The 57,671-nt window shown below is 71.5% G+C and carries 44 protein-coding genes and 1 riboswitch (2 of these 45 cut by a window edge); of the genes, 35 read left to right on the forward strand and 9 right to left on the reverse strand.

The window, feature by feature from the left end:
• The 4 genes in view from ACF08W_RS28240 to ACF08W_RS28255 are tightly spaced (at most 60 nt apart) and all read left to right on the forward strand, a layout consistent with a single transcriptional unit that may run on beyond the window.
• Nucleotides 1–998, forward strand: partial view of an IucA/IucC family protein gene (locus tag ACF08W_RS28240; RefSeq protein ID WP_392280941.1) — the 3' portion only. 892 nt of this gene lie to the left of the window's left edge; the window shows 998 of its 1,890 coding nt (coding positions 893–1,890); its start codon lies off the left edge, out of view; the stop codon is at nucleotides 996–998.
• Nucleotides 999–1,039: 41 nt separating this feature from the next.
• Nucleotides 1,040–1,795 carry a GNAT family N-acetyltransferase gene (locus ACF08W_RS28245; protein WP_385205345.1) on the forward strand — a complete coding sequence of 252 codons (756 nt, stop codon included), beginning with the start codon at nucleotides 1,040–1,042 and terminating at the stop codon, nucleotides 1,793–1,795.
• Between the two features lie 60 nt (nucleotides 1,796–1,855).
• Complete coding sequence (locus ACF08W_RS28250; protein ID WP_392280942.1) at nucleotides 1,856–3,721, forward strand: IucA/IucC family protein; 1,866 nt, start codon at nucleotides 1,856–1,858, stop codon at nucleotides 3,719–3,721.
• A 38-nt stretch (nucleotides 3,722–3,759) separates the two neighbouring features.
• Nucleotides 3,760–5,730 carry an ATP-dependent DNA helicase gene (locus tag ACF08W_RS28255; protein ID WP_385205351.1) on the forward strand — a complete coding sequence of 657 codons (1,971 nt, stop codon included), beginning with the start codon at nucleotides 3,760–3,762 and terminating at the stop codon, nucleotides 5,728–5,730.
• Nucleotides 5,731–5,845: 115 nt separating this feature from the next.
• Here ACF08W_RS28255 and lexA read toward each other — a convergent pair whose 3' ends face one another.
• On the reverse strand, nucleotides 5,846–6,640 hold the full coding sequence (lexA, locus tag ACF08W_RS28260) for a transcriptional repressor LexA (RefSeq protein WP_352279525.1): 795 nt from the start codon (nucleotides 6,638–6,640) through the stop codon (nucleotides 5,846–5,848).
• A 493-nt stretch (nucleotides 6,641–7,133) separates the two neighbouring features.
• Between lexA and nrdR the strand changes: the two genes are divergently transcribed.
• From nrdR to ACF08W_RS28280, 4 genes are all read left to right on the forward strand, one after another.
• Nucleotides 7,134–7,640 (forward strand): transcriptional regulator NrdR, encoded by a 507-nt coding sequence (gene nrdR, locus ACF08W_RS28265; RefSeq protein WP_352279523.1) that lies wholly within the window; start codon nucleotides 7,134–7,136, stop codon nucleotides 7,638–7,640.
• 160 nt (nucleotides 7,641–7,800) lie between these two features.
• Nucleotides 7,801–10,695: a vitamin B12-dependent ribonucleotide reductase gene (locus ACF08W_RS28270; protein ID WP_385205355.1), complete on the forward strand. Its 2,895-nt coding sequence runs from the start codon at nucleotides 7,801–7,803 to the stop codon at nucleotides 10,693–10,695.
• Nucleotides 10,696–10,829: 134 nt separating this feature from the next.
• Nucleotides 10,830–11,273 (forward strand): helix-turn-helix transcriptional regulator, encoded by a 444-nt coding sequence (locus ACF08W_RS28275; protein WP_352279519.1) that lies wholly within the window; start codon nucleotides 10,830–10,832, stop codon nucleotides 11,271–11,273.
• Between the two features lie 84 nt (nucleotides 11,274–11,357).
• Nucleotides 11,358–13,748: an ATP-binding cassette domain-containing protein gene (locus ACF08W_RS28280; RefSeq protein ID WP_385205359.1), complete on the forward strand. Its 2,391-nt coding sequence runs from the start codon at nucleotides 11,358–11,360 to the stop codon at nucleotides 13,746–13,748.
• Between the two features lie 109 nt (nucleotides 13,749–13,857).
• On the opposite strand, the gene ACF08W_RS28285 is transcribed toward ACF08W_RS28280, so the two are convergent.
• Nucleotides 13,858–14,394: a TerD family protein gene (locus ACF08W_RS28285; protein ID WP_392280943.1), complete on the reverse strand. Its 537-nt coding sequence runs from the start codon at nucleotides 14,392–14,394 to the stop codon at nucleotides 13,858–13,860.
• Between the two features lie 149 nt (nucleotides 14,395–14,543).
• On the reverse strand, nucleotides 14,544–15,500 hold the full coding sequence (locus ACF08W_RS28290; RefSeq protein ID WP_392280944.1) for a DUF1152 domain-containing protein: 957 nt from the start codon (nucleotides 15,498–15,500) through the stop codon (nucleotides 14,544–14,546).
• Nucleotides 15,501–15,591: 91 nt separating this feature from the next.
• Between ACF08W_RS28290 and ACF08W_RS28295 the strand changes: the two genes are divergently transcribed.
• Nucleotides 15,592–16,197, forward strand: a complete 606-nt coding sequence (locus tag ACF08W_RS28295) for a YdbC family protein (protein WP_352279515.1) — start codon at nucleotides 15,592–15,594, stop codon at nucleotides 16,195–16,197.
• An 87-nt stretch (nucleotides 16,198–16,284) separates the two neighbouring features.
• On the opposite strand, the gene ACF08W_RS28300 is transcribed toward ACF08W_RS28295, so the two are convergent.
• Complete coding sequence (locus ACF08W_RS28300; protein WP_392280970.1) at nucleotides 16,285–16,944, reverse strand: TetR/AcrR family transcriptional regulator; 660 nt, start codon at nucleotides 16,942–16,944, stop codon at nucleotides 16,285–16,287.
• A gap of 133 nt (nucleotides 16,945–17,077) precedes the next feature.
• On the opposite strand from ACF08W_RS28300, the gene ACF08W_RS28305 reads away from it, so the two are divergent.
• The 6 genes from ACF08W_RS28305 to ACF08W_RS28330 all read left to right on the forward strand — a co-directional run bounded on the left by ACF08W_RS28305 (nucleotide 17,078) and on the right by ACF08W_RS28330 (nucleotide 23,722).
• Complete coding sequence (locus ACF08W_RS28305) at nucleotides 17,078–18,832, forward strand: ABC-F family ATP-binding cassette domain-containing protein (RefSeq protein WP_392280945.1); 1,755 nt, start codon at nucleotides 17,078–17,080, stop codon at nucleotides 18,830–18,832.
• The gene (locus ACF08W_RS28310; protein ID WP_392280946.1) at nucleotides 18,736–19,395 is read left to right on the forward strand and encodes a histidine phosphatase family protein; all 660 of its coding nucleotides are present in this window, start codon (nucleotides 18,736–18,738) and stop codon (nucleotides 19,393–19,395) included. Before ACF08W_RS28305 ends, ACF08W_RS28310 begins: the two co-directional genes overlap by 97 nt.
• A gap of 12 nt (nucleotides 19,396–19,407) precedes the next feature.
• The gene (locus ACF08W_RS28315) at nucleotides 19,408–20,310 is read left to right on the forward strand and encodes an ADP-ribosylglycohydrolase family protein (protein ID WP_352279510.1); all 903 of its coding nucleotides are present in this window, start codon (nucleotides 19,408–19,410) and stop codon (nucleotides 20,308–20,310) included.
• Between the two features lie 253 nt (nucleotides 20,311–20,563).
• The gene (locus ACF08W_RS28320) at nucleotides 20,564–22,300 is read left to right on the forward strand and encodes a DUF4153 domain-containing protein (RefSeq protein ID WP_392280947.1); all 1,737 of its coding nucleotides are present in this window, start codon (nucleotides 20,564–20,566) and stop codon (nucleotides 22,298–22,300) included.
• Nucleotides 22,301–22,350: 50 nt separating this feature from the next.
• Nucleotides 22,351–23,061: a ribonuclease HII gene (locus ACF08W_RS28325; RefSeq protein WP_352279506.1), complete on the forward strand. Its 711-nt coding sequence runs from the start codon at nucleotides 22,351–22,353 to the stop codon at nucleotides 23,059–23,061.
• Between the two features lie 58 nt (nucleotides 23,062–23,119).
• Nucleotides 23,120–23,722, forward strand: coding sequence for a hypothetical protein (locus ACF08W_RS28330; protein WP_352279504.1), 603 nt, complete (start codon nucleotides 23,120–23,122; stop codon nucleotides 23,720–23,722).
• Between the two features lie 76 nt (nucleotides 23,723–23,798).
• On the opposite strand, the gene ACF08W_RS28335 is transcribed toward ACF08W_RS28330, so the two are convergent.
• Nucleotides 23,799–24,431 (reverse strand): hypothetical protein, encoded by a 633-nt coding sequence (locus ACF08W_RS28335; protein WP_392280948.1) that lies wholly within the window; start codon nucleotides 24,429–24,431, stop codon nucleotides 23,799–23,801.
• Nucleotides 24,432–24,785: 354 nt separating this feature from the next.
• Between ACF08W_RS28335 and ACF08W_RS28340 the strand changes: the two genes are divergently transcribed.
• The 7 genes from ACF08W_RS28340 to ACF08W_RS28370 all read left to right on the forward strand — a co-directional run bounded on the left by ACF08W_RS28340 (nucleotide 24,786) and on the right by ACF08W_RS28370 (nucleotide 35,120).
• Nucleotides 24,786–26,945 carry a RecQ family ATP-dependent DNA helicase gene (locus ACF08W_RS28340; protein ID WP_392280949.1) on the forward strand — a complete coding sequence of 720 codons (2,160 nt, stop codon included), beginning with the start codon at nucleotides 24,786–24,788 and terminating at the stop codon, nucleotides 26,943–26,945.
• Nucleotides 26,946–27,137: 192 nt separating this feature from the next.
• The gene (locus tag ACF08W_RS28345) at nucleotides 27,138–28,436 is read left to right on the forward strand and encodes a DUF4192 domain-containing protein (protein ID WP_392280950.1); all 1,299 of its coding nucleotides are present in this window, start codon (nucleotides 27,138–27,140) and stop codon (nucleotides 28,434–28,436) included.
• A 101-nt stretch (nucleotides 28,437–28,537) separates the two neighbouring features.
• Nucleotides 28,538–29,302, forward strand: a complete 765-nt coding sequence (locus tag ACF08W_RS28350; RefSeq protein WP_392280951.1) for an NUDIX domain-containing protein — start codon at nucleotides 28,538–28,540, stop codon at nucleotides 29,300–29,302.
• Nucleotides 29,303–29,412: 110 nt separating this feature from the next.
• Nucleotides 29,413–31,272, forward strand: coding sequence for an ATP-binding cassette domain-containing protein (locus ACF08W_RS28355; RefSeq protein ID WP_392280952.1), 1,860 nt, complete (start codon nucleotides 29,413–29,415; stop codon nucleotides 31,270–31,272).
• A 146-nt stretch (nucleotides 31,273–31,418) separates the two neighbouring features.
• Nucleotides 31,419–32,285 carry a FadR/GntR family transcriptional regulator gene (locus tag ACF08W_RS28360; RefSeq protein ID WP_352279593.1) on the forward strand — a complete coding sequence of 289 codons (867 nt, stop codon included), beginning with the start codon at nucleotides 31,419–31,421 and terminating at the stop codon, nucleotides 32,283–32,285.
• 322 nt (nucleotides 32,286–32,607) lie between these two features.
• Complete coding sequence (locus tag ACF08W_RS28365; RefSeq protein WP_352279493.1) at nucleotides 32,608–34,155, forward strand: RNA polymerase sigma factor; 1,548 nt, start codon at nucleotides 32,608–32,610, stop codon at nucleotides 34,153–34,155.
• Between the two features lie 134 nt (nucleotides 34,156–34,289).
• Nucleotides 34,290–35,120 (forward strand): S1 family peptidase, encoded by an 831-nt coding sequence (locus ACF08W_RS28370; RefSeq protein WP_392280953.1) that lies wholly within the window; start codon nucleotides 34,290–34,292, stop codon nucleotides 35,118–35,120.
• Nucleotides 35,121–35,222: 102 nt separating this feature from the next.
• Here the strand turns inward: ACF08W_RS28370 and ACF08W_RS28375 are convergent, their stop codons facing one another.
• On the reverse strand, nucleotides 35,223–35,456 hold the full coding sequence (locus tag ACF08W_RS28375) for a hypothetical protein (protein WP_352279489.1): 234 nt from the start codon (nucleotides 35,454–35,456) through the stop codon (nucleotides 35,223–35,225).
• Nucleotides 35,457–35,892: 436 nt separating this feature from the next.
• On the opposite strand from ACF08W_RS28375, the gene ACF08W_RS28380 reads away from it, so the two are divergent.
• The 5 genes from ACF08W_RS28380 to ACF08W_RS28400 all read left to right on the forward strand — a co-directional run bounded on the left by ACF08W_RS28380 (nucleotide 35,893) and on the right by ACF08W_RS28400 (nucleotide 42,269).
• Nucleotides 35,893–38,013 (forward strand): type IIA DNA topoisomerase subunit B, encoded by a 2,121-nt coding sequence (locus tag ACF08W_RS28380; RefSeq protein ID WP_385205404.1) that lies wholly within the window; start codon nucleotides 35,893–35,895, stop codon nucleotides 38,011–38,013.
• A gap of 155 nt (nucleotides 38,014–38,168) precedes the next feature.
• Nucleotides 38,169–39,419 (forward strand): sensor histidine kinase, encoded by a 1,251-nt coding sequence (locus tag ACF08W_RS28385; protein WP_392280954.1) that lies wholly within the window; start codon nucleotides 38,169–38,171, stop codon nucleotides 39,417–39,419.
• Entirely contained in the window at nucleotides 39,416–40,105 is a 690-nt protein-coding gene (locus ACF08W_RS28390; RefSeq protein ID WP_352279484.1) for a response regulator transcription factor, read from the forward strand. The genes ACF08W_RS28385 and ACF08W_RS28390 overlap by 4 nt, the downstream gene beginning before the upstream one ends.
• Nucleotides 40,106–40,236: 131 nt before the next feature.
• Nucleotides 40,237–40,680: a DUF485 domain-containing protein gene (locus ACF08W_RS28395; RefSeq protein WP_385206372.1), complete on the forward strand. Its 444-nt coding sequence runs from the start codon at nucleotides 40,237–40,239 to the stop codon at nucleotides 40,678–40,680.
• Nucleotides 40,677–42,269: a cation acetate symporter gene (locus ACF08W_RS28400; protein ID WP_392280955.1), complete on the forward strand. Its 1,593-nt coding sequence runs from the start codon at nucleotides 40,677–40,679 to the stop codon at nucleotides 42,267–42,269. The genes ACF08W_RS28395 and ACF08W_RS28400 overlap by 4 nt, the downstream gene beginning before the upstream one ends.
• Nucleotides 42,270–42,328: 59 nt before the next feature.
• Here ACF08W_RS28400 and ACF08W_RS28405 read toward each other — a convergent pair whose 3' ends face one another.
• Complete coding sequence (locus tag ACF08W_RS28405) at nucleotides 42,329–43,645, reverse strand: citrate/2-methylcitrate synthase (RefSeq protein ID WP_392280956.1); 1,317 nt, start codon at nucleotides 43,643–43,645, stop codon at nucleotides 42,329–42,331.
• Between the two features lie 110 nt (nucleotides 43,646–43,755).
• Here ACF08W_RS28405 and ACF08W_RS28410 point away from each other — a divergent pair, with 110 nt between their 5' ends.
• On the forward strand, nucleotides 43,756–44,928 hold the full coding sequence (locus ACF08W_RS28410; protein ID WP_392280957.1) for a citrate synthase/methylcitrate synthase: 1,173 nt from the start codon (nucleotides 43,756–43,758) through the stop codon (nucleotides 44,926–44,928).
• 12 nt (nucleotides 44,929–44,940) lie between these two features.
• Nucleotides 44,941–46,050 (forward strand): CobW family GTP-binding protein, encoded by a 1,110-nt coding sequence (locus tag ACF08W_RS28415; RefSeq protein WP_392280958.1) that lies wholly within the window; start codon nucleotides 44,941–44,943, stop codon nucleotides 46,048–46,050.
• Between the two features lie 26 nt (nucleotides 46,051–46,076).
• Here ACF08W_RS28415 and ACF08W_RS28420 read toward each other — a convergent pair whose 3' ends face one another.
• The gene (locus ACF08W_RS28420; protein ID WP_385205422.1) at nucleotides 46,077–48,527 is read right to left on the reverse strand and encodes a DNA topoisomerase (ATP-hydrolyzing) subunit A; all 2,451 of its coding nucleotides are present in this window, start codon (nucleotides 48,525–48,527) and stop codon (nucleotides 46,077–46,079) included.
• A gap of 268 nt (nucleotides 48,528–48,795) precedes the next feature.
• Here ACF08W_RS28420 and ACF08W_RS28425 point away from each other — a divergent pair, with 268 nt between their 5' ends.
• From ACF08W_RS28425 to ACF08W_RS28440, 4 genes are all read left to right on the forward strand, one after another.
• A complete protein-coding gene (locus tag ACF08W_RS28425; protein ID WP_392280959.1) occupies nucleotides 48,796–50,154 on the forward strand; it encodes a M16 family metallopeptidase in 1,359 nt (452 codons plus the stop codon).
• A gap of 23 nt (nucleotides 50,155–50,177) precedes the next feature.
• A complete protein-coding gene (locus ACF08W_RS28430; protein ID WP_352273276.1) occupies nucleotides 50,178–51,560 on the forward strand; it encodes a pitrilysin family protein in 1,383 nt (460 codons plus the stop codon).
• A 264-nt stretch (nucleotides 51,561–51,824) separates the two neighbouring features.
• Nucleotides 51,825–51,990, forward strand: a riboswitch (cyclic di-AMP (ydaO/yuaA leader).
• A 13-nt stretch (nucleotides 51,991–52,003) separates the two neighbouring features.
• Nucleotides 52,004–52,822, forward strand: a complete 819-nt coding sequence (locus ACF08W_RS28435; RefSeq protein WP_392280960.1) for a M23 family metallopeptidase — start codon at nucleotides 52,004–52,006, stop codon at nucleotides 52,820–52,822.
• A 247-nt stretch (nucleotides 52,823–53,069) separates the two neighbouring features.
• Nucleotides 53,070–53,768, forward strand: coding sequence for a GntR family transcriptional regulator (locus ACF08W_RS28440; protein ID WP_392280961.1), 699 nt, complete (start codon nucleotides 53,070–53,072; stop codon nucleotides 53,766–53,768).
• Between the two features lie 212 nt (nucleotides 53,769–53,980).
• Here ACF08W_RS28440 and ACF08W_RS28445 read toward each other — a convergent pair whose 3' ends face one another.
• Nucleotides 53,981–54,262 carry an HPr family phosphocarrier protein gene (locus ACF08W_RS28445; protein WP_352273247.1) on the reverse strand — a complete coding sequence of 94 codons (282 nt, stop codon included), beginning with the start codon at nucleotides 54,260–54,262 and terminating at the stop codon, nucleotides 53,981–53,983.
• Between the two features lie 174 nt (nucleotides 54,263–54,436).
• On the opposite strand from ACF08W_RS28445, the gene ACF08W_RS28450 reads away from it, so the two are divergent.
• Together ACF08W_RS28450 and ACF08W_RS28455 are read left to right on the forward strand one after the other, a co-directional pair.
• Nucleotides 54,437–57,274, forward strand: coding sequence for a GNAT family N-acetyltransferase (locus tag ACF08W_RS28450; protein ID WP_392280962.1), 2,838 nt, complete (start codon nucleotides 54,437–54,439; stop codon nucleotides 57,272–57,274).
• Between the two features lie 72 nt (nucleotides 57,275–57,346).
• Nucleotides 57,347–57,671, forward strand: partial view of a DUF5998 family protein gene (locus ACF08W_RS28455; RefSeq protein ID WP_352273245.1) — the 5' portion only. It continues 272 nt past the right edge of the window; only the first 325 of its 597 coding nucleotides appear in the window; it begins with the start codon at nucleotides 57,347–57,349; the stop codon falls past the right edge of the window.

Genomic DNA, 57,671 nt, shown 5'->3' on the forward strand with positions numbered 1-57,671 from the left:
GGCTCCTCCACGACCTGGGACCGCACGGCGAGCACTGGCACCCCACCTCCTCGGTCCGTACCGTGCACCGGCCCGGCGCCGACGTCATGCTCAAGCTCTCCCTGGGCGTCCGCATCACCAACTCCCGCCGGGAGAACCTCCGCAAGGAACTCCACCGCGGCGTCGAGGTCCACCGGCTGCTCCGCAGCGGACTCGCCACCGAATGGCACACCGCCCACCCGGAGTTCGACATCGTCCGGGACCCCGCCTGGCTCGCCGTCGACGGTCCGGACGCCACCCCCGTCCGGGGCCTCGACGTGATCCTGCGGCACAACCCGTTCGGGCCGCTGGACGACGCCGTCTGCATCGCGGCCCTGACCGCGCCCCGCCCCTGGCCGGGGCGGCCGGGCATGCGCTCGCGGCTCGCCGGGATCGTGCACGCGCTGGCCGCCGCCACCGGCCGGGGAACCGGCGCGGTCGCCACCGAGTGGTTCCTGCGCTACCTGGACCGCGTCGTACGCCCGGTGCTCTGGCTCGACGGCCGGGCCGGGGTGGCCCTCGAAGCGCACCAGCAGAACACCCTGGTGCTCCTGGACCAGCAGGGGTGGCCGGCCGGCGGCCGGTACCGGGACAACCAGGGCTACTACTTCCGCGAGTCCCACCGCGCCGCGCTGGAGGAGCGGCTCCCCGGCATCGGCGCGCTGAGCGACACCTTCGTCTCCGACGCCGTCACCGACGAGCGGTTCGCCTACTACCTCGGCATCAACCACGTGTTCGGCCTGATCGGGGCGTTCGGCGCCCAGCGCCTCGCCGACGAGCGGGTACTGATCGCGGCCTTCCGCCGGTTCCTCGGCTCGGCCGCCGGTCTGGGCTCCCCGCTCACCGCACACCTGCTGGAGAAACCGCACCTGCGCTGCAAGGCCAATCTGCTGACCCGGATGCACGGCCTGGACGAGCTGGTCGGGCCGGTCGACACCCAGTCCGTCTACGTCACCATGGCCAACCCCCTGCACGCCTGAGGGCCCGGCCACCGACCGACCGCCGAGAGGAGAACGCCCCCGTGGCTCCCGCCGACGCGTACGCCGACGCCGGTACCGGCCCCGTCCCACCGGCCGACACCGGCGCCGACGACACCCTGGACCTGGAACTTCCCGAGGAACTCCGCGCCCTGTGCGGCGAGGACGCCCGAGCCGTCGGGGACGACCCGGACCGGGGGGCCGGCGAGGAGCCGACGGCGGCCCACTCGTACCTGCTCGACCGCCCGGCCGACTGGCGCCCCGTCGCCACGTCGGCCGGGGTGTTCCAGCTCGTCCCCGTACGGCTGGAGCGCGACCTGGCCGTGCTCAGCCGGTGGATGAACGACCCGGCGGTCGCGGCCTTCTGGGAGCTGGCCGGGCCCGAGGCCGTCACGGCCGCCCATCTGCGCCCCCAGCTCAACGGCGACGGGCGCAGCGTGCCCTGCCTCGGCGTGCTCGGAGGTGTCCCCATGAGCTACTGGGAGATCTACCGCGCCGATCTCGACCCGCTGGCCCGCCACTACCCGGCCCGCCCGCACGACACCGGGATCCACCTGCTCATCGGCGGTGTGAACGACCGCGGTCACGGCATCGGCACCACGCTGCTGAGGGCCGTCGCCGATCTCGTCCTCGACCACCGCCCCCGGTGCGCGCGGGTGGTCGCCGAGCCCGACCTCCGCAACACCCCGTCCGTCTCCGCGTTCCTGAGCGCCGGCTTCCGCTTCTCCGCGGAGCTGGAACTCCCCGACAAGCAAGCCGCCCTGATGGTCCGCGACCGAATCCACCGTGCCCAACTGTGAACGAACCATTGCCCCATTCACCCCGTTCGAACCCCCTGGGTTCCACCCCGAGGAGTCCCCGTGCCTACATATCCCGAGAGCCATGAACCAACAGCGGAGTCCGCCTCACCGCTCCGCACGCCCGAACTGAACCGCACGGCCTGGGACCGGGCCGCCGCCCGGCTGCTCGCCAAGACGCTCGAACAGTTCGCCTACGAGGGAGTCGTCGAGCCGGTCCGTCGAGCCGGCCGGGGCGACACGTACACCCTCGCCCTCGACGACGGCGGCAGCCTCGCCTTCCGTGCCCGGCGGGGGGCGTACGGAAGCTGGCACATCGTCCCGGACTCCGTCCTGGAGACCCCGGCGCCGCCACCCGGCGGGGGACCGGTCGCCGGCGCCACACCCTTCCGCGATCCCCTCCGCTTCCTCGTCCGCGCCCGTCGGCTGCTCGGCGTCGACGGAGCCACCCTCGGGCACCTCATCCGCGAGATCACCACCACCCTCGCCGCCGACGCCCGCCTCGACCACACCGCGCTCACCGCCGCCGAGCTGGCCGACCTCGACTACGCGGAGCTGGAGGGGCACCAGACCGGCCACCCCTGGCTCGTCGCGAACAAGGGCCGCCTCGGCCTCTCCGCCGCCGACGCCGCGCGCTACGCCCCCGAGGCCCGCACCCCGCTCGCCCTGCCGTGGATCGCCGTCTCCACCACCATCGCCGCCTACCGGGGAGCCGCCGGACTGACCGGCCCGGAGCAGCTCTACGCCCATGAGCTCGCCCCCTCGGTCCGAGCCTCCTTCGACGCGGTGCTCCGCTCCCGGGGGCTCGACCCCGGCGGCTACCTCTTCCTCCCCGTGCACCCCTGGCAGTGGGACGAATGGATCGTTCCGCTCTTCGCCCCCGCCCTCGCCGCCGGGGAGATCGTGCCGCTCCACGCCGACCCGGACCTCCGGCTGCCCCAGCAGTCCATCCGCACCTTCAGCAATGTGAGCCGTCCGGACCGGCACTCCGTCAAGCTGCCGCTGTCGATCCTCAACACCCTGGTCTGGCGCGGACTGCCGACCGAGCGGACCCTCGCCGCCCCCGCCGTCACCACCTGGGTGCACGGCCTGCGCGACCAGGACGCCTTCCTCCGCGACACCTGCCGGGTCGTCCTCCTCGGCGAGGTCGCCTCCGTGACGGTCGAGCATCCGCTCTACGACCGCCTCCCCGAGGTTCCGTACCAGTTCAAGGAGATCCTCGGCGCGATCTGGCGCGAGCCGCTGCTGCCCCGGCTCGTCCCCGGTGAGCGGGCCCGGACCCTCGCCTCGCTGCTCCACACCGACCCGCACGGTCGCGCCTTCACCGCCGAGCTCGTCGCCCGCTCCGGGCTGACCCCCACCGTCTGGCTGACCCACCTCTTCGCCGCCCTGCTCCCGCCGCTGCTCCACTTCCTCTACCGGTACGGCACGGTCTTCTCCCCGCACGGTGAGAACGCCATCGTGGTCTTCGACGAACGGGACGTGCCGGTACGCCTGGCGATCAAGGACTTCGTCGACGACGTCAACGTCAGCTCCCAGCCGCTGCCGGAGCACGAGACGATGCCCGAGGAGGTGCGCCGCATCCTGCTCACCGAGGACCCCTCCTTCCTCACCCAGTTCATCCACTCCGGGCTCTTCGTCGGCGTGTTCCGCTTCCTGTCGGCGCTCTGCGAGGAGCAGCTGGCGGTCCCCGAGGACGAATTCTGGTCACTCGTCCGGGCCGAGATCCTGCGCCACCACGCCCGCTTCCCGGAGCTCAAGGACCGGTTCGAGATGTTCGACCTGCTCACTCCCGAGATCGAGCGCCTCTGTCTGAACCGCAACCGGCTGCACGAGGACGGCTACCGGGACCGTCCGCGGCGCCCGCACGCCGCCCGCCACGGAACCGTGCCCAACCCGCTCGACCCCGCCGCCGGAGTCCGGGAGTGACCGCTGTTGTCAGTGGCGACCCGTACGCTGGTCGGGCTATGACGAAGCCATCCCTCCCCGAGCTCCTGCACGCCGCCGTGACCGCCGTCGGCGGTGCGGAACGCCCCGGTCAGGCCGCCATGGCCGAGGCCGTCGCCGAGGCCGTGGACGACCAATCCCATCTGCTCGTCCAGGCCGGTACCGGCACCGGAAAGTCCCTCGGCTACCTGGTGCCCGCGCTCGCGCACGGGGAGCGGGTGGTGGTCGCCACGGCGACCCTGGCGCTCCAGCGCCAGCTGGTGGAGCGCGACCTTCCGCGTACGGTCGACGCCCTGCACCCGCTGCTGCGACGGCGCCCCCAGTTCGCCATGCTCAAGGGCCGGTCGAACTACCTGTGTCTGCACCGGCTCCATGAGGGGGTGCCGCAGGACGAGGAGGAGGGGCTCTTCGACCCGTTCGAGGCCGCCGCCCCGTCGAGCAAGCTCGGCCAGGACCTGATCCGGCTACGGGACTGGTCGGACGAGACGGAGAGCGGGGACCGCGACGATCTCACCCCGGGCGTCTCCGACCGCGCCTGGGCACAGGTCTCCGTCTCCTCGCGCGAGTGCCTGTCCGCCTCGAAGTGCGCGTACGGGGCCGAGTGCTTCGCGGAGGCGGCCCGTGAGCGGGCCAAGCTCGCCGATGTCGTGGTCACCAACCACGCCCTTCTCGCCATCGACGCGATCGAAGGGGCCCCGGTGCTCCCGCAGCACGAGGTGCTGATCATCGACGAGGCCCATGAGCTGGTCTCCCGGGTCACCGGCGTGGCCACCGGCGAGCTCACCCCGGGCCAGGTCAACCGGGCGGTCCGTCGGGCGGCGAAGCTGGTCAACGAGAAGGCCGCCGACGCGCTGCAGACCGCCTCGGAGGGGTTCGAGCGGGTGATGGAGCTGGCGCTCCCCGGCCGCCTGGAGGAGGTCCCCGAGGATCTGAACTACGCGCTGCTCGCCCTGCGCGATGCCGCGCGCACGGTGATCTCCGCCCTGGGCGCGACCCGCGACAAGTCCGTCCAGGACGAGGACGCCGTGCGCAAGCAGGCCCTGGCCTCGGTGGAGTCGATCCACGGCGTCGCGGAGCGGATCACCCAGGGTTCGGAGTACGACGTCGTCTGGTTCGAGCGCCACGACCGGTTCGGTGCTTCGCTGCGGGTCGCCCCGCTCTCCGTATCGGGGCTGCTCCGGGAGAAGCTCTTCACCGAGCGGTCCGTCGTGCTCACCTCGGCCACGCTGAAGCTCGGCGGCGACTTCAACGGGGTGGGTGCCTCGCTCGGGCTGGCCCCCGAGGGCACCGAGGGCGAGGACCTCCCGCAGTGGAAGGGGCTGGACGTCGGCTCGCCGTTCGACTACCCGAAGCAGGGCATTCTCTACGTCGCCCGGCATCTGGCCACGCCGGGGCGGGAGGGCTCCCGTACCGACATGCTGGACGAGCTCGCCGAGCTGGTCGAGGCGGCGGGCGGGCGCACGCTCGGGCTGTTCTCCTCGATGCGGGCCGCCCAGGCCGCGGCCGAGGAGCTGCGGGGCCGGCTGGACAAGCCGATCCTCCTCCAGGGCGAGGAGACCCTCGGCGAGCTGATCAAGAATTTCGCGGCCGACCCCGAGACCTGCCTCTTCGGCACGCTCTCGCTCTGGCAGGGCGTCGATGTGCCCGGGGCCAGCTGCCAGCTGGTGGTCATGGACCGCATCCCCTTCCCGCGCCCCGACGATCCGCTGATGAGCGCGCGCCAGAAGGCGGTCGAGGAGGCGGGCGGCAACGGCTTCATGGCCGTCGCGGCCACGCATGCCGCGCTGCTGATGGCCCAGGGCGCCGGCCGGCTCGTCCGGGCGACGGGGGACAAGGGCGTGGTGGCCGTGCTCGACCCCCGTCTGGCCAACGCCCGGTACGGGAGCTATCTGCGCGCCTCGCTGCCCGACTTCTGGTACACCACCGACCGCAACCAGGCGCGTCGCTCGCTCGCGGCGATCGACGCGGCGGCCAAGGCGGACGGGCGGTAGAGGCCAAGGCGGACGGCTGTCCGCACCGGGACCCCGGCCGGGGTCCCGGTGCGGACATGAGCGGACCCCGGGATCGGCGCAGTGGATCCCGGGGCCCGGTCGGAGGGGGCGGGCCTCACACCCGCCGCAGGACGGCCACCACCTTGCCGAGGATCGTCGCCTCGTCGCCCGGAATCGGCTGGTACGCCGCATTGTGCGGAAGCAGCCAGACGTGGCCGTCCTCCCGCTTGAAGCGCTTGACGGTGGCCTCGCCGTCCAGCATGGCGGCCACGATATCGCCGTTCTCCGCGACGGGCTGGCGGCGGACGGTGACCCAGTCGCCGTCGCAGATGGCCGCCTCGATCATCGAATCGCCGACGACCTTGAGAACGAACAGCTCACCGTCACCGACGAGCTGGCGGGGGAGGGGGAAGACGTCCTCGACCGACTCCTCGGCGAGGATGGGGCCACCCGCCGCGATCCGGCCGACCAGGGGCACGTACGATGCCGCGGGCTTGCCGGTCGTGTCGGTGGGCTGCGAGCTGGGCTGGTCCGAACCGCGGACCTCGTACGCCCGGGGCCGGTGGGGGTCGCGACGCAGGAAGCCCTTCCGCTCCAGGGCCATCAGTTGGTGCGCCACGGAAGACGTGCTGGAGAGGCCCACCGCCTGGCCGATCTCCCGCATGGAGGGGGGGTAGCCGCGCCGCTGCACGGAATCCCGGATCACCTCGATGACACGGCGTTGCCGGTCCGTGAGCCCCGAGCTGTCCGCCCGGATCCCGGGAGGGCGGCCGGGCAAGGAGCGCGCTGGGCGCGCGGAATCCGGCCCGTCCATGTTCGTGACTGAGTCGTTCATGGCATGCACCGGCTCGAATCGGCCCTGGGAGCGGTCCTGGGCGGTGATGGTGGCGCTGTCTGCGGTGGTGGTCACGTCGGCCCCTCTCGAATGGTCTCCCTGGCTGGACAACGGTAGTGGCTTTCGAAAGGTTGCGCCAAACACACGTTCGAGTGAAAAAGGGATAAAAGCCTGTCGCGTGTTCTCGGTCAGGTGTATGTGCGAGAACAATGTGCCAGGTCCGGGCGGACCGGTCCGCAGGGTGGGTGGACGCCTCCGCCCGGGGCGAGGGCGGGCGCCCGTCCGGGGCCGTCGGGAGGGACCCGCGATCCCGGCCGCCGCGCCGTTCCCGTAACCTCTGATGCGGCCGCTACGCTGCCTGCCGGTCGCCCGTCACGGGCGACACGCGGTAGGGCCGAATGCGGGACCAAACCCAAGATCTAGTGGTTGGATTGCTCCGGCCGCCCAGAGGTTGTGGTCCTCGGTCGATCGAGGGTGTGGCCATCGCCTATGCTTGTGACAGCTTCGAAGGGCCCCGGCGGGCCCTGGTGAGGCTATTCAGTCGTGCTGTGAAGGAGGGTTCGGAGCCATGCACTGCCCCTTCTGCAGGCACCCCGACAGCCGGGTCGTCGACAGTCGCACCACCGATGACGGCACGTCGATCCGGCGCCGTCGCCAGTGTCCCGACTGTGCCCGCCGTTTCACGACGGTGGAGACCTGTTCGCTGATGGTGGTGAAGCGCAGCGGTGTGACCGAGCCCTTCAGTCGGACCAAGGTCATCTCCGGGGTGCGCAAGGCGTGCCAGGGGCGGCCGGTCACCGAGGACGCCCTCGCCAAGCTCGGCCAGCGGGTCGAGGAGGCGGTACGGGCCACCGGGAGCGCCGAGCTGACCACGCACGACGTGGGCCTGGCCATCCTCGGCCCCCTGCGGGAACTCGACCTCGTCGCGTACCTGCGCTTCGCGTCCGTGTACCGGGCGTTCGACACACTCGAAGACTTCGAGGCCGCCATCGCGGAACTCCGCGAGTTGCGGCCCTCCACGCAAGAAGGCGGCGGGGCCGCGGAGGTTCCCGTTCCCGCCGGCGCCGCCGACTGATCGGCACCGGTCGGCCGTCGCGATCACGCGGAGCCGGCCGAGGGGCGGCTTCATAGACCTGCTTCGGGCGCCCCGAGTGGCGTTCGAAGCATCAGAGACAGACAGTGCCCGGGAAGTTCTGGGCACTTCAGGGTGTTTTTGCCCACATATGGGAGGCGGCATGACAGAGACGGCGAGCGGCCCGGCACGAGGTTCCCGTACCAAGGGAGCCAAGTCGAGCAAGGGGCTGCGTATCGAGCGCATCCACACCACCCCCGGCGTGCATCCGTACGACGAGGTGGCGTGGGAGCGTCGTGACGTCGTCATGACCAACTGGCGCGACGGCTCGATCAACTTCGAGCAGCGTGGCGTCGAGTTCCCCGACTTCTGGTCGGTGAACGCGGTCAACATCGTCACCAGCAAGTACTTCCGCGGGGCCGTCGGCACCCCGCAGCGCGAGACCGGTCTGCGCCAGCTCATCGACCGGATCGTGAAGACGTACCGCAAGGCCGGCGAGGACTACAGCTACTTCGCCTCCCCCGAGGACGCCGAGATCTTCGAGCACGAGCTGGCGTACGCCCTCCTGCACCAGATCTTCAGCTTCAACTCCCCGGTCTGGTTCAACGTCGGGACGCCCCAGCCGCAGCAGGTCTCCGCCTGCTTCATCCTGTCCGTCGACGACTCCATGGAGTCGATCCTCGACTGGTACAAGGAAGAGGGCATGATCTTCAAGGGCGGCTCCGGCGCCGGCCTGAACCTCTCCCGTATCCGTTCCTCCAAGGAACTGCTCTCCTCCGGCGGCAACGCCTCCGGCCCGGTCTCCTTCATGCGCGGTGCCGACGCCTCCGCCGGAACGATCAAGTCCGGCGGCGCCACCCGGCGCGCGGCCAAGATGGTCATCCTCGACGTCGACCACCCCGACATCGAGAACTTCATCGAGACCAAGGTGAAGGAGGAGGAGAAGATCCGCGCCCTGCGCGACGCGGGCTTCGACATGGACCTGGGCGGCGACGACATCACGTCCGTCCAGTACCAGAACGCCAACAACTCGGTCCGGGTCAACGACGAGTTCATGAAGGCCGTCGAGTCCGGCGGCACGTTCGGGCTGCGCGCCCGCATGACCGGCGAGGTCATCGAGGAGGTCGACGCCAAGTCGCTCTTCCGCAAGATGGCCGAGGCCGCCTGGGCCTGCGCCGACCCCGGCATCCAGTACGACGACACGATCAACCACTGGCACACCTGCCCGGAGTCCGGCCGGATCAACGGCTCGAACCCCTGCTCCGAGTACATGCACCTGGACAACACCTCGTGCAACCTCGCCTCGCTGAACCTGATGAAGTTCCTCAAGGACGACGGCAAGGGCAACCAGTCGTTCGACGTCGAGCGCTTCTCCAAGGTCGTCGAGCTGGTCATCACCGCGATGGACATCTCCATCTGCTTCGCCGACTTCCCGACCCAGAAGATCGGTGAGAACACCCGCGCCTTCCGCCAGCTCGGCATCGGCTACGCCAACCTCGGCGCCCTGCTGATGGCGACCGGCCACGCCTACGACAGCGACGGCGGCCGCGCCCTCGCCGGTGCCATCACCTCGCTGATGACCGGTACCTCGTACAAGCGCTCCGCCGAGCTCGCCGCGGTCGTCGGCCCGTACGACGGCTACGCCCGCAACGCCGAGCCGCACCAGCGCGTCATGAAGCAGCACGCCGACGCCAACACGGCCGCCGTCCGCACGGACGACCTGGACAACCCGATCTGGGCCGCCGCGACGGAGGCCTGGCAGGACGTCCTCCGCCTCGGCGCGAAGAACGGTTTCCGCAACGCGCAGGCCTCGGTCATCGCGCCGACCGGCACCATCGGCCTGGCGATGTCCTGCGACACCACCGGCCTGGAGCCCGACCTCGCCCTGGTCAAGTTCAAGAAGCTGGTCGGCGGCGGCTCGATGCAGATCGTCAACGGCACCGTCCCGCAGGCCCTGCGCCGCCTGGGCTACCCGGAGGAGCAGATCGAGGCGGTCGTCGCCCACATCGCCGAGCACGGCAATGTGATCGACGCCCCCGGCCTGAAGACCGAGCACTACGAGGTCTTCGACTGCGCGATGGGCGAGCGCTCCATCTCCGCGATGGGCCACGTCCGCATGATGGCCGCGATCCAGCCGTGGATCTCCGGCGCGCTGTCCAAGACGGTGAACCTGCCGGAGACGGCCACCGTCGAGGACGTCGAGGAGGTCTACTTCGAGGCGTGGAAGATGGGCGTCAAGGCGCTCGCCATCTACCGCGACAACTGCAAGGTCGGCCAGCCCCTCTCCGCGAAGACCAAGGAGAAGGAGAAGGCCGAGGTCACGGCCAAGGCCGAGGAGACCATCCGTACCGCGGTCGAGAAGGTCGTCGAGTACCGCCCGGTCCGCAAGCGCCTCCCCAAGGGCCGTCCCGGCATCACCACCTCCTTCACGGTGGGCGGCGCCGAGGGCTACATGACCGCCAACTCCTACCCGGACGACGGTCTCGGCGAGGTCTTCCTGAAGATGTCCAAGCAGGGCTCCACCCTCGCGGGCATGATGGACGCCTTCTCCATCGCCGTCTCGGTCGGTCTGCAGTACGGCGTGCCGCTGGAGACCTACGTCTCGAAGTTCACCAACATGCGGTTCGAGCCGGCCGGTATGACGGACGACCCGGACGTGCGGATGGCGCAGTCGATCGTCGACTACATCTTCCGCCGCCTCGCGCTGGACTTCCTGCCCTTCGAGACCCGCTCCGCGCTCGGCATCCACTCGGCCGAGGAGCGCCAGCGCCACCTCGACACCGGCTCGTATGAGCCCTCCCTCGACGACGAGGACCTGGACGTCGAGAGCCTGGCCCAGTCGGCCCCGGTGCGCACGGAGCCGCTGAAGGCGGTGGCCCCGGTGCAGGAGGCGGAGAAGCCCGCCCCGAAGACCGCGCACACCTCGGCGGAGCTCGTCGAGATGCAGCTCGGGATCAGCGCGGACGCGCCGCTCTGCTTCTCCTGCGGCACCAAGATGCAGCGTGCCGGTTCCTGCTACATCTGCGAGGGCTGCGGCTCGACCAGCGGTTGCAGCTGATCATCGGAGTACCCCGGTCACCGGGTGAGGAGGGCGTCGGCCAGCGGCCGGCGCCCTCCGGCGTACTCGGGACGGTCCGAGGCTCCGACGTTCGCGAGGGGCGACTGTCCGAGCCGTGTGGCACCATCGCGCAGATGACGAGCAGACCCGATGAGGCACAGCGGCTGAGCGACCTCGCGCGGCTGCGCCGCGTCCGCGACCGGATCGACCGCGACTTCGCGCAGCCGCTCGACGTCGAGACGCTGGCCCGTGGCGCGCACATGTCGGCGGGGCATCTGAGCCGCGCCTTCCGGCAGGCGTACGGGGAGTCCCCGTACGGCTACCTGATGACCCGGCGCGTGGAGCGGGCGATGGCCCTGCTGCGCCGCGGCGACCTCGGTGTCACCGAGGTCTGCTTCATGGTCGGCTGCTCGTCGCTGGGTACCTTCAGCACGCGCTTCACCGAGCTGGTGGGCATGGCGCCGAGCACCTACCGGCGGGAGGCCGCGCGGGCCACGGAGGGGATGCCCGCATGCGTGGCGAAGCAGGTCACCAGACCGGTCAGGAATCGAGAAGCGCGGCCACCGGCCCGCGACTAGCGTGCGGTGCGTGCGGTTCCACGCGCACATGAGCCTCCCGCCGCACCCGGGGGGTCCCGCCCGACAGATGGAGACACGACCAGCATGGCCAAGAGGACGGACACGGCGGCGCCCGAGCGGCACGCAGCGGACAGTCACGACATGATCCGCGTGCACGGCGCGCGTGTGAACAACCTCAAGGACGTCAGCATCGAGATCCCGAAGCGCCGTCTGACGGTGTTCACGGGCGTCTCCGGCTCGGGCAAGAGCTCACTGGTGTTCGGCACCATCGCGGCCGAGTCGCAGCGGTTGATCAACGAGACGTACAGCGCCTTCGTGCAGGGCTTCATGCCGAGCCTGGCGCGGCCCGAGGTCGATGTGCTCGACGGGCTGACCACCGTGATCACCGTCGACCAGCAGCGCCTCGGTGCCGACCCGCGCTCCACGGTCGGCACCGCCACCGACGCCAACGCGATGCTGCGCATCCTCTTCAGCCGGCTGGGCAAGCCGTACATCGGGTCGCCCCAGGCCTTCTCCTTCAACGTCGCGTCGGTCCAGGCCAGCGGCGCGTTCAAGGTCGACCGGGGCGCCGACCGGACCAGGACCGTCAAGCGGACCTTCAGCCGCACCGGAGGCATGTGCACCCGCTGCGAAGGCCGCGGCACGGTCTCGGACATCGATCTGAGCCAGCTGTACGACGACACCAAGTCGCTCTCCGAGGGCGCGTTCACCATCCCCGGCTGGAAATCGGACAGCTTCTGGACCGTACGGGTCTACGCCGAGTCCGGCTTCCTCGACCCGGACAAGCCGATCCGGGAGTTCACCGAGAAGGAGATGCGCGACTTCCTCCACCGGGAGCCGACCAAGGTGAAGGTCGAGGGCGTCAACCTCACCTACGAGGGACTGATCCCCAAGATCCAGAAGTCCTTCCTTTCGAAGGACAAGGAGGCGTTGCAGCCGCACATCCGCGAGTTCGTGGAGCGGGCCGTCACCTTCACCACCTGCCCCGGGTGCGAGGGCACCCGGCTCAGTGAGGAGGCCCGCTCCTCGAAGATCGGGAAGCTGAGCATCGCCGACGTCTGCGCCTTGCAGATCAGCGACCTGGCCGAGTGGGTGCGCGGCCTCGACGACCCCTCGGTGGCCCCGCTGCTCGCCGCGTTGCAGCAGACCCTGGACTCGTTCGTGGAGATCGGGCTCGGCTACCTCTCGCTGGACCGGCCCTCGGGCACGCTCTCCGGCGGCGAGGCCCAGCGCGTCAAGATGATCCGCCATCTCGGCTCCTCGCTCACCGATGTCACCTATGTCTTCGACGAACCCACCATCGGCCTGCACCCGCACGACATCCAGCGGATGAACGACCTGCTGCTGAGGCTGCGGGACAAGGGCAACACGGTGCTCGTGGTGGAGCACAAGCCGCAGACGATCGCCATCGCCGACCATGTCGTCGACCTGGGGCCCGGGGCCGGTCCGGGCGGCGGTGCCGTCTGCTTCGAGGGCACCGTCGAGGGGCTGCGCTCCGGCGACACGATCACCGGACGGCACCTCGACGACCGCGCCGCGCTGAAGGACACGGTGCGCGAGCCCGCCGGTGCGCTGAGGATCCGGGGGGCGAGCACGCACAACCTCCAGGGTGTCGACGTCGACATCCCGCTCGGCGTGCTCACGGTCGTGACCGGTGTCGCGGGGTCCGGCAAGAGCTCGCTCGTGCACGGGTCGATGCCCGGCGGCACGGAGGTGGTCTCGGTCGACCAGAGCGCCATCCGGGGCTCCCGGCGGAGCAACCCGGCGACGTACACCGGGCTGCTCGACCCGATCCGCAAGGCGTTCGCGAAGGCCAACGGCGTGAAGCCCGCGCTGTTCAGTCCCAATTCCGAGGGTGCCTGCCCGGCCTGCAACGGGGCGGGGGTCGTCTACACGGACCTGGCGATGATGGCCGGGGTCGCCACGCCCTGCGAGGAGTGCGAGGGGAAGCGGTTCCAGGCGTCGGTGCTCGATCATCTCCTCGGCGGCCGGGACATCAGCGAGGTGCTCGCCATGTCGGTGGCCGAGGCCGAGGAGTTCTTCGCCGAGGGCGAGGCGCGCATCCCGGCGGCACACCGCATCCTGGAGCGGCTCGTGGACGTCGGGCTGGGCTATCTCGGCCTGGGCCAGCCGCTGACCACCCTCTCCGGCGGCGAGCGCCAGCGGCTCAGGCTCGCGACGCACATGGCCGACAAGGGCGGGGTGTACGTGCTCGACGAGCCGACCACCGGACTCCACCTCGCCGATGTGGAGCAGTTGCTCGGCCTGCTGGACCGGCTCGTCGACTCGGGCAAGTCGGTCATCGTCGTCGAGCACCACCAGGCGGTCATGGCGCACGCGGACTGGATCATCGACCTGGGGCCCGGGGCCGGCCACGACGGCGGCCGGATCGTCTTCGAGGGCACCCCGGCCGAGCTGGTGGCCGCCCGCTCCACCCTCACCGGCGAGCACCTGGCGCAGTACGTCGGAGCCTGACGCCCCGCCCGCCGATGCCCCGACCAGGACCTTCGCCCGGGTCGGGGCATCGGCGGAGCCGCGCCGTTCTCGTCGTCACGTGGTGCGTACGGGGCGGTCGGCCGCCGCCTCATGCGTCGGGCGTACGGTTCCCCATCGTCGCGGCGAACGTGCCCGGGGTGCCGTCGAAGCCCCGGACACCGGCGTGGAAGACCCAGGATCCCGAGGCGTCGCGGGCGAATTCGGCCACGACGGCCGCGGTGGCCGAGCCGACCGACGAGAAGTCGTCCTCCGCCAGAACCGTGTAGCCCTCCCGGACCTGCATCCCCGTGCCCGCCACCTCGGCGAACGTCAAGTGCCCTTCGCGCTGTTGGATGGCGACACCGACGAGCACCCGGGAGTACGCGCTCGACACACGGTCCAGCTCCAGCGTCATCTCCTCGTCGAAGCCGAAGCCCTGGCCGGTCCGACTGTCACGGTTGAGGGTGATGGTGCCGTCCGGCGAGCGGCTGTCGAAGTGCACGAGATACGCCGGGTCGCCGTACGGGGCTTCGGCGAGGTAGGTCGCGGCGATGATGTCGAGATCGTGGGCCGGGGATCCCGCAGGGCTGGGGTCCCATTTGAGCCTGATCACGACCTTGTCCACGTCTTTGTTGGGGCTGCTCACACATGCCTCCCGGGCTTCCCGCTGGACCGTCGAACCGTTGACACTGCCCGATCATGTCCGCAACAGGCCGTGGATCCAACCGAATCGGCGCGGAGCGACGTGATCGGGCCACCGGGACGGGCGGGCGCGGCCGGGGTGGGCGCCGGTGGTCAGTGCGGGATCCGGCGCGGCGGCCGCTGCGTGATCTCGTCACGGAACTCCTCGATCACGCTGCTGACCTGACGGATCAGCTGGGTGTGCTCGATCCGGTCGAGATAGTGGCAGTTGCGGGCCACGCCCTCGAGCTCGAAGGCGAAGCAGAGCGTCATCAGTGGGTTGATGAAGAGCTCGCTGCCACGGGTGCGTGAGGTGAATTGGACGTCTCCGAACGCCCCTTGGGCGGCGGCGGCGATGGAACCGTTCACGATGCTGGAGTGGTCGGGGGTGTGGTGCTGGGCGTGCGCGACGGCGTCGACGAAGAGCGCGCCCTCGCGCGTCGAACGGGAGACGGAGAACGCGCCGAGGTAGGCGCCGTCGCGTTCGAGCGCGGCCATGTTCTCCAGGACGAGCCCGTGGCTGACCCCGTGGTAGGCGTCGACGCCGAAACCCACGGACACCACGAAGCGCTCCGGTACGTCGATCGCGGCGAGCGCGGCGACGCTGGTCAGGTCCTCCTCGGGGGTGCCGAGCCCGGATTCGTCGCCGCGCATCAGGATGTCCGTACCGCCGTCGACCAGGACGACCGCGTCGATGTCGTACCGCTCGATCAGCGCCCGGTAGGCGGCGCGCAGGGGTTGTACGCCGACCCGGGAGAAGGCGTGGACCGTGCACGGGTAGCCGTGCAGCTTCAGCCATTGGGCGAGCGTCCGCTCCGGGAAGTACGCCTGGTGCGGGGCGGTTTCGGGAGTGATCGCGGCGACGTCGGGGGCGAGCCAGGACGCGGCGGGAAGTCCCGCGAGGGCGCTGAACGACAGATTGGCGAGCTGTACCTGCTTGCCCTGGTGGAACAGCGAGAGCGCGAGGGGAAGCCCCGCGTAGATGTCGAAACCTCCGCCGGCCCCCGCGACGAGGACGCGCTCCGCGGATTCGAGCCGGGAGAACAGGGGGTTGGTGTGCAACGAGGACATGGAGGTCATTCTGCGGTCCGCGGCGGCCGGTTGGGGAGGTTGCTCCGTCCGGCAGTGACCCGTACCACGTCCGGCGCCGTACGATGACTTGGTGCTGGTGAAGTGGATTCGTTGCACCGTGATGGACCGTCGAGGCTTCGAGCGGGGGCAGCGGGAGTGGGCGGGGCTGCTCGGCGAGCCCGGATTCCGGGGGCAGGGCGGCGGATGGAGCCGCCTCCACCCGGAGGTCGCCCATGTCTTCTCCTTCTGGGACAGCCGTGTCTTCTACGACTCGTTCATGGCGCGGGCGCACGACGCCCTGGCGGCCGAGCAGTCCGGTACGTACAACGCCGCACAGGTCAAGCTCTTCGAGCACCGCTTCGACGTGAAGACGGGGTTCGAACCGCGGTTCACCGACGCCGATGTGGTCCGGGTGGCGCACAGCCGGGTGCGCGAGGACCGGGTGGAGCACTTCGCGCTGATGCAGGAGAGGGTGTGGAACCCGGCGATGGCCGGGTCCCCGGGCATGCTGCGCGGGGTGTTCGGAGAGGCGCCGGGGCGGGAGTTCCTCGTGCTGTCGATGTGGCAGTCGAGCGCCGAGCGCGGCAAGTACCGGGCCGGGAGCATCGAACGGCTGACGCAGCGGGCGCAGACCGAGGATGATGTGGCGGAGCTGGCGGGCGACGTCGTCCAGCTCGAACCGTCGTGGACGGTCTGACGGGTGGAACGGCTGCGGGCCGTGTGACCGGCAGGGGCCGTGCCGATTCGGCGGGACCGGTGAGCCGGGGGCTCCGCTCCGGGCCCATCAGGTGGATTTCGCCGGTGAGTTGAAGACTCCGGCACGGGCGGCCGCCAGGGTCACCGCCGCGGACCGGTCGGCCAGCTCGGTCCCGACCGGCTCGCGGGTGATGAACAACCCGAGGAACAGGGGCGATACCACCGATCTGACCAGCGCCCCCGCATCCGTGCCCCGGTCCAGCTCCTGCCGGGCGACGGCGCGCGAGACGACGGCTTCGCAGCGGGTGAACCGCTCGCGGTAGAAGGCGCGCAGCGCCTCGGCGGCGCGCTCGGACTGGAAGGCCGCGGCGATGAACGCGGTGGGCGCGGCCGCCGCGGCCGGGTCCGCGAAGGAAGCGGCCGTCGTCCGGGCCAGGGCGCGGAGATCCCCTTCCAGCGATCCGGTGTCGGGTGGGGTCCAGCTGTCCTCGCCGGCCAGGTCGAGGGCGTCGGCGACCAGCCCTTCGAGGTTCCCCCAGCGGCGGTAGAGAGTCGTCTTGTGGACGCCGGAATGCTCCGCGACGTACTCGATGGTGAGCCCGGGATAGCCGTGCTCGGCCAGACCCGTGAGGACCGCGTCGCGCACCGCGGCCCGGGTGCGGGCCGTCCTTCCCCCGGGGCGGCGGGTGCCGGGGGCCGCAGGGTCGGCTGTCGCGGCGGTCTCGGCGAGGGGTGGGGGCGTCGGCACCTCCCCCGCAGCGGGCGGGGTGGCTTCGGGGGGTCGTCGCTCATTCAATTGCTACTCCAGTTGCGTTAGTGGTTCCCAGTGTGCCACACTCGCTTTAACGCAACAAGATGTGCATTAGTTTGGAGGTGTTCTTGTGCCCACCCAGATCGCTCTGCGTGGGGTGACCCTGTCCCGTGGTGACAGGCTCCTGCTCGACGACGTGTCACTGACCGTGCGCCCGGGGGAGCGGATCGGCATCGTCGGGGAGAACGGGGCGGGGAAGACGACCCTGCTTCGGGTCCTCGCGGGGCTAGAACCCCCCGACTCCGGGCGTGCGTTCACCGCTGCCGCCCGCGGCGCCGGGCTGCTGCCGCAGACCCCTGGACTGCCGCCCGGACGCACGGTCCAGGACACCGTCGACGACGCGCTCGCGGAACTGCGCGCGATGGAAGAGGAGTTGCGGGCGGCCGAGGCGTCGCTCGGCGAGGCGGACGGTCCCGGGCTCGCCGCGTACGGGGAGCTGCTCACCGCCTTCGAGCTGCGCGGGGGATACGAGGCCGATGCCCGCGTCGACAGGGCGATGCACGGCCTGGGCCTCGCGCACATAGGGCATTCGAGGAAGCTCGGCAGTCTCTCCGGCGGGGAGCAGGCGAGACTGGGTCTGGCCTGTCTGATGGCCGCTCGCCCCGAGGTGATGCTGCTCGACGAACCCACCAACCATCTGGACGAGGCCGCGCTCGACTGGTTGGAGGGCGAGCTGTGCGCCCACCCCGGCACGGTGATCGCCGTGTCCCACGACCGGACGTTCCTGGAGCGTGTCGCCACCGCGATCCTGGAGGTGGACGCCGACCGGCGGACGGTCGTGCGCTACGGCGGGGGCTACGACGGATTCCGCGCCGAGCAGCGCGCCGCGCGACAGCGCTGGGAGCAGTCCTACGCCCAGTGGTGCGAGGAGACCGGGCGGTTGGAGGAGTACGCGGCGACGACGGCCCACGGCATCGCCACGGGCCGCCCCATCAAGGACAACAACAAGATGGCGTACGACCGCGCCGGTGGCCGGGTCCAGGCCTCGGTCTCCGGCCGGGTCCGCAACGCGCGCAAGCGACTGGAGCGGCTGCGGGCACACCCCGTACCCAGACCGCCCGACCCCCTCGCGTTCTCCGTCCTGCCGACGGCCGGTGCCACCGGGGGCGAGCTGGTCTCCCTGACGGACGTGCGGGTGGGTGACCGGCTCGTGGTCGAGCGGCTCTCCGTGACAGCGAGTGACAGACTCCTGATCCGGGGCGGCAACGGCGCGGGAAAGTCCACGCTGCTCCGGGTCATGGCCGGAGTGCTCGAACCGGACGCGGGCCGCGTGTCCCGCCGGGGCGCGATCGGCTACCTCGCCCAGGAGATCCCGGTGCACCGGCCGGCGGAGCCCGTGCTCGCCGCCTTCGGCCGGGGTCTGCCGCTCACCGAGGACGAGCAGGCCGACCTGATCCTCTCGTACGGGCTGTTCCGTTCCCGTGATCTCCGGGTGCCGGTCGGATCGCTCTCGGCCGGCCAGCGCAGACGACTGGCCCTCGCCCGCCTCCTGGCCCGCCCGGCGGATCTGCTGCTGCTCGACGAACCGGCGAACCACCTGGCGCTCGGACTCGTACAGGAACTGGAGGAGGCGCTCACGCACTGGACGGGCGCGCTGGTCGTGGTCTCGCACGACCGGCGGCTGCGCCACCGCTTCACCGGCGACATCATCCGGATGGAGGCGGGCCGGCCGCTCGACAGAACCCCGGCCCCCCGCCCGTCGGGGCGACACCCCCTAGGGTCGGGTACATGGCACGACCGCAACGCATTGTCCTCGTCCGGCACGGGGAGTCCGAGGGCAACGCCGACGACACGGTGTACGAGCGCGAACCCGACCACGCGCTGAGGCTCACCTCGGCCGGGCGCAGGCAGGCCAGGGAGACGGGTGCCGGGCTGCGCGAGCTGTTCGCGGGCGAGCGGGTCAGTGTCTACGTCTCGCCCTACCGCCGCACCCATGAGACCTTCCGCGCCCTCGACCTGGACCTGGAGCGGGTACGGGTGCGCGAGGAGCCGCGCCTGCGCGAGCAGGACTGGGGCAACTGGCAGGACCGGGACGACGTACGCCTGCAGAAGGCGTACCGGGACGCGTACGGCCACTTCTTCTACCGCTTCGCCCAGGGGGAGTCCGGGGCCGATGTGTACGACCGGGTGGGGGCCTTCCTGGAGAGCCTGCACCGCAGCTTCGAGGCCCCCGACCATCCGGAGAACGTCCTGCTGGTCACGCACGGCCTGACCATGCGTCTGTTCTGCATGCGCTGGTTCCACTGGTCGGTCGCCGAGTTCGAATCACTGTCCAACCCGGGCAACGGGGAGACCCGGACGCTGACCCTCGGAGCGGACGGGCGCTACACCCTTGACCGGCCGTTCGAGCGCTGGCGAACCCCTGAGCCGTACGGCATCACCGGATAGAGTGGGAAGGCGATGACAACCGCTGAATCGGCCTCCGGCCAACGTTTCGAACGAGCCCTCGCCAGTCTGCGCGGGCTCTGTGTGGGAGACGCGCTGGGTTCCCAGTTCTTCGTTCCCGCCAACTACCCGCTGCTCAAGCAGCGGACCCTCCCGCCCGCTCCTTGGCAGTGGACGGACGACACCGAGATGGCGTGCTCGGTACTGGCCGTCCTGGCACGGCACGAACGGATCGACCAGGACGCGCTCGCCCGCTCCTTCGCCGACCACCACGACTTCGACCGCGGGTACGGCCCGGCCGTGAACCGCTTGCTCAGACTGGTCAGGGAGGGCGAGGACTGGCGGGAGCTGGCGTCCGCGCTCTTCAACGGCCAGGGCTCGTGGGGCAACGGCTCGGCGATGCGCATCGCCCCGCTCGGCGCCTGGTACGCCGACGACCCGGAGCAGGCCACGCACCAGGCCGAGATCTCCTCGTACACCACGCACCAGCACCGCGAGGCGGTGATGGGGGCGATGGCCGTCGCCGCGGCCGCCGCACTGGCCGCGGCACCGGCCGGACCGCCCACCCCCGGCGAGCTGCTCGACGGCGTCATCGCCCTCGTCCCGCGCAGCGCCGTCGGCGCCGGGCTGCGCCGTGCCCGCGACATGCTCGACTACGACGACACCGGGACGGTCGCGGCGGTGCTCGGCAACGGCCGCCGCACCAGCGCGCACGACACCGTCCCGTTCGCCCTCTGGTCGGCCGCGCGGAACCTCGGCGACTTCGAGCAGGGCTTCTGGGCGACCGCACAGGCCGGCGGGGACGTCGACACGACCTGCGCGATCGTCGGCGGTGTCGTCGCCGCGGGCAGCGCGGGCGCACCGCCCGCCGACTGGACGGCGCGGACCGAGGAACTGCCGGACTGGCTCCTTCGGTAGGACGGCCCCGGGCACCGGTCCGGGGCGGGCGGACGCGGACACCGGCCGCGCCGCCGACTGTCACGGTACGGACACAGCTCTCCCGTCCCCGGTTCCCGGCAGTGGGGGAGGGCTACTCTTTCGGCCACGCCGCCGCCGATGATCATCCAGACAGGCGCGCGCCGAAGAGAGAGGCCGGGGTGCCCCAGCCGCCGCCCTGCACGACCCGCGTTCGGGGCGATGCGCGCGGTTCCCCGGCGGGGGGAGGATTCCCATGTCCGAACACGTATCACCGGAGCCCGGGGTGTCCCAGGGATCCGGCCCGTCCGGCCCGCCGGACGGAACCGGAACACCCGGGTCCGGAGCGGCGCCGGGGACGCCGTCCGAACTCCCCGGGGCCGGGGTCGAACCGCCGAAGGTACCGGCGTACGCCCAGCGCAACGGGCCACAGCAGTACCCGGCGAACCCCTGGCAGCGCCCCGGCGCGCAGCCCCGTCCCTCCACGCTGTCGACGCTGCGCCCGGCCGAGCCCGCCGTCATCGGCACGGCGACGCTCTGCTGCGCCGTCGTCACCGCACTGCTCAGCGCCCTGCTGCTGGGCGACGGCCTCGGGGTGAACGCGCTGATCGTCGCGGTCCCGGCGGCGCTCGGGGCCTTCTTCGCGGTGCGGCCGACCGGCCGACGCCTGCGCCCCTGGACGGCCTTCTGGGCACTCGGCGGACTGGCGCTGCTCGCTGTACCGGCGCTCCGGGACGCCGGCTGGCCGGTCTTCCTGGCCGTGGTGTCGGCCGTCGCGCTCGGCTCCCTCGCCCTGCACGGCAGCCGCGGCTGGCTCGGTGTCTTCCTCGGCTCGCTGGGGCTGCTCTGCGCCGTCGCCGACGGGCTGGCCTGGGGCGGGCGCGGCGTGCGTGCCCGGATGAACGGCCCCCGGAAGCGGCTGGGCGGCGTGGTCCGCAGCGTGGGAGTCGCCGTCGTCCTCCTCGTCGTGTTCGGCGCGCTGTTCGCGAGCGCCGACGCCGCCTTCGCCGATGTGCTCGGCAACCTGATACCCAACGTGTCGGTCAGCGACAGCCCGTGGCGGCTGCTCCTCTTCATGACCGGCCTGGTCGGCGCACTCGCCGCCGGGTACGCCGCGGCCGCGCCCGTGCGCTGGGACGGCATCGCGGTACGCCCCGGAAAGGCTCGCGGACGGCTGGAATGGGCCCTGCCGCTCATCGTGCTGAACCTGCTGTTCGCCGTCTTCGTCGCCGTCCAGCTCACCGTGCTGCTCGGCGGGTACGACAAGGTGATGGCCGAGACAGACCTCAGCTACTCCGCCTACGCCCGGCAGGGCTTCTGGCAGCTCCTCTGGGCCACCGTGCTCACCCTGCTGGTGATCGCGCTCGCACTGCGCTGGGCCCCGCGGGGGCGGGGCGGCGACCGGACGCTGGTGCGGTCCGTGCTCGGAGCACTGTGCCTGCTCACCCTGACTGTCGTGGCCTCCGCGCTGCGGAGGATGGACCTCTACGTCGACGCCTACGGCCTGACCCGGCTGCGCATCTCCGTGGCCGCCGTGGAGCTCTGGCTGGGCGTGGTGATCGTCCTGATCATGGCCGCCGGGTTCTTCGGTGCCCGCATGCTGCCGCGTGCCGTCGCCGCGAGCGCCGCCGTGGGTGTCCTCGCGTTCGGGCTGCTCTCGCCGGACGGGCTGATAGCGGAGCAGAACGTCCAGCGGTACCGCGCCGACCACGCGATCGACATCGACTACCTCAGCGGCCTGTCGGCGGACGCCGTACCGGCCCTGGACACACTGCCCGAGCCCCTGCGTTCCTGTGCGCTCCGCGACATCGAGCGCACACTGAACGACGACGAGGCCCCCTGGTACGCCACCAGCTGGGGCGAGGCACGGGCCCGGGACATCCTGAGCAAGCGGAGCGTCCACAGCACGGAGGAGTCCTGCGCCCCGTGGCGCACCGGGGACGGACGCGATGGCGACCCGAGCGATCCGTACGACCCCTACGACCCGTACTGACGGCCCCGGGGTGTCGTCGAAGTCCCCTTCGGCGTACGCTGACAGGCGCCATGCCGTATGAACCACCCACGCACACCGTCGAGCGCTCACTGCGCGCCACCACCGGTGCCAGGACCGTCGCCGGTGTCGACGAGGTCGGACGCGGAGCATGGGCGGGGCCGGTCACTGTGTGCGCGGCTGTCACCGGCCTGCGCCGGCCTCCCGCCGGACTCACCGACTCCAAGCTGATCAGCCCCAAGCGCCGCGCGGAGCTGGCACCCGTGCTGGAGAGCTGGGTCACCGCGTTCGGCCTCGGCGACGCCTCCCCGCAGGAGATCGACGAGCTCGGGATGACGGCCGCGCTGCGCCTGGCCGCCGTACGTGCGCTGGAGGCCCTGCCGGTGCGGCCGGACGCGGTGATCCTCGACGGCAAGCACGACTACCTGGGACAGCCGTGGAAGGTCCGCACCGTGATCAAGGGCGACCAGTCCTGCATCGCGGTCGCGGCAGCCTCGGTGATCGCGAAGGTCCACCGGGACACGATGATGGCCGAACTGGGCGCGGAGACCGGCGAGTACACGGACTTCGCCTTCGGGGCGAACGCCGGATACCCGTCCCCCGTGCACCGGGCCGCGCTGGAGGAGCGGGGGCCGACACCCCACCACCGGCTTTCGTGGTCCTATCTCGACGCGCTGCCCAGGTGGCGGCACCTCAAGAAGGTCCGTTTCTCCGCCGAGGCGGCGGCATTGGAAAGCGGGGGCCAGCTCGGCTTCGACTTCTGATCGCGCAAGTGCCCACCCGCCGATGCCCGCCGCACCGGCGTTTGATAGACAACCACCCATGCCTCTCACCCCCGAGGAGCCTCAGATTCACGAGAGCGCCCAGGGTCCTCGCACCACTCCGGCCACCGGCCGTACCGCGTCGACCCCCCGTCCCGTACCCGGCCCGCGTTCCGCGGCCACGCCGCGTCCCGGTCGCCCCGGGCCCGGCCCCGCGAGGCCCGCGCCCCCGGCACCGCGCCCGCAGCCGGCCTCCGACCACCCGGCGGAGAATCGTTCCGCACCGCAGATCCAGCTGATCCCCGCCTCGGAGGCCGGCGCACTCGACGCCGCCGACGAAGCACTGGACCTGCTGCTCGACTCCGGCCGCGCGCCGGGCGAGGTCCTGGTGCTCACCACCGGCGAGCAGCACCCGTGGGCCACCCACGAACTCTCCTTCGGAGAGGCCGCCTACTGGGCCCACCACGAGGCCGGCGACGACGTCTTCTTCGCCGGTGCCGCCGCCGTGGGCCGGGTGCGGACCCGGCCGGTGGTCATCGTCGCCGTCAACGGCGGTGACACCGTCGCCGACGTGGTGACCGGTGCGCGGGAGCGCGCCGGAGCGCTGCTGATCGTCTGCGGTGATCCGCAGCGGGTCAACGCGGTGCTCGGCGCAGCCGTCTGACCTCGCCGAACGGCGAGACACCCGGGGCCGTGGCGGTCCGGCGGTCCGAGAGGGCGGCCGGGCGCGCGGCCGCGGGTCAGCGGGCCGCCGTGCGGCGCAGCGCGTGCGCCGCACCGCCGCCGGTCCGCAGCGGGGCGGCCGGCTCCTGACCGAGCGAGATGTCGCCGAGGGCGGCGGGGTGCGACAGGGAGTCGGGGCGCCGCCCGCCCCGGCCCTCGCCGAGCACCCGCCAGCCGTTCCGGGTCAGCGTGATGTAGGCCCCGCACCGCAGCCCGTGCAGGGTGCAGGCGTCGCGCAGGCCCCACATCCACGCCCCGTCCTCCTCCGTCCAACGCTCGTCCCCCTCGCGGCAGTAGAGGAGCACCGCGGTGCGGACGGGGGTACGGAGGCGGAGATCGTGCGGGATGACCTGGCGCAGATGGGTCAGCAGCGCGTTACGGAACTCCCAGCCGTCCACCGCCGAGGCCCGGCGTGTGAACGAGGCGCTGGCGGCGACGCGTTCCTCATGGTCGAGCACGGCCACCACGGCGGTCGCCGGGGCCGGACCGTGCCGGGCGTGCAGGCCGGTGACGATCTCACGGGGGCTGCGCAGCAGCGGTATGCCCGCTTCGGCCCACTCGGCCGGCTCCAGCATCCTGGTGAGACGGTTGGCCGGGGTGGCGGACGCCGATATCGACGTGGTGGCGGACGGAGCGAATCCGAAGGTCACGGTCCTCCCTTCGCATACGCGCCCGTGGTGCGGGCGGGTCGAGTGAGGGCGCACCTCGGCACAGCCTTTCCGGGCCGCGGAAGGGACGGTGCGGGGAGCACCCCCAATTCTTCCTGGCGTACCGGCGGGCGGCAACGAGCAATCGGCGTGGCTGACGGGAATGCGCCGGAATGACTCCCTTATCCCTGCCCACGGCAGGCCCGGCCGATGCCTCTCGTCCCGTCCGAACAGCGGGGACCAGCGGAAACGTCCCGTCCGCCCCGGCCGACCGGGGCACCTCCGCCGTCCCGGGGACCGTACCCGGGGTACGAGGCGGATTCGCCGATTGTCCGAGCCATCGGGTTGCATGGAGGCATGGACAACCTGGAGCTCCGAGCCGAAGCCGATGCCATCCTCGCCGAACTCGTCGGCGACCCGGGAGGTTCGGCACGGCTGCGGGAAGACCAGTGGCAGGCGGTGTCGGCCCTGGTGCAGGAGCGCCGCCGGGCGCTGGTCGTGCAGCGCACGGGCTGGGGCAAGTCGGCGGTGTACTTCGTCGCCACCGCGCTGCTGCGGCGGCGCGGATCCGGGCCCACGGTGATCGTGTCGCCGCTGCTGGCGCTGATGCGCAACCAGGTCGAGTCCGCGGCCCGCGCCGGTATCCGGGCGCACACCATCAACTCCGCCAACCCGGAGGAGTGGGAGGCCATCTACGGGGAGGTCGAGCGCGGCGGGACCGATGTCCTGCTCGTGAGCCCGGAGCGGCTCAATTCCGTGGACTTCCGGGACCAGGTGCTGCCCAGACTCGCGGCGACCACCGGCCTTCTGGTGGTGGACGAGGCGCACTGCATCTCCGACTGGGGACACGACTTCCGGCCGGACTACCGCCGTCTGCGGGCGATGCTCGCCGAGCTCGCACCCGGCGTCCCGGTTCTGGCCACCACCGCGACCGCGAACGAGCGGGTCACCGCTGACGTGGCCGAGCAGCTGGGCACGGGCGCGGGCGAGGCCCTGGTGCTGAGGGGCCCGCTCGACCGGGAGAGCCTGAGGCTCGGCGTCGTCCGGTTGCCGGACGCCCCGCACCGGCTGGCCTGGCTCGCCGAGCACCTGGACCAGCTGCCGGGGTCCGGGATCATCTACGCCCTCACCGTCGCCGCGGCGGAGGAGGCCACCGCGTTCCTGCGGCAGCGCGGCTTCGCCGTCGCCTCGTACACCGGAAGGACGGAGAACGCCGACCGGCTCCAGGCCGAGACGGACCTGCAGGAGAACCGGGTCAAGGCACTGGTCGCGACATCGGCCCTGGGCATGGGGTTCGACAAGCCCGACCTGGGTTTCGTGGTCCACCTCGGCTCCCCGTCCTCGCCGATCGCCTACTACCAGCAGGTGGGGCGTGCCGGACGCGGCGTGGCGCATGCGGATGTGCTGCTGCTGCCGGGCAAGGAGGACGAGGCGATCTGGCGCTACTTCGCCGATACGGCCTTCCCTCCCGAGGCGCAGGTCCGGCAGACCCTTTCGGCACTGGCCGGGGCGGGACGGCCGCTCTCCGTGCCGGCCCTGGAAGCCATGGTGGACCTGCGGCGCACCCGCCTGGAGTCGATGCTGAAGGTGCTGGACGTCGACGGTGCGGTCAAGCGCGTCAAGGGCGGCTGGACGGCCACCGGCGCCGAGTGGGTCTACGACGCCGAGCGGTACGCGTGGGTGGCGCGGCAGCGGGCGGCTGAACAGCAGGCCATGCGCGACTACGCGAGCACGTCCGGGTGCCGGATGGAGTACCTGCGCCGTCAGCTGGACGACGAGGGGGCGGCGCCGTGCGGCCGCTGCGACAACTGCGCGGGAGCCTGGGCCGACACGGCGGTGTCGTCCGAGGCGCTGACGGGGGCCGCGAAGGAGCTGGACCGCCCCGGCGCGGAGATCGAGCCGCGCCGGATGTGGCCGACGGGGATGCCCGCGCTGGGCATCGAGCTCAAGGGCCGCATCCCGGCCCAGGAGCAGTGCTCCACCGGGCGCGCCCTCGGCCGGCTCTCCGACATCGGCTGGGGCAACCGGCTCCGCCCGCTCCTGGCGGAGAACGCGCCGGACGGGCCGGTGCCCGACGACGTACTGCGGGCCGCGGTGGAGGTCCTCGCCGACTGGGCGCGCTCCCCGGGCGGGTGGGCACCGGGCGTGCCGGACGCGGCCGCCCGGCCGGTCGGCGTCGTCGCCGTCCCGTCCCTGGCCCGCCCGCGACTGGTCGGTTCCCTCGCGGAGGGCATCGCCTCCGTCGGCCGCCTCCCCTTCCTCGGCACTCTGGCGTACACCGGACCGGACGGCGCGCACGCGGCACGGCGCAGCAATTCGGCCCAGCGCCTCAAAGGGCTGTCCGGCGCCTTCGCCGTGCCCGAGGAGCTGGCCGACGCCCTGGCCCGCACCCCTGGCCCCGTCCTGCTCGTGGACGACGCGACCGACTCAGGCTGGACCCTGGCCGTCGCCGCCCGGCTGCTCAGGTGGGCGGGCGCCGAGCAGGTACTGCCGCTGGTCCTCGCCGCGACGGGCTGAGACCGCTCGCGCAACCGCACCCCGTTCACGGTCCGCGCCCCGCCCTCCGGCCGGGGCCCGGCGTCCGGCCTGGGCCGGTCGTTCCCGCCATGGAACACGATGGACACGGATCCGGCGAGCACCCCCGCGACCCTGTGGACAAAGTTATCCACAGGGGTCGCGGAATTTCGCCGCACGCGGGACGGTCGTGCCATGAACCAACACCACGAATCCACCGGTCCGGCCGAAGCCCAGCAGATCACCCTCCGGGGCCCCGCCGACCTCGCCGACGCCCTTCCGTACCTCATGGGATTCCACCCGAACGACAGCGTGGTCATGGTGGCTCTGCACGGTGGCCGGGGCCGCTTCGGCGGACGCCTCCGGCTCGGCATTCCCCGGTCGCCCCAGGAGTGGGAGCCCGTCGCCGAGCAGTTGGCCGAGTGCTTGGTCAAGGGGAGCGAGCGGCGCGGGGAGAGGCCCGACGCGATCGTCGTCTTTCTCTGCCAGGATCCCGCCGAGGGGGAGTCCGGCAGCCGGGTCATGGAGCGGCTGCGGCCACTCGCGCAGCATCTGCGCAGGGCCTGCGGTGCGTTGGACGTGCCGGTGCTGGAAGCCCTCTGCATCGCCGACGGGCGCTACTGGTCCTACTGCTGCCCGGACGAGCGCTGCTGTCCGGCGGAGGGAAACCAGATGGCCATGCCCGGCACGTCGGTGATGGCGGCCGCCGCCACGTACGCGGGGATCCATGTGCGCGGAACGCTGCGCGAGATGGAGGCGCGGCTTGCTCCGCTGAAGACCTCCGTGCTGCCGGGCCAGCAGCGGGCGCTCGACGCGGCGGGAGCCGAGCTGATGCCCAGGCTCCTCGACGAGGAGGGACGCCGGGAAGTGGCCCGGAACACCCTGGACCTCGCCCGGAGGCTCGTCGAGCGGTTCGGTGACGCCCCGGCCGCGACGCCCTCCGTCTCGGACCTCGGTGACGACCGGCTGATCAGTTCCGACGAGGCCGCGGCGATGATTCTCGGCCTGCAGGACCGGGAGACCCGCGACCGGGCCGCGGAATGGATGGAGGGCCCCGAGGCGCACGCGGCGTTGCGGCTCTGGCGCGCGCTGTCCCGCCGCTGCGTGGCGCCCTTCGAGGAGCATGCCGCGGCACCGCTCACCCTGGCCGGCTGGGTCCTGTGGTCGACGGGTGACGAACCGGCCGCACGGGTCGCGCTGGGACTCGCCCTGCGGCTGGATCCCGAGTACACCTTCGCTCAGCTTCTGCACGAGGCGTGCAACCAGGGCCTCGATCCGGAGACACTGCGCCGCTGCCTGCGCGGGGAGCGCGAGGCCCGCACGGAAGGGGGCGGCCACCGGGCGGAACGCGGCCCACGGTTCCGCGCGGCGAGGCAGGCGGCCTCGCGCCGGAAGCGGGCACCGTCCGGCCCCACCCGCCCCGGAACGGCGGCCACCCGGCGCCGGGCCGGGCGGGCGGTCCCCGGGCGGCGCGCACCCGGTGACGAAGGATGATCCGCGAACCGTCCCGCCCCGGCGGGGCGGGACGGTGAAGTGCTCCTCGAAGGAATGGTGAAGGGAGTGCTTATCGTCAGGCAGACGACTATGATCACCGCATGCCGCCCTACGACCCGTCGACCTTCCCGCCCTTCGCTGTCACCGTCGACCTGGTCGTGCTCACCGTGCGCCGCCACGCGCTCTGCGCGCTCGTGGTGCGCCGTGGTGAGTCACCGTTCCAGGGCCGATGGGCGCTGCCCGGCGGATTCGTCAGAGCCGACGAGGATCTCGGTGCCGCAGCGGCGCGCGAACTCGTCGAGGAGACCGGCCTGTGCGCCCATGACCCGGTCGCCCCGTCGATCGGCAACGGCGCCCACCTCGAACAGCTCGCCACCTACGGCGACCCCGGCCGTGATCCGCGGATGCGGGTCGTCAGCGTCGCCCACCTCGCCCTCGCCCCCGACCTGCCCGCCCCGCGCGCGGGTGGCGACGCGCACAGTGCGCGATGGTCGCCGGTCGATGACCTGCTCGGGACGGGGGGAGGCTTCGGCCGCGACGACGAGAGTCACGACCTGCTGGCCTTCGACCACGCGCGGATCCTCGCCGACGGGGTCGAGCGAGCCCGCTCCAAGATCGAGTACTCCTCGCTGGCCACCGCCTTCTGCCCTCCCGAGTTCACGGTCGGTGAGCTCAGGAGGGTGTACGAAGCGGTGTGGGGTGTGGTTCTCGACCCACGAAACTTCCACCGCAAGGTCACCGGAACCCCTGGCTTCCTGATGCCCACCGGCGGGACGACCACACGTCAGGGCGGGCGCCCGGCCCAGCTCTTCCGGGCCGGTGCCGCCACCGTGCTCAATCCTCCGATGCTGAGGCCGGAGGTCTGACCCCGCGGAACACCGCAGTTCCGGTGCTGCGCAAAAAGTCGGATATGTCGCGTTATCTTTCTGCGGTACCGTCCTGCCGCCGAGCGGTCTCACCTACCGCGAGAGAAGCGATGCTCCAGGCCATCGGAATCACCAGCGCCCCACGCCGCGGTCTTCCGGCCGCTGTGGACGATCTCACCTTCGAGGCCCGGCCGGGCCGCGTCACCGCACTGCTGGGCGCCCCCGGCTCGGGCAAGACCACGGCTCTCCGTCTCATGCTCGAACTCGATCCGGGGCGAGGGGTCACCTACTTCCGGGGCAGGCCGCTGCACCGGATCCCATACCCTGCGCGCGAGGTGGGGGTAGTGCTCGGCGACGTGCCGGGCCACCCCGGCCGGACCACCCGCGGGCAGCTGCGAATGCTCGCCGCCGCCGCAGGGGTGCCCGTGGCCAGGGCGGACGAACTGCTCGGCCTGGTGGGTCTCGCCGACTCCGGAGACCGGCGCATCGGCACGCTCTCGCTCGGCATGGACCGTCGGCTCGCCTTCGCCTCGGCCCTGCTCGGCGATCCGCATGCCCTGGTCCTCGACGATCCGGCGGAGGGCCTCGACCCGGGTGAGAGCCGATGGCTGCACGGAATGCTCCGGGCCCACGCGGCCCGGGGCGGAACCGTGCTGTACACCACCGCGGACCCCAGGGAGGCTGCCCGGAACGCCGACCGGGTGATCTCCATCGGCGGCGGCCGACTGATCGCCGACCAGGAAGCCGACGACTTCTCCCGGACCAGGCTCCGCCCCCGGGTCGCGGTCCGGAGCCCGCACGCGGCCCGGCTCGCGGCGGCCGTCAGCCGTGAGGCCCGAGCCGCCCGGCGTTCGGTCGAGGTGGTGGCCGAGGACGGCGGGCGCCTCGCGGTGTACGGATCCAACTGTGCGGAGATCGGTGACATCGCGTTCCGGCACGGACTCCCGGTGCACCGGCTGGCCGACGAGGTGGGCGACGGGGGCTGCGAGGCGTCCCGTGACGGAGCGGGCCCTCCTGCCCCGGACAGGGCTCCTCCGGATCCGGCCATTCCGGGAGGTTCCGCGGGTCCCGCCGGAGCAGCCGGCGGTGCGACCGCACGCGGTGCGCGACGGGTCGCACGGCCGATTGTGCCGGTACGGCCGGCCGTGCACAGCGGGCTCGCCGGCGGCCCGCTGCACCCGCTCCGCTACGAACTGCACCGCCTGCTCGGTGTCAGGACCACGGCCCTGATCGCGGGCGCCACTTTGGTCGTCTCGGTCGTCCTCTCGCTGTTCCTCGCCCGCTCCGGCCACATTCCGCTGTCGAAGGTCCTGACGGCCTGGCCGTCGTTGCTGCCCCTTCCGCCCGCCGCGGTCGGTGCCGGAGTGCTCGGCGCCCTCTCGTACGGCGACGAGTTCCGCTACCCCGCGCTGGCCGCGGGGCGCGGCGCCGTCCAGTGCCGCCCGGGGCTGCTGCTGGCGAAGCTGGCGGTGACCGCAGGTGTCGCCGCGGTCCTGGCCCTGGCGGCCGCGCTGCTCTCCGGTGAAGCCGTTCGCCTCGTGTACGGCCCCGCGTGGATGCACCTTCCACCCGACTTGGCCGCTTCGGCGGGGAGTTGGGTGGCCCTGACCGCCGGGTGCGCCTGGGCGGGGCTGCTGGCCGCGGGGATCTTCCGGGTGACAACGGCCGGTGTGGCAGCGGTACTTGCCGTACCGGTGCTCGTCGTTCCGCTCGTCCGGCGGACGCTGATGGCGCCGGATTCCCGTCCGGTCTCCGGCCTTCCGGCCGGGCTGCGTGAACTGGTCTGGCCACGCTGGCCCTACGAGACGGACCGGTGGGTGGCGGGTGCCCTCGGGGCCGTGGCGCACCCGGTGGGGGTGGCGCTGGCGTTGTCGGTGTCGGTCCTGGCCCTCGCCTATCTGTTCACCGGCCTTCAAAGCAGGGCCCGTTGGCGGTCCCGACGGATCACCCATCCCGGCTCCGCCTCGTAACCCTCCATAATCGCGCCCGATTTATGGCGGTAAAACGTCAATTGGGTGGATGGCGGCGATCACCCTTTCGTGTGCTTTTCACCAAAGACCTTAAGGGGCGCGTGAGCTACGCCGACAAAGGATGCGTGAGTACCCTTGCGCACACCATGATGACCGCCGCCCGCTCCGCCGATTCCGGCCCCGCCGGCCCGGGTGAACTCGACCGCTACCCGTACGCGGAGGCGCCGGCCGGCGAGCGTGCCGCCGCCCGCACCTGGGACGGCCCCGAGGCCGATCTCGGCCGAGTGGGCCGACGGGGCTCGGCCAGCCGGGGCCGCGGCCTCCACGGGCAACTCGTCCAGCAGCTGGGACAGATGATCGTTTCGGGGGATCTGGGCGCCGACCGGCCCCTCGTGCCGGAGGAGATCGGTCAGCGCTTCGAGGTCTCCCGCACCGTCGTACGTGAATCGCTGCGTGTTCTGGAGGCCAAGGGGCTGGTCAGTGCCCGGCCGAACGTGGGCACCCGGGTCCGGCCCGTGAGCGACTGGAACCTGCTGGACCCCGACATCATCGAATGGCGCGCCTTCGGCCCTCAGCGTGAGGATCAGCGGCGTGAGCTCGGCGAGCTCCGGTGGACGATCGAGCCCCTGGCCGCCCGCCTCGCCGCGGAGCACGGATGCGAGGACATTCGCCAGCGCCTCGGCGACATGGTGGAGATCATGGGGCACGCGATCACGCAGGGCGACATGATCACCTGCTCCCGAGCCGACGCCGAGTTCCATGCCCTGCTCATCCAGGCCGCGGGCAACCGCATGCTGGAGCACCTTTCCGGCATCGTCGCCGCGGCGCTCCAGGTGTCCGGCGGCCCGGTCACGGGCTGTGACCGGCCCGGTGAGGCGTCCCTCGGGCACCACGCCCGGATCGTCGAGGCCCTCACGTCCGGTGATGCCGTGGGCGCCGAAACGGCCATGCGTCAGCTGCTCGTCGTCCACCCCGAGGTGGAGCGTGTGGTGCCCGCGCCCCGCGAGCACTGAAAATCGCACGGCCGGGGCGTGCGGGCCGCGTGTCGCCGGGCCGCCGCGGTCCGGCGGCACAGTCGCGGGGTTTCGCCCACTTGGTCGGGTTCGTCGCAAATGGGGTGTGACTCGGGCCACGTGGATTGGGCGTAACACTCCTCGAAGCAGTGCGATGACTTAAGAGGTGACCGCCGCGGAAGGAATACAGCAGCCTATGAGCGCGCTGTGCAGTTCTGAGGCCAAACCCGCGCCGCCGGTACATTCCCAGCCCGGCGGTCGTCGGCTCAAGCCCTTTTCGGGCCGGGCCGGAAGCCGTTTCCATCGTTCCGAGAGGTTGTTCGTGTCGGCCAGCACATCCCGTACGCTCCCGCCGGAGATCGCCGAGTCCGAGTCTGTGATGGCGCTCATCGAGCGGGGAAAGGCTGATGGGCAGATCGCCGGCGATGACGTGCGTCGGGCCTTCGAGGCTGACCAGATTCCGCCAACCCAGTGGAAGAATGTTCTGCGCAGCCTCAATCAGATCCTCGAGGAAGAGGGTGTGACGCTGATGGTCAGTGCCGCGGAGCCGTCCAAACGTGCCCGTAAGAGCGTCGCAGCGAAGAGCCCGGTCAAGCGCACCGCCACCAAGACCGTCGCGGCCAAGACCACCGTGACCAGGACTGTCGCGGCCACTGCCGCTCCGTCGGCAGAGACCGTGAACGTGGTGGCGGAGGAAGCCGCCACGGCCGGCCCTGCGAAGAAGGCGGCAGCCAAGAAGACGGCTGCCAAGAAGACCGCCGCCAAGAAGACGGCGGCCAAGAAGACAGCAGCGAAGAAGTCCGGAAAGCAGGACGACGAGCTCCTCGACGGCGACGAGGCGATCGAGGAAGTAAAGGTCGGCAAGGGCGAGGAAGAGGAGGGCGAGGGCGAGGCCAAGGGCTTTGTCCTCTCCGACGACGACGAGGACGACGCGCCGGCCCAGCAGGTCGCCGTCGCCGGTGCCACCGCCGATCCCGTCAAGGACTACCTCAAGCAGATCGGCAAGGTTCCCCTCCTCAACGCCGAGCAGGAGGTCGAGCTCGCCAAGCGCATCGAGGCGGGTCTGTTCGCCGAGGACAAGCTGGCGAACAGCGACAAGCTCGCCCCGAAGCTCAAGCGCGAGCTGGAGATCATCGCCGAGGACGGCCGCCGCGCCAAGAACCACCTGCTGGAGGCCAACCTCCGCCTCGTGGTCTCGCTGGCCAAGCGCTACACCGGCCGCGGCATGCTCTTCCTGGACCTCATCCAGGAAGGCAACCTGGGTCTGATCCGCGCGGTCGAGAAGTTCGACTACACCAAGGGCTACAAGTTCTCCACGTACGCCACCTGGTGGATCCGTCAGGCGATCACCCGCGCCATGGCGGACCAGGCCCGCACCATCCGTATTCCGGTGCACATGGTCGAGGTCATCAACAAGCTCGCCCGTGTGCAGCGCCAGATGCTCCAGGACCTGGGCCGCGAGCCCACGCCGGAGGAGCTGGCCAAGGAGCTCGACATGACCCCTGAGAAGGTCATCGAGGTCCAGAAGTACGGCCGCGAGCCGATCTCCCTCCACACCCCGCTGGGTGAGGACGGGGACAGCGAGTTCGGTGACCTGATCGAGGACTCCGAGGCGGTCGTTCCGGCCGACGCGGTCAGCTTCACGCTCCTCCAGGAGCAGCTGCACTCGGTCCTCGACACGCTCTCCGAGCGCGAGGCGGGCGTGGTCTCGATGCGCTTCGGCCTCACCGACGGACAGCCGAAGACGCTGGACGAGATCGGCAAGGTCTACGGGGTGACGCGTGAGCGCATCCGCCAGATCGAGTCGAAGACCATGTCGAAGCTGCGTCACCCGTCGCGTTCGCAGGTGCTGCGCGACTACCTCGACTAGGTCGCCGTCGTACACGGACCGAGGGCCCGGGATCCCCATGGGGGAGCCGGGCCCTCGGCCTATCAGCACATGCGGTCGACGACCGGTGGGACGACTCTGGGTGGGAAAGGTTCACCAGAAAGTCAGGAGTGCGCATGTCCCGTACCGTCTTCCGTGCCCTGCCCGGGGTGTTCGCCCTGGCCACCGCCACGGCCTTGATACCTCTTGGATCGCCCGCGAAAGCCGCCGAGGACGGCATAGTCGTCGGCGGTCAGCCGGCCCATGTCAAGGACAGCCCCTGGACGGTGGCGCTGTCCAGCCGCAGCCGCTTCGGCAACGCGCGTGCCGGCCAGTTCTGCGGGGCTGTCGTGGTGGCGCCGACGAAGGTACTGACCGCCGCGCACTGCCTCAGCAAGGAGGCGCTCGGCGTCGACGTCGGCAGCGTGCACGACCTGCGGATCATCTCGGGCCGGGACACTCTGCTCGGCACCGGAGGCCAGGAGGTCGCGGTACGGGAGACCTGGACGAACCCCGGCTTCGACCCCGCCACGAACGTGGGCGACCTGGCCGTGCTCACTCTCGCCGACGCTCTTCCCGCGAAGAGCGCGATCCCGATGGCCGAATCCGGTGATGCGGCGTACACGCCGGGTACCGACGCGATGGTCTACGGGTGGGGTGACACGACGGGGAACGGCGACTACGCGTCGTCACTGCGCGCGGCGAAGGTGAATGTGCTGTCGGACGCCACGTGCGCGCAGGCCTACCCGGGCGGCAGAAACGGCACGTACGACGCCTCGTCGATGCTGTGCGCGGGCGAACCGCTGGGCGGGTACGACGCGTGCCAGGGCGACAGCGGCGGGCCGCTGGTGGCCCGTGGGCGGCTCATCGGGCTGGTCTCCTGGGGAAACGGCTGCGCGCGGGCGGGGTACCCCGGGGTCTACACCCGGATCTCCGCCGCTATCGGCTGGATGCCGAAAACCGGCTGAGCGGTCCCCTCGTACGGACGCGAGAACGGGCGGCACCCCGTGGGGGGTGCCGCCCGTCGGCCGGTCCGGGACCTGGCCCGCGCTCGTCGTGGATGCGAGGTGTCAGTGCCGTTCCTCTTCGGTGGCCTGGGCCTGTACGGCCGTGAGCCGGTCCGTCTCATCCTGTATTTCCGCGGCGATCTTCTTGAGTTCCGGCTCGAACTTCCGCCCGTGGTGGGCACAGAAGAGCAGTTCACCACCGCTGATCAGGACGACGCGCAGATATGCCTGGGCGCCGCAACGGTCACAGCGGTCTGCTGCGGTCAGCGGGCTCGCGGGGGTCAGAACAGTAGTCACGTCGCCTCTTCTCTAGCTCGACGAGCTGTCGTACCAGGGTCAACATCCAACCAGGCCGAAAACGTTCCCGCTCGTGGCTTTTCTTCGAAACTTCTTCTCAGGATGGCTGTCTGTTGCCGGTTGGCGGCGAATGTGCCGTATTGCGTAGCGCTACGGATTTCGCGTTGCTTGTCTTGGTGGGGCCCTCCCGGCTGGCTTGCCGGTTCGTTCATGAGGACGTGCCCGGAGCCTAAATGGTTCATGCCTGGAAGGGAACGTGATGTTCGCGTCACTCCCGCAAGGCATCGAACGTGTATGCGAGGCTGGACTAGTGTGAGGGGTGACGAAGGGTGGCGTGACAACCGCTCTACCAGGCCTCGGTACCCTCTCAGCGGCGACCGAAGCCGAGCCCGTTACCCACTGGGCCTCATTTGAAATTCAGCGAGGAGCGAACCGCGTGACCGCCGATACGTCCGTGCCGTCCACTGCGCTGCTGACCGGAGCAGACCAAGACGGCTCCAACTACACCGCGCGGCATCTGCTCGTACTCGAGGGGCTCGAAGCGGTTCGCAAACGCCCCGGGATGTACATCGGGTCGACCGACAGCCGCGGCCTCATGCACTGTCTCTGGGAGATCATCGACAATTCCGTCGACGAGGCCCTGGGCGGTTACTGCGACCGGATCGAGGTCATCCTCCACGACGACAACTCCGTGGAGGTCCGGGACAACGGGCGAGGCATTCCGGTCGACGTCGAGCCCAAGACGGGCCTCTCCGGCGTCGAGGTCGTGATGACCAAGCTGCACGCGGGCGGGAAGTTCGGCGGCGGCTCGTACGCCGCGTCGGGCGGTCTGCACGGTGTCGGCGCCTCGGTCGTCAACGCGCTCTCCTCCCGGCTCGACGTCGAGGTCGACCGCAACAGCGCGACGCACTCGATCAGCTTCCGGCGCGGTGTCCCGGGCATCTTCACCGAATCGGGGCCGGACAGCCCGTTCGACCCGGCCAACGGCCTGCTCAAGGGCAAGCGGGTGCCGAAGACGCGCACCGGAACCCGGGTGCGCTACTGGGCGGACCGGCAGATCTTCCTCAAGGACGCCAAGCTCAGCCTGGAGACGCTGTACCAGCGGGCCCGGCAGACGGCCTTCCTCGTTCCGGGGCTCACCATCGTCGTCCGCGACGAACGCGGACTGGACGGTGGCGAGCGGACCGAGGAGACCTTCCGGTTCGACGGCGGGATCAGCGAGTTCTGCGAGTACCTGGCCCAGGACAAGGCGGTCTGCGACGTCCTGCGCCTGAGCGGTCAGGGCACGTTCAAGGAGACCGTGCCGGTGCTCGACGAGCGCGGCCACATGACGGCGACCGAGGTCACGCGCGAACTCGCCGTCGATGTCGCACTGCGCTGGGGCACCGGCTACGACACCAACGTCAAGTCCTTCGTCAACATCATCGCCACCCCCAAGGGTGGCACGCACGTGACCGGATTCGAGCGCTCCGTGACCAAGACGGTCAACGAGGTGCTGCGCTCCGCCAAGCTGCTCCGCGTCGCCGAGGACGACATCGTCAAGGACGACGCGCTGGAGGGCCTGACCGCGGTGGTCACCGTGCGCCTGGCCGAGCCGCAGTTCGAGGGCCAGACCAAGGAGGTGCTCGGCACCTCGGCGGCCAACCGCATCGTCGCCAATGTCGTGTCCAAGGAACTCAAGGCTTTCCTGACCTCGACCAAACGGGATGCGAAGGCCCAGGCCAGGGCGGTCCTGGACAAGGCGGTCGCGGCCGCGCGGACCCGCATCGCGGCCCGTCAGCACAAGGACGCGCAGCGTCGCAAGACGGCGCTGGAGTCCTCCTCGCTGCCGGCCAAGCTCGCCGACTGCCGCAGCGACGACGTGGACCGCAGCGAGCTCTTCATCGTCGAGGGGGACTCCGCGCTCGGCACGGCGAAGCTTGCCCGGAACAGCGAGTTCCAGGCACTGCTGCCGATCCGGGGCAAGATCCTCAACGTTCAGAAGGCCTCCGTCTCGGACATGCTGAAGAACGCCGAGTGCGGGGCGATCATCCAGGTCATAGGAGCAGGGTCGGGCCGGACCTTCGACATCGACGCCGCCCGGTACGGGAAGATCGTCCTGCTGGTGGACGCCGACGTCGACGGTGCGCACATCCGGGTCCTGCTGCTGACGCTGTTCCAGCGGTACATGCGGCCCATGGTCGAGGCGGGACGGGTCTTCGCCGCGGTGCCCCCGCTGCACCGGATCGAGCTGGTCCAGCCGAAGAAGGGCCAGGACAAGTACATCTACACGTACTCGGACAACGAGCTGCGCCAGCGGCTGCTGGAGCTCCAGCGGAAGAACATCCGGTACAAGGACTCGGTCCAGCGCTACAAGGGCTTGGGCGAGATGGACGCCGACCAGCTGGCGGAGACCACGATGGACCCGCGCCACCGCACCCTGCGGAGGATCAACATCGGGGATCTGGACGCGGCCGAGCAGGTCTTCGATCTGCTCATGGGCAATGAAGTGGCTCCCCGCAAGGAATTCATCACCAGCTCCGCCGCGACGCTGGACCGCTCGCGCATCGACGTCTGAGCCGGACAGCGTGTACGTCTCCACGGTTCGAGGCCGTCTCCACCCGCGGGTGGAGACGGCCTCTCCACCCGCGATCAACCCCTGGGCCGATGACCTGTGCCCGGCCGATTCCGTAGCGTCGAAGGCGTCCACCTTCCCGCATCTCGGAGGCCGCCATGTCAGGATTCGCCGACGCGACCGCTGCGCCGCACGCCGGTTCGCCGGGCGGGGCGGTGTCCGGGCCGGGGCGGGAAATACCGCGTGCGACGCCTGCGGTCTGGACCGACTGGCCGACCCGGGAAGCCCTGTCCGGGGCGAGCTACGCCCTGCCCCGCAGGGTGATCACCTGGTCGGTACGGGCGGCGCTGGCAGCCGTCATGCTCTGGGGCACCTTCGGCAGTGGCCGGTTCGGGCCCTGGGCGGTGGTGCTCGGGTTACTGGGTGTGACGGGGTGTGCATTCGTCGGGTGGGCGTTCTTCCGCACCAGTCTCGAACACCGGCTGTGGCCGTCTCTCGGCCTGCTGGCCCTGCTGATGCTGGCGGCCTTCGGCGCGCAACGGGCGGGGGCGGACACCCCCGCGCTGATCCTCTGGTGCGGCTGCGCGGTCACCGCGCTGGAGCGGCTGCCGTTCACGGCGGGCCTTCCGGCCCTGGCCGTGGCGCTCGGCGGGTATGCCCTCATGAGTACCGACGGCCGGCTCGCCACGTTCATGTCCGCAGCGGGTCTCTCGCTGGGGGGCTATGTGCTCCGACTCGATGCGGAGGCCCGGGGGAACGCACAGAGACTCCTCGTGCAGGAACGCGCGGCCCGTGAGGCGGAGGCCGGGAGGGCCGCGCTGGACGAGCGGTCCAGGATCGCGCGCGAGATCCACGATGTGCTCGCCCACAGCCTCTCCGCCCAACTGGTGCATCTGGAAGCGGCGCGGCTGCTGATCGAGCGGGAGCCCGCGGGGGAGTTCCGGGACCAGGTGCTGGACCGGGTCGTGGCCGCCCGTTCCATGGCCCGCGAGGGGCTCGCGGAGACCCGGCAGGCCCTGTCCGCGCTCCGGGGGGAGGTCTCTCCCGTGGAGGACTTCCTGCGCCAACTGCTGGCCGCCGAGCCGACGGGGGTCAGCGTGGAGGGCGAGAAGCGGAGACTGACGCCCGAGACCTCGCAGACGGTCCGGAGAGTGGCGCAGGAAGCCATGACCAATGTGCGCAAACACGCGCCGGGGGCCGACGTGCGCATACGGCTGGAGTACCTGCCGGACGAAGTCGTGCTGGAGGTCAGGGATTCGGGTGGAACAAAGCCCGAGAGGGAGCTGTCGGCCAGCGGCTCCGGATACGGTCTGCTGGGGATGAGGGAGCGGGCCGAACTGATGGGCGGGACGCTGGAGGCCGGTCCGGGTGAGGAGGGGTTCGTGGTGTCTCTGCGGGTGCCCGCGTGAACGCGCGGGTCGTCGTCGCCGACGACCAGTCGGTGGTGCGCGAAGGAATCGTGATGCTGCTGGGGCTGTTGCCCGGGATCGAGGTGGTGGGGGCGGCGCGGGACGGGGAGGAGGCCGTGTCACTCGTGGCGGAGCTGTCCCCGGACGTCGTGCTGATGGATCTGAGAATGCCCCGGTGCGACGGTGCGGAGGCCACGCGGCGGATCCGTAGGGACCATCCGGGCACCCAGGTGGTGGTGCTCACGACGTTCGAGGACGATGATTCGCTCTTCCCCGCGTTGCGGGCCGGGGCCCGTGGGTACTTGACCAAGGACGCCGGCGGCGAGGAGATCGTACGGGCCGTTCAGGCGGTGCTCTCGGGCGACGTCGGCCTCTCGCCCAGTGTGCAGCGCCGTCTGCTTGAGCGCGTGACCGAGACCCCGCCGCCGTCTCCGCAGCCACCTCCGCCGGTGTCCGAGGGGCAACTGCCCGACGGTCTGACACCGCGCGAGCTGGAAGTGCTGGTGCTGATCGCGGAGGGTCTGTCCAACCCGGAGATCGCCCGTCGGCTGTGCATCTCGCAGGCCACCGTGAAGAGCCACATCAACAATCTCTTCGCCAAGACCGGGGTGCGCGACCGGGCGAAGGCGGTTCGTTACGCGTACGTTCGGGGGCTCGCACAGCCGCCCGGGTCGGTTATCACCTGAAGTGGTGAAGTCCGGCAAATGGCTCGTCCGCGTCCTTCCCGATCCGCACATTCTTGAGTACACGGCCGAAGTGGTCCGTGGACTAGGGGAGTTGTTCCGTGGAGAAGGAAGCAGGGCGTGAGGCCGCAGCGATGCGTCTCGACGACCCGTGGTACGACGCGTCGGCCTCCGGATGGGGCGAGCCGGACGGCGTGGGCGGTGCCGCCCACGCCGGGGCGCCCGGGGCGGCGGACCCGCGGCGCGCTCTCAGCGCGGCCGAGATCTATGTGGAGGTGCAGCGCAGCGAGGCGTTCCAGGAAGTGCGCCGACGGTACCGGCGGTTCGTCGTTCCGGCCACCCTCGCCTTCTTCCTCTGGTACCTGGTGTACGTCGTCGCCGCGGTCGCGGTGCCGGGGCTGATGGACCGACCGGTGGTCGGGGCGGTGAACGTCGCGATGCTCGCGGGGATCGGGCAGTTCCTCACCACCTTCCTGCTCACCTGGGCGTACGCGCGTCACGCGCGGCTGCGCAGGGACCGTGCGGCGCTCGATCTGCGCTGGCAGACGCAGGAGATGACGCGGGGGGCCGGACGTTGAACGGCAACCACCAGACGCTGGCGCTCGTCCTGTTCAGCGTCTTCATCGCGGTGACACTCGCCATCACCACCTGGGTGAGCCGCAACCGCCATGGCTCGGCGGAGGAGTTCTACGCGGGCGGGCGGCTGTTCTCCCCGATGGAGAACGGATTCGCCATCGCGGGCGACTACATGTCGGCCGCTTCGTTCCTCGGCATCTCGGGTCTGATCGCACTCTTCGGCTACGACGGCATGCTCTACTCGGTCGGCTTCTTCGTCGCCTGGCTCGTGGTGCTGCTCCTGGTCGCCGAACTCGTCCGGAACTGCGGGCGGTTCACGCTCGCCGACGTGGTGGCGGCGCGGATGGCCGAGCGCCCGGTGCGGATCGCGGTGGGCACGTCCTCCGTCACCGTCTCGGTGCTCTACCTCGTGGCGCAGATGGTGGGCGCGGGCAGTCTTGTGGCGCTCCTCCTCGGCGGGACGAGCGGTGCCGCCCGCTCCTGGACCGTCATCGGGGTCGGGGCGCTCATGGTGATCTACGTGTCGCTCGGCGGTATGCGCGCCACCACCTGGATCCAGATCGTCAAGGCCGTGCTGCTGATGGCGGGCGCGGTCGTGCTGACCGCCCTGGTCCTGGTCCGGTTCCACGGCGACTTCAACGCGGTGCTCGACTCCGCCGCCGGACGGAGCGGGCACGGAAGCCGGTTCCTCTCGCCCGGACTCCTGTACGGAGGCACCTGGACCGCGCGTATCGACTTCATCAGTCTCGGGCTGGCGCTGGTGCTCGGTACGGCCGGTCTGCCGCACATCCTGTCGCGCTTCTACACCGTGCCCACCGCCAGCGCCGCACGCCGCTCGGTCGTCTGGTCGATCGGGCTCATCGGCAGTTTCTACCTGATGACGATCGCGCTCGGGTTCGGGGCGGCCGCCCTGGTCGGCTCCGCCGAGGTACGGGCGTCCAACGCCGCCGGCAACACGGCGGTCCCGCTGCTGGCCCTGGAGCTGGGGGGCGGCGAGGGCTCCACCGGAGGGGCGATCCTCTTCGCCGTGGTCGCCGCGGTCGCCTTCGCGACGATCCTCGCGGTCGTCGCCGGGATCACACTCGCCTCGTCCGCCTCCGTGGCCCACGATCTCTACGCCTCGTTCCGGCGTCCCGGCGCCAAGCAGCACAGTGAGGTCGTCGTGGCCCGGGTGGCCGCCACGGGGATCGGGATCGTCGCCATCGCCCTCGGCCTGCTCGCCCAGGGGCTGAACGTCGCGTTCCTGGTGGGGCTCGCCTTCGCCGTCGCCGCCTCGGCCAACCTCCCGGTGCTGCTGTACTCCCTGTTCTGGCGGGGTTTCACCACGCGTGGGGCGGTCTGGTCCGTCTACGGCGGGCTGATCCCGGCCGTCCTGCTCGTGGTGTTCTCGCCGGTGGTGTCCGGCAGCCCCGCCTCGCTCTTCCCGGGAGCCGACTTCCAGTTCTTCCCGCTGGAGAACCCCGGGCTCGTCTCCATTCCGCTGGGCTTCCTGGCGGGGTGGATCGGAACGGTCACCTCCGGCGAGTCGCCCGACGAGGCCAAGCACGCGGAGACCGAGGTCCGCGCGCTGACCGGCGCGGGCGCGGTGTAGTTACCGGCCCGGCGCGCGCCGGGCCGTCGAAGGCCCCCTCCGTCCGTCACCACCGCCGGTCAACGCGGCGGCCCGTCCGTCACCGCGACGGGCAGTGGTTGCGGCGGACGGGGGCCGTTGTACTGGCCGCTGGGGCGGATGCGCAACGGCCGTTCCCCGTACTCCTCCAGGGCGTGGGCGATCCAGCCGGCCGTGCGGGAGACCGCGAACACCGTCTCACCGGCCTCCGCGGGCATGGCGCAGGAGACCGAGAGCACGGCGAGCGCCAGGTCGACATTGGCGTGCAGGGGGGTGTGCCGGGCGGTCGTGGCGACCACGTCACGTGCTGCCGCGAGCGCGGCAGCGGCCCGGGGCACCCGGTCCAGCTGGGCGAACAGCGCCCCCGCCCTGGGGTCCTCCGAGGTGTAGAGGCGGTGACCGAGTCCGGGCACCCGGCGTCCGGTACGGAGATGGTCCGCGATCACCGGGGCGGCGGAGCCCCGTTCGAGGACCTCGATCAGCATGCGGTGCGCCAGCCCGCTCGCCGCCCCGTGCAGCGGGCCCTCCAGGACCCCGAGACCCGCGGAGACCACCGCGTACGGATGGGCGTGGGCGGACGCCGCGACCCTGGCGGCCAGCGTCGATGCCGCGAGATCGTGGTCGATCAGCAGGGCGAGCGCCGTGTCCAGCACGGAGAGCGCCGCCTCGTCGACGGGCAGGGCGGTGAGTTTCGGCCATAGTTGCCGGGCCAGTCCGCCCGTTCCGGAGGGCGGTCCGCCGGTCGCCCCGGCATCCTGCTGTCCACCCGCGGCCACGGGCAGGGCGGCGACCAGGGTAGGGACGAGACCTCGTGCGGCGGCGAGCACCGATTCCCGCGAGAGGTCGAAGCGGAGCGGATCGGTGGTGGCCGCGGCGACCACGGCCACCCGCAGCCGGTCCGTCGATCCGCTGTGCGCGGGCAGCGCGTCGACCGCCCGGCGGGCCGCGGCCAGGGCCTCGGCGGGCGCCGTGAAGCGGATGCCGGGCCGTAGCTCGCCGGTCCAGAGCCACTCGGCGACCTCTTCGCAGCCGTAGTGCCGGGCCAGTTCGGTCGCGTCGACGCCGCGGAAGTAGTAGCGGTCGTTCTCGATGAGCGTGATGCCGGTGCGGAAGACCGGATCGCCGGTGGCGGGGGAGGGCGGTTTCCGGTTCGTCCGCCGGGCCAGTGCGTCGATCTCCGCGGCGTCGTACGTGCTGCCGCGCCCGCCCGGGGCGCGTGTGCTGCTCAGTTGGCCCCGACTGACGTACGCGTACAACGTCTCCGGCTTCACACCGAGCCGTTCGGCGGCCTCCCGGGTGCTGAGGCGCTGGGCGGCCACCGCCTCCGGACCGCTGCTGGACGCTGCTTGATCCTTCATGCCGTCAACCCTATCCATATTGATTCAATCAATGTTGACAGGATTGAAGTCAATCATGGATGGTCGAAATCAATCCCAGAAAAGACCCGCCGGGTGCACATGGAGGAAAAATGCCGACCACGAACAGCGGAACCCCGCCCCTCGACGTGCCCCGGGGGCTCGCGGGTGTCGTCGTCACCGACACCGCCCTCGGGGACGTCCGGGGGCGCGAGGGCTTCTACCACTACCGCCAGTACTCCGCGATCGAGCTGGCGCGGGCCCGGAGTTTCGAGGATGTCTGGTACCTGATGTCCGAGGGCGCGCTGCCCGACGCGGAAGCCCGTACCGCGTTCGCCGCCCGCACCGCCGCGCTGCGGCGGCTGCCCGCCGAGGTGGGGGAGATGCTGCCCGCCCTCGCACGGGCCGGAGCCGCGAGCGGACCGCTGGCCGGTCTGCGTACCGCCCTCTCGCTCCTGGGCGCCTCGGCCGGGCTGCGGCCGGTGTACGACATCGGTCCCGACGAGCGCCGGGCCGACGCGCTGGCGCTCTGCGCCGCCGTCCCCACGGTGCTCACCGCCCTCCACCGGATCGGCCGGGGCCTCGAACCGGTGGAGCCGCGCGAGGACCTGCCGCACGCGGCCAACTACCTGTACATGCTCACCGGCTCCGTACCGGACGAGGCCCGCGCCAGGGCCGTGGAGCAGTACTTGATCTCGGCCGTCGACCACGGCTTCAACGCCTCGACGTTCACCGGCCGGGTCGTCGCCTCCACCGGCGCCGATGTGGCCGCCTGCCTGGTGGCGGCCGTCGGCGCGCTCTCCGGGCCGCTGCACGGCGGGGCGCCGAGCCGGGCGCTCGACACCCTGGACGCCATCGGCACCCCCGACCGGATCGACGGCTGGATCCGGGAGCGGGTGCTCGCGGGCGAGCGGATCATGGGGTTCGGGCACCCCGTCTACCGCACCGAGGACCCCCGCTCACGGATGCTGCGGGGCATCGCCCAGGGCTTCGGCGGCCCGCTGGTCGACCTGGCCGTCGAGGTCGAGCGCCGGGTCGAGGCGATCCTCGCCGAACTCAAGCCCGGCCGGGAGCTGCACACCAACGTGGAGTTCTACGCCGGAGTCGTCATGGAGCTGTGCGGACTGCCGCGCGAGATGTTCACCCCGACGTTCTGTGTGGCGCGAGTGGTCGGCTGGAGCGCCAATATCCTGGAGCAGGCGGAGGACTCCAAGATCATCCGCCCGGCGGCCCGCTACGTCGGTACGCGCCCGCCGCAGCCGGTCCCCGCACTCCGAGGCGCCTGAGAGAGGTATCCGTTGAACGCGTCGTCCCAGCCCCGCAGGCAGCAGATCCCGGTCATCGTCCTCGCGGGGTTCCTGGGATCGGGCAAGACGACGCTCCTCAACCACCTGCTCCGCAACCGTGCCGGGAGCCGGATCGGGGTGATCGTCAACGATTTCGGCGCCATCGAGATCGACGCCATGACCGTCTCCGGGCAGGTCGGCTCCACGGTCTCGCTGGGCAACGGCTGCCTGTGCTGCGCGGTCGACGCGAGCGAGCTCGACACCTTCCTGGAGACGCTGACCGGGCCCGCCGCCCGGCTCGACGTGATCGTCATCGAGGCCAGCGGGCTGGCCGAGCCGCAGGAACTCGTACGGATGCTCCTGGCCAGCGACAATCCGCACATCGTGTACGGGGGACTGGTGGAGGTCGTCGACGCGGCGGAGTTCGACGCCACCCGGGCGCGCCATCCGGAGCTCGACCGCCACCTCGCCGTCGCCGACCTCGTCGTGCTCAACAAGACCGACCGGGTCGGCGGCGAGGAACAGGACCGCGTCCGGGAGGCCGTCGCCGCGGCCGGTGCCCGCGCCGGCGGCGCCCCCGCCGTCGTCTCCGCGACGTACGGCCGGATCGACCCCGAGCTGCTCTTCGACCCGGCGCTGCGGCCGGACGGTGAGGAGAAGACGCGCCAGCTCAGCTTCGAGGACCTGCTCCTGGCGGAGCGGGACGACGAGGGCGGCGACGGACACGCGCACCACCTCCACGCCGCGTACGACAGCGTCTCCTTCACCGCGGACGTGCCGATGAACCCGCACCGGCTGATGGAGTTCCTCGACTCTCGGCCGCAGGGGCTCTACCGGATCAAGGGCTTCGTCGACTTCGGCACCGGCGACCGGACCAACAAGTACGTCCTGCACGCCGTCGGCCGGTTCCTGCGGTTCGAGCCGCAGCCCTGGAAGCGCGGCGAGCGGCGCGCCACCCAGCTGGTGCTGATCGGCTCGGGCATCGCCCCGGAGGCCCTGGGCAAGGAGCTGGCCGACTGCCGGGAGAGCGAGGACCCGGGAACGACGCAGGACGCCGCACATGAACGGAGCATGTGGGGCGTCCTGCGGTACGTACGACAGCCCGGCGACGACGACGCGTAGACACGCGCCCGGCGCCGGGCCGGTGGCTACACCGGGCCGGCGACCACCGCGACCGGCTTGGGCAGCGGCGTACCCGAACCGTCGCGCCGGGGGTCGGGGGCGGGCAGCTCGCTCGGAGCCCCGTTCCGCTGCGCGGCGCGGGCCGGTGTGGCCCCCGCCCAGGCGAACACCAGGCTGTCCTCGCCCTTGAGGAACCGCTGACAGCGCACCCCGCCGGTGGCCCGGCCCTTGCGCGGGTACTGGTCGAACGGGGTGAGCTTGCAGGTCAGCAGCGAGTCGTCGAGCAGGCCGTGCGAGCCGGCGACCGTGAACACCATCGCGTCCGCCGCCGGGTCCACCGCGGTGAACGAGAGCACCTCCGCGCCCGCGGCGAGCTTGACCCCAGCCATGCCCCCCGCGGCCCTGCCCTGCGGCCGCACCTGAGCCGCCGGGTAGCGCAGCAGCTGGGCGTCGGAGGTGATGAAGACCAGGTCCTCCTCGCCGGTACGCAACTCGGCGGCGCCGACAATCCGGTCGCCCTCCTTGAGCGCGATGACCTCCAGCTCGTCCTTGTTGGCCGGATAGTCCGGCACCACCCGCTTGACGACGCCCTGAAGGGTCCCGATCGCCAGGCCCGGGGAGGACTCGTCGAGCGTGGTGAGGCAGACGACCGACTCGTCGCTCTCCAGCGTGAGGAACTCGGTGACCATCGCCCCGCCCGACAGGTTGGGCGCCGCATGGGTGTCCGGCAGCTGGGGCAGGTCGATCACCGAGAGGCGGAGCAGCCGCCCCTCGGACGTCACCACGCCCACGTCGCCGCGGGCCGTCGCCGGAACGGCCGACACGATCACGTCGTGCTTGGCACGCTTGGCGTCCTCGGCGAGCACCACCGGCTCGTCGTTGGCCGTACGGGCCAGCAGGCCGGTCGAGGAGAGCAGCACCCGGCACGGGTCGTCCGCGACCTCCAGCGGCACCGAGGCGACCTGCGCACCGGCCGACTCCAGCAGGACCGTACGCCGCTCGGTGCCGAACTTCTTCGCCACCGCGGCCAGTTCGGTGGAGACCAGCTTGCGCAGCGCGTTGTCCGATTCGAGGATCACGGTCAGCTCGTCGATCTCGCCGTTGAGCCGGTCCCGCTCGCTCTCCAGCTCGATCCGGTCGAACCTGGTCAGCCGGCGCAGCGGAGTGTCCAGGATGTACTGCGTCTGCGTCTCGCTCAGCGAGAAGTGCTCGATGAGCCGCTCCTTCGCCTGCGCCGAATTGTCGCTGGACCGGATGATCCGGATGACCTCGTCGATGTCGATCAGCGCGACGAGCAGGCCCTCGACCAGGTGGAGCCGGTCGCGGCGCTTGCTCCGGCGGAACTCGCTGCGCCGGCGCACCACCTCGAAGCGGTGGTCGAGATAGACCTCCAGGAGCTCCTTGAGCCCCAGGGTGAGCGGCTGGCCGTCGACCAGCGCCACGTTGTTGATGCCGAAGGACTCCTCCATCGGCGTGAGCCGGTAGAGCTGCTCCAGGACGGCTTCCGGCACGAAACCGTTCTTCACCTCGATGACCAGGCGCAGGCCGTGCTCGCGGTCGGTCAGGTCCTTGACGTCCGCGATGCCCTGGAGCTTCTTCGACGAGACCAGGTCCTTGATCTTGGCGATCACCTTCTCCGGGCCGACGGCGAAGGGCAGTTCGGTGACGACCAGGCCCTTGCGGCGGGCCGTCACGTTCTCCACGGAGACCGTCGCGCGGATCTTGAACGTGCCGCGCCCGCGGGCGTACGCGTCCTTGATGCCGCCCAGGCCCACGATCCGGCCACCGGTGGGCAGGTCGGGCCCCGGCACGAACCGCATCAGCGTTTCCAGGTCGGCGGCCGGGTGCTTGATCAGGTGCCGCGCGGCGGCGACGACCTCGCCCAGGTTGTGCGGCGGCATGTTGGTCGCCATGCCGACCGCGATCCCGGACGACCCGTTGACCAGGAGGTTCGGGTACGCGGCGGGGAGGACGGACGGCTCCGTCTCCTGGCCGTCGTAGTTCGACTGGAAATTGACGGTGTCCTCGTCGATCGACTCCGTCATCAGGGACGTCGCGTCGGCCATCCGGCACTCGGTGTACCGCATGGCGGCGGGCGGGTCGTCGTTCCCGAGCGAGCCGAAGTTCCCGTGGCCGTCGACCAGCGGGAGCCGCATCGAGAACGGCTGCGCCAGACGGACCAGCGCGTCGTAGATCGACGCGTCGCCGTGCGGGTGCAGCTTGCCCATGACCTCGCCGACGACGCGGGCGCACTTCACGAAGCCGCGATCGGGGCGCAGGCCCATCTCGTTCATCTGGTAGACGATGCGGCGGTGCACCGGCTTCATGCCGTCGCGGGCGTCGGGCAGGGCCCGCGAGTAGATCACGGAGTACGCGTACTCGAGGAAGGAGCCCTGCATTTCGTCGACGACGTCGATGTCGAGGATCTTCTCCTCGAAGTCGTCCGGCGGCGGGGTCTTCGTGCTGCGGCGGGCCATCGCTGCTGCGACTCCTTCACGGATTCTGTTCGGGCAACCTCAGGTTCTGACGCGGACCATTGTGGACCGCCGCACTGACAACCCCGACCTCGACCCGTCCCAAAGGGTGTCCCGGACCGCGCCGGAAGGGCCTTCCGACCCGGCGGGGACGGGGAGCGACCCTCTTTCCCGCGAACTTCCGTGGAACGGGAACTTCGCCAGGTGTCCGTCCGCTTGCTTAAAGTGGCAGGTCTCGCAGGAATCCAGTATCGCGATCGAAGGGACGTACATGCCCATGGGTCACACGGCCACCGCTCAGGCCGGCTCCGGCGGCTTGACAGCGACCGAGCACCGCCTGGCCAACGGCCTGCGCGTGGTGCTCTCCGAGGACCATCTGACCCCGGTCGCCGCGGTCTGTCTCTGGTACGACGTCGGCTCGCGCCACGAGGTCCAGGGGCGCACCGGCCTGGCTCACCTCTTCGAGCACCTGATGTTCCAGGGCTCCGGCCAGGTCAAGGGGAACGGCCACTTCGAGCTGGTGCAGGGGGCCGGCGGCTCGCTCAACGGCACCACCAGCTTCGAGCGCACCAACTACTTCGAGACCATGCCCACGCACCAGCTGGAGCTGGCCCTGTGGCTGGAGGCGGACCGGATGGGCTCGCTGCTCGCCGCGCTCGACGAAGAGTCCATGGAGAACCAGCGCGACGTCGTCAAGAACGAGCGCCGCCAGCGGTACGACAACGTTCCCTACGGCACGGCGTTCGAGAAGCTGACGGCGCTCTCCTACCCGGAGGGCCACCCGTACCACCACACCCCGATCGGCTCGATGGCCGATCTGGACGCCGCGACCCTGGAGGACGCGCGCGCCTTCTTCCGCACCTACTACGCGCCGAACAACGCGGTGCTCTCGGTGGTCGGCGACATCGACCCCGAGCAGACCCTCGCCTGGATCGAGAAGTACTTCGGGTCCATCCCGTCCCACGACGGCAAGCAGCCGCCGCGCGACGGCACGCTCCCGGAGATCATCGGTGAGCAGCTGCGCGAGGAGGTGCGCGAGGAGGTTCCGGCGCGTGCCCTGATGGCCGCCTACCGGCTGCCGCACGACGGCACCCGTGAGTGCGACGCGGCGGACCTCGCGCTGACCGTCCTCGGCGGCGGCGAGTCCTCCCGGCTCCACAACCGTCTGGTCCGCCGTGACCGTACGGCGGTGGCGGCCGGCTTCGGACTGCTGCGGCTGGCCGGCGCGCCCTCGCTGGGCTGGCTGGACGTGAAGACGTCCGGCGGCGTGGAGGTTCCGGAGATCGAGGCCGCGGTCGACGAGGAGCTCGCCCGGTTCGCCGCCGAGGGCCCCACGCCCGAGGAAATGGAGCGCGCGCAGGCCCAGTTGGAGCGCGAGTGGCTGGACCGGCTCGGTACGGTCGCCGGGCGCGCCGACGAACTCTGCCGGTTCGCGGTGCTGTTCGGCGACCCGCAGCTCGCCCTGACCGCGGTGCAGCGGGTGCTCGACGTCACCGCGGAGGAGGTCCAGGCGGTCGCCAAGGCCCGGCTGCGCCCCGACAACAGGGCGGTGCTGGTCTACGAGCCGGTCGAGGCGGCCGAGTCCGCGGACAGCGACGACACCGACGCGCAGGAAGGAGCCGGCAAGTGACCGACGCGGCGACTGGAGTTTCGATGCAGTACCACCCGCAGCCGGCCCCGGGCGTCGCCCGCCCCTGGGCCTTCCCCGCGCCGGAGCGGGGCGCCCTGCCCAACGGTCTCACGGTGCTCCGCTGCCACCGCCCCGGCCAGCAGGTCGTGGCGGTCGAGATCTTCCTCGACGCCCCGCTGGAGGCCGAGCCCGAGGGGCTCGACGGCGTGGCCACGATCATGTCGCGGGCGCTGTCCGAGGGCACCGACAAGCGCACCGCGGAGGAGTTCGCGGCCGAGCTGGAGCGCTGCGGCGCCACGCTCGACGCGCACGCCGACCACCCCGGTGTCCGGGTCTCCCTGGAGGTCCCGGCCTCCCGGCTGGCCAAGGCGCTCGGGCTGGTCGCCGAGGCGCTGCGGGCGCCCGCCTTCGCCGACAGCGAGATCGAGCGGCTGGTGCGCAACCGGCTCGACGAGATCCCGCACGAGCAGGCCAACCCGGCCCGCCGCGCCGCCAAGCAGCTCTCCAAGGAGCTCTTCCCGGCCGAGGCGCGGATGTCGCGCCCGCGCCAGGGCACCGAGGAGACGGTGGAGCGGATCGACGCGGCGGCCGTCCGGGCCTTCTTCGACGCCCACGTCCGGCCGTCCACCGCGACCGCCGTGGTCGTCGGCGACCTGACCGGCATTGACCTGGACGCCCTGCTCGCCGACACCCTCGGCGACTGGTCGGGCGAGGCCGCCGCGCCCCGCCCGGTGCCGCCGATCACCGCCGACGACACCGGCCGGGTGGTGATCGTCGACCGTCCGGGCGCGGTCCAGACCCAGCTGCTGATCGGCCGGATCGGTGCCGACCGCCACGACAGCGTGTGGCCGGCCCAGGTGCTCGGCACCTACTGCCTCGGCGGCACGCTCACCTCCCGCCTCGACCGGGTGCTGCGCGAGGAGAAGGGCTACACGTACGGAGTGCGGGCCTTCGCCCAGGTGCTGCGCTCGACCGCTGCGGACTCCGCCTCGGGCGCCACCGGCGCCGCGATGCTGGCCATCAGCGGTTCGGTGGACACGGAATCCACCGAGCCGGCGCTCAAGGACCTGTGGACGGTCCTGCGGACCCTGGCCGCCGAGGGCCTCACCGACGAGGAGCGCGAGACGGCGGTGCAGAACCTGGTGGGTGTCGCGCCGCTGAAGTTCGAGATGGCGGCCTCCGTCGCGGGCACCCTCGCCGACCAGGTCGAGCAGCATCTGCCGGACGACTACCAGGCGCAGCTGTACGCCCGCCTCGCGGAGACCGGCACGGTCGAGGCGACCGCGGCGGTCGTCAACGCCTTCCCGGTCGACCGGCTGGTCACCGTCCTGGTCGGTGACGCGGCGCGGATCGAGGAGCCCGTCCGGGCCCTGGGCATCGGCGAGGTGTCGGTCGTCACCGGCTGACCCGCCGGCTTCTCGGCCCTTCCCGGCTCTCCCCTGCCACGGACCGGTACGGGGCAGGGGAGAACCGGTGGACAGCAGGGCATGGGTGCGGATCCCGCAAGCAAGATGTGCGGGATCCGCACCTTTTGTCCGTTCCGTGGTGAGGTTGCCCGTCTGCCCTGTGGGATGCGCTACAAAATGGCCTGTCCGTTTGGTGGATGTAAGTGCCCCCGTTTAGCGTCGGCTCGACTGTTCGTCACTCGTATGCCGCATCAGGGGCGTACCGGACAGTCATCGCCGAGTCCCCGTCCGGCGCGAGCCCGGGGAGCCGGGGACCCATGTAGTCCCTGGGGTGAATCGGACGCCTGAGCCCCGAGAGGCCGGGGTGTCCGTAGGAGACCTTCCTGCTCCGAACCCGTCAGCTAACCCGGTAGGCGAGAAGGAAGGAAAGGACCAGCCACTTCATGGCGTTCACCCGTGCCACGGGGAAGCATCGTGCCCCGAGCCGACTGACGCGCAGGGGCGCGAAGGCCGTCGGCGTCGCGACCCTCGCCACCACCGGTGTCATCGGCGGTCTGGCCGCCCCGGCCGTCGCCGCGGAGTCGGAGTCCGCCGCTGTCGAGGACACCGGCCTCACCCAGGTCCTCACCATCGAGAAGACCCTTGCCGAGCGGATCGGCGCCCAGGCCGACGCACAGGCGAGCCAGGCCGTCGCCACGGCGAAGGCCAAGGCCGAGGCGCACAAGAAGGCTGAGGCGCGCAAGAAGGCCGAAGCCAAGAAGAAGGCCGAGGCGAGGGCGGCGGCGGCGGAGCGCGCCGCCGAGTCCCGCGCCGGTACGGCCCGCGTCGCCCGGTCCGCCGAGCGCACGGTGCCGGGAGCCTTCCGTCTCCCGGTCGCCGGTTCGTACGTCACCACCGGCTACAAGTCCGGCGGCTCGCTCTGGTCCTCCGGCAGCCACTCGGGCGTCGACTTCCACGCCGCCTCCGGCAGCTCCGTCGTCGCCGTCGGCGCCGGTACGGTCGTCGAGGCCGGCTGGGGCGGCGCGTACGGCAACAACATCGTGCTCCGGATGACGGACGGCACGTACACGCAGTACGGCCACCTCTCCTCGATCGGGGTGTCGGTCGGCCAGAGCGTCGCCGCCGGCCAGCAGATCGCCCTCTCCGGCTCCACCGGCAACTCCACCGGCCCGCACCTCCACTTCGAAGCCCGCACGACGCCGTCGTACGGCTCCGACCTGGACCCGGTCGCGTATCTGCGCGCCCACGGCGCCGCCCTCTGACGGACGCTCCACCGAAGGCCCCGGACCCGCGCGTCCGGGGCCTTCGGCATGCCTGCCGCACGGTGCGGGTGACCCCTCGCCCACGCGACCGCTCCCCGACGTCACCGCTCTCCGATGCGACCGGTCCGCGGCCGGAAGATATTCATCGATTCCCGCCCGGCATCGGAAATGCCGCCGCATTGCAATAGAGTCACGGAACAGGTGTTGGGCGGCCGCGTTTCGCGGGCATTGAGGCGGAGGTTCGGGCATGCGCATTCCCGCGCATTCGGTAAGCACAGCGATTCGTGACGACATCGTCTCCGGAGTCTTCGCGCGCGGCAGCCGGCTCACGGAGGAGGTGCTGGCCCGCCGGTACGGGGTGTCCCGCGTCCCGGTCCGCGAAGCGCTGCGCACCCTGGAGTCCGAGGGCTTCGTGGTCTCCCGCAGGCACGCGGGCGCCTGCGTCGCCGAGCCCACCGACCTGGAGGCGGCCGACCTGCTGGAGGTCCGGACGCTGCTGGAGCCGCTGGGTGCCGCCCGCGCGGCGCGCCGTCGCACCGAGGCCCACCTCAAGGTGTTGCGCGGCCTGGTCCGCCTCGGCCACGACCGGGCGCTGCGCGGCGAGGGCGAGGACCTGCGCCCACTGGGCGGCTGGTTCCACGAGACGCTGGCGCAGGCGTCCGGCAGCCCCGGCCTGATCGCCCTGCTCGGCCAGTTGCGGCACAAGATCGCCTGGATGTACGTGGTCGAGCCCCCGGACCGGCCGGTGGACTCCTGGGCCGAGCGCGGGGCCATCGTGGACGCGGTGGCGCGCGGCGACGCGGACCGGGCCAGGGCGCTGGCTGCCCATCACGCGGAGCGGACCGCCGCCGCGCACCGGCTGCGGCCCCGCCCGCCCGGCCCGCGCGCGGGAAACCCGGTGAGGGGGCCGCAACATCCCGTAAACAGTGCGGGTGTCCGCACTTAACAAGCGCACCGTAGAAAGAGAGGTGCTCCGGTCCGGCCGGGATATTTCCCCGGCAGGCGGGGAGGGATTTTCCCGTGGTCGAAGGTGGAATTCATCCGCTGGTGGAAGGGGAGGAATCCCCGCTATCCCTTTCCTTTCCGGCGGAATTAGTCGCGGCATGAAAAAGCCGCGGCTCCGGTTCACGGTGCCGCGGCTCTCTCGGAGAGGGTGCCTCAGACGGTCTCCGGGAGCTCCTCGAGTCCCTCGGCGACCAGCTTCGCCAGACGGTCCAGAGCGGCCTCGGAGTCGTCCGCCTCGGAAGCGAGCACGATCTCCTCGCCGCCCTGCGCGCCGAGCCCGAGCACCGCGAGCATGGACGCGGCGTTCACCGGGGAACCGTCGGCCTTGGCGATCGTCACGGGGACGCCGGAGGCCGTGGCGGCACGGACGAAGATGGAAGCGGGGCGGGCGTGCAGGCCCTCGGCCCAACCGACGTTGACGCGGCGCTCAGCCATGGTTCTGCCCTTCAGGAATCACTAGTTGTCTAGACCATTCTCGCACGTGGTGCGCGGTGCTCCGGCCGAGCCCCGGGACGCCCGACGACGTGCGTGGTGCCCCTTGATCGGCTCTCCCAGACTGCCCCGGCCCCGGTACGTACGCGACCGCTGGCGGAGTCGTACGCTTTGCCCATGGAGCCCGCCCCGGAGCAGAGCCCGCCGCATGCCTATCCCGCCCACTGGGAGGCGGACGTGGTGCTCCGCGACGGTGGCACCGCGCGGATCAGGCCCATCACCACGGACGACGCCGAGCGGCTGGTCAGCTTCTACGAGCAGGTCTCCGACGAGTCGAAGTACTACCGGTTCTTCGCCCCGTACCCCCGGCTGTCCGACCGGGACGTGCACCGCTTCACCCACCACGACTACGTCGACCGGGTGGGGCTCGCCGTCACGGTCGGCGGCGAGTTCATCGCGACCGTCCGCTACGACCGGATCGACGAGCGGGGCAGGCCGGCCTCCGCCCCCGCCGACGAGGCCGAGGTCGCCTTCCTGGTCCAGGACGCGCACCAGGGCCGGGGTGTGGCCTCGGCCCTCCTCGAACACATCGCGGCCGTCGCCCGCGAGCGCGGCATCCGCCGCTTCGCCGCCGAGGTGCTGCCCGCCAACACAAAGATGATCAAGGTGTTCCGGGACGCCGGATACACCCAGCGGCGCAGCTTCGAGGACGGTTCCGTCCACCTCACCCTGGACCTCGAACCGACCGAGGAGTCCCTCGCCGTCCAGCGCGGCCGCGAGCACCGGGCCGAGGCCCGCTCCGTGCAGCGCCTGCTGGCCCCCCGCTCCGTCGCCGTCATCGGCGTCGGCCGGGCCCCCGGCGGCGTGGGCCGCACCGTCCTGCGCAACGTCCTGGCCGCCGGCTTCACCGGCCGGACCCACGCCGTCAACAACGCCTTCGCCGCCGGACAGGAGACGATCGACGGCGTCCCCGCCCACCGCTCCCTCGGCGAGATCGGCGAACCGGTCGACCTCGCGGTCGTCGCCGTACCCGCCGACCGCGTCCCCGAAGCCGTCGCGGACTGCGGCGAGCACGGGGTGCAGGGCCTGGTCGTCCTCTCCGCCGGCTACGCCGAATGGGGCGCCGAGGGCCGCGACCGCCAGCGCGAACTGGTCCGGCAGGCCCGCTCGTACGGCATGCGGATCATCGGACCGAACGCCTTCGGCCTCATCAACACCGCGGAAGCGGTACGGCTGAACGCCTCGCTCGCCCCCGAGCCGCCCACCCGCGGCCGGATCGGCCTGTTCACCCAGTCCGGAGCGATCGGCATCGCCCTGCTCTCCGGCCTCTACCGGCGCGGCGCGGGCCTGTCCACCTTCATCTCCGCCGGCAACCGCGCCGACATCTCCGGCAACGACTTCCTCCAGTACTGGTACGAGGACCCCGACACCGACGTGGCCCTGCTGTACCTGGAGTCGATCGGCAACCCCCGCAAGTTCACCCGCCTCGCGCGCCGCACCGCGGCCGTCAAGCCGGTCGTCGTGGTCAAGGGCGCCCGGCACAGCGGCTCCACCCCGCCCGGCCACGCGGTGCCGACCCGGCGGATCCCGGACGCGACGGTCTCGGCGCTGATGCGGCAGGCCGGCGTGATCCGGGTCGACACGGTCACGGAGATGGTCGACGCGGGGCTCCTCCTCGCCGACCAGCCGCTGCCCGCCGGCCCCCGGGTCATGATCCTCGGCAACTCCGAATCGCTCGGCCTCCTCACGTACGACGCCTGCCTCGCCGAGGGGCTGCGCCCGCGCCTGCCCCTCGACCTCACCACCGCCGCCACCCCGCAGGACTTCCGGAACGCCCTGACCGAGGCGCTGGCCGACGACGGCTGCGACGCCGTGATCGTGACGGCGATCCCCTGGGTCGGCGAGGACGGCCGGGCGGAGGCGGGCGACGGGGAGGTGCTGGCGGAGGCGCTGCGCGCGGCCGCGGCCACGGGCCCGGCCAAACCGGTGGCCGTCGTGCACGTGGAGATCGGCGGACTCGCCAAGGCCCTGGCCGCCGCCAGCGGCACGGTCGCCCGCCCGTCCGCGCCCCGGACCGCCCCGGCGGACCAACAACGGGACCCACAGACCTCATCGGCACCGCAGAAGGACGGCGCCCCGGGCCGCATCCCCGCCTACCCCGCCGCCGAACGGGCGGTCCGCGCCCTGGCCGAAGCCGTGCGGTACGCCCAGTGGCGGCGGCAGTCCGCCGTCCCCGGCAAGGTGCCCGAATTCCTCGACGACACCATCGACGAGCCGGGCACCGCCCATCTCATCGACACCCTCCTCGGCCCCGACCCCGACCCCCGGGGCCGGCAGCTCGGCACGGAGGAGGCCCGCGAGCTCCTGGCCGGCTACGGCATCACCGTACGGCCGACGCTCCCGGCGCCCGGCCCGGACGCCGCCGTCGCCGCGGCCGCCCGGCTCGGCTACCCCGTGGCGCTCAAGACCACCGCCCCCCACCTGCGCCACCGCGCCGACCTCGGCGGCGTCCGGCTCGACCTCGCCGACGAGGACGCGCTGCGCCGGGCCTACGGCGAGCTGACCGGGCTGCTCGGCGGCCCCGCCGAACTCCAGCCGGTCGTCCAGTCCATGGCGCCGCGCGGGGTCGACACCGTCGTACGGGCCACGATCGACCCGGCGGCCGGCGCCGTCCTCTCCTTCGGGCTCGCCGGAGCCCCCTCCGAACTGCTCGGCGACATCGCCCACCGCCTCGTCCCGGCCACCGACCGCGACGCCGCGGAGCTGATCCGGTCCATCCGGGCCGCCCCGGTGCTGTTCGGCTGGCGCGGCGCCGCGCCGGTGGACACCGCGGCGCTCGAAGAGCTGCTCCTGAGGGTCTCTCGGCTGGTCGACGACCACCCCGAGGTGGTCTCCGTCGCCCTGGAACCGGTGGTGGTCGCCACCCGGGGACTGACCGTCCTCGGCGCGAGCGTCCGCCTCTCGCCGCCCCCGGCCCGTACCGACCTCGGCCCGCGCCGCCTGCCCAACTACTGACCCGGACGCGACGGCGCTCCGCCTGCCGTACGCCGTCCCCGGCAGTCACCGGGCCCCCGTAGGATGGTGCCCATGGCAAAGACCGGTACGACGACCCAGGGGCTGCGCGCGGCGATCGAGCGCAGTGGCTACTACCCGGCCCTCGTGGCCGAGGCGGTGGAGGCCGCCGTGGGCGGCGAGCCGGTCGCCTCGTACCTGGTGCACCAGGAGACCACCTTCGACTCCAACGAGGTGCGCCGCCATGTCACCGTCCTGGTCCTGACGGACAACCGTTTCATCGTCAGCCACACCGACGAGCAGAACGCGGACACCAGCTCCCCGACCCCGTACGCCACCACCTCCACCGAGTCGGTCAAGCTCGACCGGATCTCGTCGGTCGTGGTCAGCCGGGTCGTGG

This window comes from Streptomyces sp. NPDC015144 (assembly GCF_043079735.1).
Taxonomy (GTDB): Bacteria; Actinomycetota; Actinomycetes; order Streptomycetales; family Streptomycetaceae; genus Streptomyces.

Excerpts from the sequence above, each read along its gene's own strand:
- ACF08W_RS28270 (WP_385205355.1), top strand. The coding sequence starts at position 7,801 with ATGACAGAGACGGCGAGCGGCCCGGCACGAGGTTCCCGTACCAAGGGA.
- ACF08W_RS28425 (WP_392280959.1), top strand. The coding sequence starts at position 48,796 with ATGCCCATGGGTCACACGGCCACCGCTCAGGCCGGCTCCGGCGGCTTG.
- ACF08W_RS28395 (WP_385206372.1), top strand. The coding sequence starts at position 40,237 with ATGCGTCTCGACGACCCGTGGTACGACGCGTCGGCCTCCGGATGGGGC.
- ACF08W_RS28435 (WP_392280960.1), top strand. The coding sequence starts at position 52,004 with ATGGCGTTCACCCGTGCCACGGGGAAGCATCGTGCCCCGAGCCGACTG.
- ACF08W_RS28350 (WP_392280951.1), top strand. The coding sequence starts at position 28,538 with ATGCCGCCCTACGACCCGTCGACCTTCCCGCCCTTCGCTGTCACCGTC.
- ACF08W_RS28320 (WP_392280947.1), top strand. The coding sequence starts at position 20,564 with ATGTCCGAACACGTATCACCGGAGCCCGGGGTGTCCCAGGGATCCGGC.
- ACF08W_RS28420 (WP_385205422.1), bottom strand. The coding sequence starts at position 48,527 with ATGGCCCGCCGCAGCACGAAGACCCCGCCGCCGGACGACTTCGAGGAG.
- ACF08W_RS28450 (WP_392280962.1), top strand. The coding sequence starts at position 54,437 with ATGGAGCCCGCCCCGGAGCAGAGCCCGCCGCATGCCTATCCCGCCCAC.
- ACF08W_RS28405 (WP_392280956.1), bottom strand. The coding sequence starts at position 43,645 with ATGAAGGATCAAGCAGCGTCCAGCAGCGGTCCGGAGGCGGTGGCCGCC.
- ACF08W_RS28340 (WP_392280949.1), top strand. The coding sequence starts at position 24,786 with ATGGACAACCTGGAGCTCCGAGCCGAAGCCGATGCCATCCTCGCCGAA.
- ACF08W_RS28330 (WP_352279504.1), top strand. The coding sequence starts at position 23,120 with ATGCCTCTCACCCCCGAGGAGCCTCAGATTCACGAGAGCGCCCAGGGT.
- ACF08W_RS28410 (WP_392280957.1), top strand. The coding sequence starts at position 43,756 with ATGCCGACCACGAACAGCGGAACCCCGCCCCTCGACGTGCCCCGGGGG.
- ACF08W_RS28445 (WP_352273247.1), bottom strand. The coding sequence starts at position 54,262 with ATGGCTGAGCGCCGCGTCAACGTCGGTTGGGCCGAGGGCCTGCACGCC.
- ACF08W_RS28440 (WP_392280961.1), top strand. The coding sequence starts at position 53,070 with ATGCGCATTCCCGCGCATTCGGTAAGCACAGCGATTCGTGACGACATC.
- ACF08W_RS28370 (WP_392280953.1), top strand. The coding sequence starts at position 34,290 with ATGTCCCGTACCGTCTTCCGTGCCCTGCCCGGGGTGTTCGCCCTGGCC.
- ACF08W_RS28280 (WP_385205359.1), top strand. The coding sequence starts at position 11,358 with ATGGCCAAGAGGACGGACACGGCGGCGCCCGAGCGGCACGCAGCGGAC.
- ACF08W_RS28255 (WP_385205351.1), top strand. The coding sequence starts at position 3,760 with ATGACGAAGCCATCCCTCCCCGAGCTCCTGCACGCCGCCGTGACCGCC.
- ACF08W_RS28275 (WP_352279519.1), top strand. The coding sequence starts at position 10,830 with ATGACGAGCAGACCCGATGAGGCACAGCGGCTGAGCGACCTCGCGCGG.
- ACF08W_RS28325 (WP_352279506.1), top strand. The coding sequence starts at position 22,351 with ATGCCGTATGAACCACCCACGCACACCGTCGAGCGCTCACTGCGCGCC.
- ACF08W_RS28430 (WP_352273276.1), top strand. The coding sequence starts at position 50,178 with ATGCAGTACCACCCGCAGCCGGCCCCGGGCGTCGCCCGCCCCTGGGCC.
- ACF08W_RS28290 (WP_392280944.1), bottom strand. The coding sequence starts at position 15,500 with ATGTCCTCGTTGCACACCAACCCCCTGTTCTCCCGGCTCGAATCCGCG.
- ACF08W_RS28315 (WP_352279510.1), top strand. The coding sequence starts at position 19,408 with ATGACAACCGCTGAATCGGCCTCCGGCCAACGTTTCGAACGAGCCCTC.
- ACF08W_RS28360 (WP_352279593.1), top strand. The coding sequence starts at position 31,419 with ATGATGACCGCCGCCCGCTCCGCCGATTCCGGCCCCGCCGGCCCGGGT.
- ACF08W_RS28385 (WP_392280954.1), top strand. The coding sequence starts at position 38,169 with ATGTCAGGATTCGCCGACGCGACCGCTGCGCCGCACGCCGGTTCGCCG.
- ACF08W_RS28345 (WP_392280950.1), top strand. The coding sequence starts at position 27,138 with ATGAACCAACACCACGAATCCACCGGTCCGGCCGAAGCCCAGCAGATC.
- nrdR (WP_352279523.1), top strand. The coding sequence starts at position 7,134 with ATGCACTGCCCCTTCTGCAGGCACCCCGACAGCCGGGTCGTCGACAGT.
- ACF08W_RS28310 (WP_392280946.1), top strand. The coding sequence starts at position 18,736 with ATGGCACGACCGCAACGCATTGTCCTCGTCCGGCACGGGGAGTCCGAG.
- ACF08W_RS28355 (WP_392280952.1), top strand. The coding sequence starts at position 29,413 with ATGCTCCAGGCCATCGGAATCACCAGCGCCCCACGCCGCGGTCTTCCG.